Source organism: Hymenobacter nitidus, assembly GCF_020447315.1.
Taxonomy (GTDB): domain Bacteria; phylum Bacteroidota; class Bacteroidia; order Cytophagales; family Hymenobacteraceae; genus Hymenobacter; species Hymenobacter nitidus.
On record NZ_JAJADQ010000003.1, the window covers coordinates 56,156 to 113,826 of the forward strand.

Annotated in this window: 44 protein-coding genes (2 of these 44 running past the window's edge); 21 read left to right on the forward strand and 23 right to left on the reverse strand. The window is 62.8% G+C overall.

What is annotated here, in order from left to right:
* On the reverse strand, nucleotides 1-24 hold the 5' portion of the coding sequence (locus LGH70_RS06490; protein WP_226183840.1) for a hypothetical protein. The gene continues 600 nt to the left of window position 1, outside the view; the window shows 24 of its 624 coding nt (coding positions 1-24); it begins with the start codon at nucleotides 22-24; the stop codon falls past the left edge of the window.
* A 307-nt stretch (nucleotides 25-331) separates the two neighbouring features.
* Between LGH70_RS06490 and LGH70_RS06495 the strand changes: the two genes are divergently transcribed.
* The 6 genes from LGH70_RS06495 (at nucleotide 332) to LGH70_RS06520 (ending at nucleotide 9,800) form a co-directional block, all read left to right on the forward strand.
* Entirely contained in the window at nucleotides 332-1,747 is a 1,416-nt protein-coding gene (locus LGH70_RS06495) for a D-alanyl-D-alanine carboxypeptidase (RefSeq protein WP_226183842.1), read from the forward strand.
* Between the two features lie 286 nt (nucleotides 1,748-2,033).
* Nucleotides 2,034-2,792, forward strand: coding sequence for a sterol desaturase family protein (locus LGH70_RS06500; protein ID WP_226183844.1), 759 nt, complete (start codon nucleotides 2,034-2,036; stop codon nucleotides 2,790-2,792).
* Nucleotides 2,793-3,084: 292 nt separating this feature from the next.
* Complete coding sequence (locus tag LGH70_RS06505; protein ID WP_226183846.1) at nucleotides 3,085-5,928, forward strand: type I restriction endonuclease subunit R; 2,844 nt, start codon at nucleotides 3,085-3,087, stop codon at nucleotides 5,926-5,928.
* A gap of 17 nt (nucleotides 5,929-5,945) precedes the next feature.
* The gene (locus LGH70_RS06510; RefSeq protein WP_226183849.1) at nucleotides 5,946-7,508 is read left to right on the forward strand and encodes a restriction endonuclease subunit S; all 1,563 of its coding nucleotides are present in this window, start codon (nucleotides 5,946-5,948) and stop codon (nucleotides 7,506-7,508) included.
* A gap of 24 nt (nucleotides 7,509-7,532) precedes the next feature.
* The gene (locus LGH70_RS06515; protein ID WP_226183851.1) at nucleotides 7,533-8,069 is read left to right on the forward strand and encodes a hypothetical protein; all 537 of its coding nucleotides are present in this window, start codon (nucleotides 7,533-7,535) and stop codon (nucleotides 8,067-8,069) included.
* Between the two features lie 264 nt (nucleotides 8,070-8,333).
* Nucleotides 8,334-9,800 (forward strand): class I SAM-dependent DNA methyltransferase, encoded by a 1,467-nt coding sequence (locus LGH70_RS06520; protein ID WP_226183853.1) that lies wholly within the window; start codon nucleotides 8,334-8,336, stop codon nucleotides 9,798-9,800.
* A gap of 40 nt (nucleotides 9,801-9,840) precedes the next feature.
* On the opposite strand, the gene LGH70_RS06525 is transcribed toward LGH70_RS06520, so the two are convergent.
* Entirely contained in the window at nucleotides 9,841-10,032 is a 192-nt protein-coding gene (locus LGH70_RS06525; protein ID WP_226183854.1) for a hypothetical protein, read from the reverse strand.
* Between the two features lie 316 nt (nucleotides 10,033-10,348).
* Here LGH70_RS06525 and LGH70_RS06530 point away from each other — a divergent pair, with 316 nt between their 5' ends.
* Together LGH70_RS06530 and LGH70_RS06535 are read left to right on the forward strand one after the other, a co-directional pair.
* The gene (locus tag LGH70_RS06530; protein WP_226183856.1) at nucleotides 10,349-10,876 is read left to right on the forward strand and encodes a hypothetical protein; all 528 of its coding nucleotides are present in this window, start codon (nucleotides 10,349-10,351) and stop codon (nucleotides 10,874-10,876) included.
* A gap of 125 nt (nucleotides 10,877-11,001) precedes the next feature.
* Nucleotides 11,002-11,409: a hypothetical protein gene (locus tag LGH70_RS06535; RefSeq protein ID WP_226183858.1), complete on the forward strand. Its 408-nt coding sequence runs from the start codon at nucleotides 11,002-11,004 to the stop codon at nucleotides 11,407-11,409.
* Nucleotides 11,410-11,496: 87 nt separating this feature from the next.
* Here the strand turns inward: LGH70_RS06535 and LGH70_RS06540 are convergent, their stop codons facing one another.
* Nucleotides 11,497-12,291, reverse strand: a complete 795-nt coding sequence (locus LGH70_RS06540; protein WP_226183860.1) for a hypothetical protein — start codon at nucleotides 12,289-12,291, stop codon at nucleotides 11,497-11,499.
* A gap of 483 nt (nucleotides 12,292-12,774) precedes the next feature.
* Here LGH70_RS06540 and LGH70_RS06545 point away from each other — a divergent pair, with 483 nt between their 5' ends.
* Nucleotides 12,775-14,448 carry a T9SS type A sorting domain-containing protein gene (locus tag LGH70_RS06545; protein WP_226183862.1) on the forward strand — a complete coding sequence of 558 codons (1,674 nt, stop codon included), beginning with the start codon at nucleotides 12,775-12,777 and terminating at the stop codon, nucleotides 14,446-14,448.
* A 202-nt stretch (nucleotides 14,449-14,650) separates the two neighbouring features.
* Here LGH70_RS06545 and LGH70_RS06550 read toward each other — a convergent pair whose 3' ends face one another.
* A complete protein-coding gene (locus tag LGH70_RS06550) occupies nucleotides 14,651-15,121 on the reverse strand; it encodes an META domain-containing protein (RefSeq protein WP_226183864.1) in 471 nt (156 codons plus the stop codon).
* 231 nt (nucleotides 15,122-15,352) lie between these two features.
* Between LGH70_RS06550 and LGH70_RS06555 the strand changes: the two genes are divergently transcribed.
* The 3 genes from LGH70_RS06555 (at nucleotide 15,353) to LGH70_RS06565 (ending at nucleotide 20,755) form a co-directional block, all read left to right on the forward strand.
* Nucleotides 15,353-19,843, forward strand: a complete 4,491-nt coding sequence (locus LGH70_RS06555; protein WP_226183866.1) for a DUF4394 domain-containing protein — start codon at nucleotides 15,353-15,355, stop codon at nucleotides 19,841-19,843.
* A 125-nt stretch (nucleotides 19,844-19,968) separates the two neighbouring features.
* Nucleotides 19,969-20,139: a PID-CTERM protein-sorting domain-containing protein gene (locus LGH70_RS06560; protein WP_226183868.1), complete on the forward strand. Its 171-nt coding sequence runs from the start codon at nucleotides 19,969-19,971 to the stop codon at nucleotides 20,137-20,139.
* Nucleotides 20,140-20,332: 193 nt separating this feature from the next.
* Nucleotides 20,333-20,755: a pyridoxamine 5'-phosphate oxidase family protein gene (locus tag LGH70_RS06565; RefSeq protein WP_226183870.1), complete on the forward strand. Its 423-nt coding sequence runs from the start codon at nucleotides 20,333-20,335 to the stop codon at nucleotides 20,753-20,755.
* Nucleotides 20,756-20,856: 101 nt separating this feature from the next.
* Here LGH70_RS06565 and LGH70_RS06570 read toward each other — a convergent pair whose 3' ends face one another.
* From LGH70_RS06570 to LGH70_RS06580, 3 genes are all read right to left on the reverse strand, one after another.
* Nucleotides 20,857-21,384, reverse strand: a complete 528-nt coding sequence (locus LGH70_RS06570) for a GNAT family N-acetyltransferase (RefSeq protein ID WP_226183872.1) — start codon at nucleotides 21,382-21,384, stop codon at nucleotides 20,857-20,859.
* Between the two features lie 85 nt (nucleotides 21,385-21,469).
* Entirely contained in the window at nucleotides 21,470-22,135 is a 666-nt protein-coding gene (locus tag LGH70_RS06575; protein WP_226183874.1) for a DUF2461 domain-containing protein, read from the reverse strand.
* A gap of 113 nt (nucleotides 22,136-22,248) precedes the next feature.
* On the reverse strand, nucleotides 22,249-23,676 hold the full coding sequence (locus LGH70_RS06580; protein WP_284438443.1) for an RtcB family protein: 1,428 nt from the start codon (nucleotides 23,674-23,676) through the stop codon (nucleotides 22,249-22,251).
* A gap of 283 nt (nucleotides 23,677-23,959) precedes the next feature.
* Here LGH70_RS06580 and map point away from each other — a divergent pair, with 283 nt between their 5' ends.
* Nucleotides 23,960-24,724: a type I methionyl aminopeptidase gene (map, locus tag LGH70_RS06585; RefSeq protein ID WP_226183876.1), complete on the forward strand. Its 765-nt coding sequence runs from the start codon at nucleotides 23,960-23,962 to the stop codon at nucleotides 24,722-24,724.
* Between the two features lie 262 nt (nucleotides 24,725-24,986).
* Here map and LGH70_RS06590 read toward each other — a convergent pair whose 3' ends face one another.
* From LGH70_RS06590 to LGH70_RS06655, 14 genes are all read right to left on the reverse strand, one after another.
* Nucleotides 24,987-25,640 carry a zinc ribbon domain-containing protein gene (locus tag LGH70_RS06590; RefSeq protein WP_226183878.1) on the reverse strand — a complete coding sequence of 218 codons (654 nt, stop codon included), beginning with the start codon at nucleotides 25,638-25,640 and terminating at the stop codon, nucleotides 24,987-24,989.
* Nucleotides 25,641-25,862: 222 nt separating this feature from the next.
* Complete coding sequence (locus tag LGH70_RS06595) at nucleotides 25,863-27,383, reverse strand: glycoside hydrolase family 32 protein (RefSeq protein WP_226183880.1); 1,521 nt, start codon at nucleotides 27,381-27,383, stop codon at nucleotides 25,863-25,865.
* A gap of 124 nt (nucleotides 27,384-27,507) precedes the next feature.
* On the reverse strand, nucleotides 27,508-28,449 hold the full coding sequence (locus tag LGH70_RS06600) for a carbohydrate kinase family protein (protein WP_226183882.1): 942 nt from the start codon (nucleotides 28,447-28,449) through the stop codon (nucleotides 27,508-27,510).
* A gap of 177 nt (nucleotides 28,450-28,626) precedes the next feature.
* On the reverse strand, nucleotides 28,627-29,961 hold the full coding sequence (locus tag LGH70_RS06605; RefSeq protein WP_226183884.1) for a sugar porter family MFS transporter: 1,335 nt from the start codon (nucleotides 29,959-29,961) through the stop codon (nucleotides 28,627-28,629).
* A gap of 195 nt (nucleotides 29,962-30,156) precedes the next feature.
* Entirely contained in the window at nucleotides 30,157-31,872 is a 1,716-nt protein-coding gene (locus LGH70_RS06610; protein WP_226183885.1) for a RagB/SusD family nutrient uptake outer membrane protein, read from the reverse strand.
* Nucleotides 31,873-31,895: 23 nt separating this feature from the next.
* Nucleotides 31,896-35,057 carry a SusC/RagA family TonB-linked outer membrane protein gene (locus LGH70_RS06615; RefSeq protein ID WP_226183887.1) on the reverse strand — a complete coding sequence of 1,054 codons (3,162 nt, stop codon included), beginning with the start codon at nucleotides 35,055-35,057 and terminating at the stop codon, nucleotides 31,896-31,898.
* A gap of 392 nt (nucleotides 35,058-35,449) precedes the next feature.
* Nucleotides 35,450-38,257 (reverse strand): substrate-binding domain-containing protein, encoded by a 2,808-nt coding sequence (locus tag LGH70_RS06620; RefSeq protein WP_226183889.1) that lies wholly within the window; start codon nucleotides 38,255-38,257, stop codon nucleotides 35,450-35,452.
* 208 nt (nucleotides 38,258-38,465) lie between these two features.
* On the reverse strand, nucleotides 38,466-39,086 hold the full coding sequence (locus LGH70_RS06625) for a YdeI/OmpD-associated family protein (RefSeq protein WP_226183890.1): 621 nt from the start codon (nucleotides 39,084-39,086) through the stop codon (nucleotides 38,466-38,468).
* A 5-nt stretch (nucleotides 39,087-39,091) separates the two neighbouring features.
* Nucleotides 39,092-39,475 (reverse strand): DoxX family protein, encoded by a 384-nt coding sequence (locus LGH70_RS06630; protein ID WP_226183891.1) that lies wholly within the window; start codon nucleotides 39,473-39,475, stop codon nucleotides 39,092-39,094.
* 6 nt (nucleotides 39,476-39,481) lie between these two features.
* Nucleotides 39,482-39,949, reverse strand: coding sequence for an SRPBCC family protein (locus LGH70_RS06635; protein WP_226183892.1), 468 nt, complete (start codon nucleotides 39,947-39,949; stop codon nucleotides 39,482-39,484).
* Between the two features lie 2 nt (nucleotides 39,950-39,951).
* On the reverse strand, nucleotides 39,952-40,290 hold the full coding sequence (locus tag LGH70_RS06640; protein ID WP_226183893.1) for an ArsR/SmtB family transcription factor: 339 nt from the start codon (nucleotides 40,288-40,290) through the stop codon (nucleotides 39,952-39,954).
* A gap of 447 nt (nucleotides 40,291-40,737) precedes the next feature.
* Nucleotides 40,738-42,138, reverse strand: a complete 1,401-nt coding sequence (locus LGH70_RS06645) for an RtcB family protein (RefSeq protein ID WP_226183894.1) — start codon at nucleotides 42,136-42,138, stop codon at nucleotides 40,738-40,740.
* Between the two features lie 1,374 nt (nucleotides 42,139-43,512).
* A complete protein-coding gene (locus tag LGH70_RS06650; protein WP_226183895.1) occupies nucleotides 43,513-44,358 on the reverse strand; it encodes a TIGR02452 family protein in 846 nt (281 codons plus the stop codon).
* A 127-nt stretch (nucleotides 44,359-44,485) separates the two neighbouring features.
* The gene (locus tag LGH70_RS06655) at nucleotides 44,486-46,006 is read right to left on the reverse strand and encodes a TROVE domain-containing protein (RefSeq protein WP_226183897.1); all 1,521 of its coding nucleotides are present in this window, start codon (nucleotides 46,004-46,006) and stop codon (nucleotides 44,486-44,488) included.
* 929 nt (nucleotides 46,007-46,935) lie between these two features.
* Between LGH70_RS06655 and LGH70_RS06660 the strand changes: the two genes are divergently transcribed.
* On the forward strand, nucleotides 46,936-47,838 hold the full coding sequence (locus LGH70_RS06660) for a histone deacetylase family protein (RefSeq protein ID WP_226183899.1): 903 nt from the start codon (nucleotides 46,936-46,938) through the stop codon (nucleotides 47,836-47,838).
* Between the two features lie 117 nt (nucleotides 47,839-47,955).
* Nucleotides 47,956-48,951, forward strand: a complete 996-nt coding sequence (locus LGH70_RS06665; RefSeq protein WP_226183901.1) for a J domain-containing protein — start codon at nucleotides 47,956-47,958, stop codon at nucleotides 48,949-48,951.
* Nucleotides 48,952-49,072: 121 nt separating this feature from the next.
* On the opposite strand, the gene LGH70_RS06670 is transcribed toward LGH70_RS06665, so the two are convergent.
* Both LGH70_RS06670 and LGH70_RS06675 read right to left on the reverse strand, forming a co-directional pair.
* A complete protein-coding gene (locus tag LGH70_RS06670; RefSeq protein ID WP_226183903.1) occupies nucleotides 49,073-49,945 on the reverse strand; it encodes an alpha/beta hydrolase in 873 nt (290 codons plus the stop codon).
* 48 nt (nucleotides 49,946-49,993) lie between these two features.
* A complete protein-coding gene (locus LGH70_RS06675; RefSeq protein WP_226183905.1) occupies nucleotides 49,994-50,785 on the reverse strand; it encodes an XRE family transcriptional regulator in 792 nt (263 codons plus the stop codon).
* A gap of 190 nt (nucleotides 50,786-50,975) precedes the next feature.
* Here LGH70_RS06675 and LGH70_RS06680 point away from each other — a divergent pair, with 190 nt between their 5' ends.
* The 6 genes from LGH70_RS06680 to LGH70_RS06705 form a co-directional block, all read left to right on the forward strand.
* Nucleotides 50,976-51,392: a YbjN domain-containing protein gene (locus LGH70_RS06680; RefSeq protein ID WP_226183907.1), complete on the forward strand. Its 417-nt coding sequence runs from the start codon at nucleotides 50,976-50,978 to the stop codon at nucleotides 51,390-51,392.
* On the forward strand, nucleotides 51,389-52,105 hold the full coding sequence (locus tag LGH70_RS06685; RefSeq protein ID WP_226183909.1) for a PspA/IM30 family protein: 717 nt from the start codon (nucleotides 51,389-51,391) through the stop codon (nucleotides 52,103-52,105). The genes LGH70_RS06680 and LGH70_RS06685 overlap by 4 nt, the downstream gene beginning before the upstream one ends.
* A gap of 99 nt (nucleotides 52,106-52,204) precedes the next feature.
* Nucleotides 52,205-52,837, forward strand: a complete 633-nt coding sequence (locus LGH70_RS06690) for an OB-fold-containig protein (protein ID WP_226183911.1) — start codon at nucleotides 52,205-52,207, stop codon at nucleotides 52,835-52,837.
* Between the two features lie 120 nt (nucleotides 52,838-52,957).
* The gene (locus LGH70_RS06695) at nucleotides 52,958-55,126 is read left to right on the forward strand and encodes a flotillin family protein (RefSeq protein ID WP_226183913.1); all 2,169 of its coding nucleotides are present in this window, start codon (nucleotides 52,958-52,960) and stop codon (nucleotides 55,124-55,126) included.
* Between the two features lie 186 nt (nucleotides 55,127-55,312).
* A complete protein-coding gene (locus tag LGH70_RS06700) occupies nucleotides 55,313-55,687 on the forward strand; it encodes a DUF3592 domain-containing protein (protein ID WP_226183915.1) in 375 nt (124 codons plus the stop codon).
* A 44-nt stretch (nucleotides 55,688-55,731) separates the two neighbouring features.
* Nucleotides 55,732-57,671, forward strand: the start of a protein-coding gene (locus LGH70_RS06705; protein WP_226183917.1) for a DNA repair ATPase. The gene runs 2,968 nt beyond the window's last position; the window shows 1,940 of its 4,908 coding nt (coding positions 1-1,940); its start codon is at nucleotides 55,732-55,734; the stop codon falls past the right edge of the window.

Sequence of the window (57,671 nt, forward strand, 5' to 3'; positions counted from 1 at the left end):
GCCGTTGGTTCCGTAGATAATCATGACAGTGGTGACCGGTGAGGGAAAGCGCAGAAAATATTAACTCCTCCAAATATAGGCAGCCCCCGCGCATAGCTGACGCCGGTGGCCCCGGCTGTAGCCCGGCTGACAACGATATACTTCCCTGCCCAGCCGGAAAGCAGCACCATGCCGGCCTTTCCGCTGCGCGCCGCTTGTACATGACCGGTGGAGAAACCAGCTACGGGTTGCCCTAGCGGCCCGATTATAACTACCTTATTTTCCGGCCATCGGCGCCGCGCCGTCAAAGCACCTCTCCCATTAGCCAGCTTCCCTGCCTAACTTGCGGGCTGTGCTGCTACGTCCCATTTACTTCCTGCTGCTTTTCCTCTGGAGCTCGGCCCAACCCCTGGCCTGCGCCCATACTTCCAAGCCCGCCGCCCCGCCCGACAGCCTGCGGCCGGGGGCGGCCCCGCTGCCGTGGCTCGACTCGCTGCTGACCGCCGCCCCGGCCCTGCGGCAGCACCAGGTGGGGCTGAGCATCCGCGACGCGGCTACGGGCGAGGTGGTGTATGAGCTCAACGAGGCCCGCTACTTCACCCCGGCCAGCGTGATGAAGCTCTTTAGCTTCTATACCGGCCTGCGCCTGCTCGGCGACTCGCTGCCCAGCCTGCGTTACTTCAGCCGCCACGATACGCTGTTTTTTCAGGGTACCGGCGACCCGACCTTTCTGCACGGCGACGTGCCCTCGCGCCGGGCCTACGCCTTTTTGGCCCGCCGCCCCGAACGGCTGCTGGCCTACTGCAGCATTGCTACCCCGCCGCCCTATGGCCCCAGCTGGGCCTGGGACGACTTCAACTATTACTTCCAGCCCGAGCGCACGGCTTTTCCGCTCTACGGCAATACGGTGCGCTTCTATGCCAGTGCCCCGCTGCCGGCCCGCGGTAAGCTGCCGGCCAGCCCCCAGCGGGTGCGGGTGCTGCCCCGCCCCTTTGCCCCGCTCACCAGCCTGGCCACCGCCGACGACCTGCCGGGCCACAACCCCGACCAGCACGTAAGCCGGGCCCAGCTCGACAACCGCTTCACCTTCTTCCCCGCACCCAAGAAGTGGGTCGATGAGGTGCCTTACCGCACCAGCCGCACCCTGCTGCTGCGCCTGCTCGGCGACACGCTGCGCCGGGCCGTGGTGCATACCGCCTGGCGCCCCCGCCCCGGCCTCGATTCTATCCGGACCCTGCCGGGCCTGCCCGCCGACTCGCTCTACCGGCGCATGCTGCGGGTGAGCGACAATTTCCTGGCCGAGCAGCTCCTGCTCATGTGCGCCACCAAGCTGGGGCCGCCCCGCGACTCCCTCAGCGCCTGGCGCGTAATCCGTCACGCCCAGCGCCACCTGCTCCAGCCCCTGCCCGACAAGCTGCCCTGGGTGGATGGCTCGGGCCTCTCCCGGCTTAACCTCGTCACGCCCCGCTCCCTGAGTGCCCTGCTGGTGCTGCTGCACCAGGAAGTGCCCGAGCCCCGTCTGCTGAGTTTGCTGGCGGGCGGCGGCGGCCAGGGCACCCTGCGCCACCGCTACAAGGACGCCCAGGGCACCTGGTTCTGGGGCAAAACCGGCACGCTCACCCATACCTGCAACCTGGCCGGCTACGTGCGCACCCGCAGCGGCCGGCTGCTGGCCGTAAGCTTCCTCAACAACAGCATCCCCGGCGACGACCAGCCCGTGCGCAACGAGATGCAGCGGATTCTGGGCCAGGTGAGGCAGCGGCTGTAGCAGTACCGCCCCCGGTTGGTGCCGCACTGGCAGCCGTAGGCTACTGGTCCGATTGAGGGGCGGCTTACTCCTCCAGCCGGGCCACATCAAGGCACAACAAAGCGGCTACGACAACTCATAACGCAAGACTACAGGGCATCACCCCGGCCCGGGCCGCTGGCTTACCAGCCCCGCCTGTGCCTCAGGCCAGGCTGCCCCGAAGCAGACGGCTTGGCTTTGGGCAGCCGCGGCCCGGAAATCCGGTATCTTTCGCCGGCTCCCCCGCTTTCTTCCGGCTCTACTACTTATGGCCCTGCTTGATTCTCTGAAAACCCTCAGCTGGCAGGCGGCCCTGCCGCTTTTCCTGGCCGAGAACCTGCTGGTGCTGCTGCTGGCCGTGGGCTTTGGGTATGTGCTTCAGGCCGGGTTTGGCCGGGCCCGGGCCCTGGGGCCGTTGTACCAGCCGCCCGGCGCCCAGCAACTCCGGCTTGCCACCTACACCCTGCTGCTCAATACCGGCATTACCTTCCTGGGCTTCCTGCTCTGGCGGCACGGCTTTATCCGGATTCGGGAAGACGTTTCCTGGCGCGTGCTGCCCGATTTTCTGGTGCTTTTTCTGGGCATGGACCTGCTGATGTACGGGTTCCACTACGTCATTCACCACTCGGTGCTTTACCGCTGGGTGCACGGCCTGCACCACCACTACACCGCCCCCCAGCCCATCGATTTGTTTGTGCTGCACCCGCTCGAAACCCTGGGCTTCGGCGGCCTGTGGCTGCTGCTGATGGCCCTGTACCCGGCCAGCATGGTGGCCATTGTAGCCTACCTCACGGTGAACGTGCTGTTTGGGGCCCTGGGCCACTGCGGCGTCGAGCCGTTTCCGGCCGCCTGGGCCCACCACCCGCTGCTGAAGCACCTGGGCTCCTCGGGCTTCCACTTCCAGCACCACCAGCACGACACCCACAACTTCGGCTTCTATACGTCCTTGTGGGACCGGCTCTTTGGCACGTATGCGGCCGGGAGCCTCACCCCCGGCCCCTCTCCGAAAAAGGAGAGGGGAGCCTGACGACTTGGGGAATAGAGCAGCTTGCTTAGATTTTACCAGGGAATAAAAGACGGAGTAGGCTCGAACACATACGCTTGTCTTCTTCACCCAGTGTCTACCCCTTTACCTAACCTCTGGTGACTTACACCAAATTTGCAGCCCGTTGGTGGCTTCAAAATAGCAATGCACTTGCTGCGTCCCGGAAGGGCTATACCTACTTCAAAATGAAAGCAAATAGTCCGGTCGCAGTTCAGTAAGTTTGTTACCCTGCTCTCCGCAGTAGTTAGGTTTCTGCTATTTCTACTTCGCTTCTATGCTTACCCCCGAGCAACGCGCCCGCCAGATTATTGACGACCAACTGCTAGCCGCGGGCTGGCACATCTTCGACAGCGGTAAGCAGAACCTAAGCATGGGGCCCGGTGTGGCCGTTAGGGAGTTTCAGACCAGCACGGGCCCGGCCGACTATGCCCTGTTCGTGGACCGCAAGCTGGTCGGCATTATCGAGGCCAAGCCCGAAGGCACCTCCCTCACGGCCGTGGCCGAGCAGACGGTGCGCTACCTGACCAGCACCACTAAGTTTGTACAGCGGGCCGCCGACCAGCTCCCCTTCGGCTACGAGGCCAACGGCGACGAGGTGCGCTTCTGCGACTGGCGCGACCCTCAGCCCCGCTCTCGCAACGTATTCAGCTTCCACCGGCCCGAAACCCTGCGCGTCTGGCTCACCGACGGCGACAACACCCTGCGCCACCGCCTGCAAAGCCTGCCCGAGCTGGCCACCACCGGCCTGCGCGACTGCCAGGTAGAAGCCATCCGCAACCTGGAGGAGTCCTTTAAGCACGACCGGCCCCGGGCCCTGATTCAAATGGCCACCGGCTCGGGTAAGACCTTTACGGCGGTGTCGTTCATTTACCGCCTTATCAAGTTTGCCGGGGCCAAGCGCATTCTGTTTCTGGTGGACCGCGGCAACCTGGGCCGGCAGACGCTCACCGAGTTTCAGCAGTACGTGACGCCCGACGACGGCCGCAAGTTCACCGACCTCTACAACGTTCAGAACCTGACAAGTAACCGCCTCGACTCGGTCAGCAAGGTCACCATCACTACCATTCAGCGCCTGTACTCCATGCTGCGGGGTGAGGCCGAGTTTGAGGCCGGCAACGAGGAAGGCTCCGGCTTCGAGGCCGAAGCCGCGCTAGCCACGGTGCGGCCCAAGGAAGTGGCTTACAACTCCCTCATTCCGCCCGAGACCTACGACTTCGTGGTGATTGACGAGTGCCACCGCTCCATCTACAACGTGTGGCAGCAGGTGCTGGAGTACTTCGATGCCCACCTCATCGGCCTCACGGCCACGCCAGCCAAGCAGACCTTCGGCTTCTTCAACCGCAACCTGGTAATGGAGTACAGCCACGAGCGCGCCGTGGTGGATGGCGTCAACGTGGGCTCCGACATTTACCTGATCAGCACCGTGGTGTCGCAGCAGGGCTCCGTGGTGGAAAAGGGCCTGCCGGTGCAGCATGTGGAGCGCCTCACCCGCAAGAAGCGCTGGGAAGCCCTCGACGACGACCTGCCCTACGCCGCCACCCAGCTCGACCGCTCCGTCACGAACCCGAACCAGATCCGGGCCGTCATCCGGGAGTTTCGCGACGTGCTGTTTACCCGGCTGTTTCCCGGCCGCAGCATCGTGCCCAAAACCTTGATTTTCGCCAAGAGCGACGACCACGCCGACCGTATCGTGGACATCGTGCGCGAGGAATTCGGCAAGGGCAACGACTTCTGCAAGAAGATAACCTACGGCACCACCGGCGAGAAGGCCGACGACCTGATCAAGCGCTTCCGCAACTCCTTCGAGCCCCGCGTGGCCGTGACGGTCGACATGATTTCGACCGGCACCGACATCCGGCCCCTAGAGTGCCTGCTATTCCTGCGCGACGTGCGCAGCCGCGTCTACTTCGACCAGATGAAGGGCCGCGGCACCCGCATCATCAGTACCAGTGACCTACAAAACGTGACGGAGGATGCTACGGCCAAAACCCACTTCGTGCTGGTGGATGCCGTGGGCGTGACCCACTCCGAGAAAAAGGACGCCGCCACCACCGAGCGAATCAAGGGCCTCAGCTTTAAGGACCTGCTCAAGGCCGTATCCTACGGCAACACCGACCCCGAGCACCTCGGAAGCCTGGCCAAGCGCCTGGCCCGCCTGCACCAGCAGCTCCGGCCCGCCGAGCAGGCCCTGGTCAGCCAGCAGGCCAGCGGGGCTACCGTGCAGGAGCTGGCCAGCGGCCTCTACGACGCCGTGGACCCGGTGAAGGTGGAAGCCGTGGCCGCCCAGCTGGCCGCCGCGGCCGGGGAGCCGCTGTTTACCCTCGGCCCCGATGGCGAGGAAATGCCGGTGGAGCCCGCCCCGGAGTTTTTCCGCCAGGCCGAAGAACAGCTGACCACGGCCGCCGTAGCGCCCTTCGACAACCCCGAGCTGCGCAGCATCCTGGAAAAGCTCCACGCTCAGAAAGACCTGGTCATCGACCACCTCAGCCCCGACGAGGTGCTGGTGTCGGCGTTTGGGGAGCGGTTTTCGCCCGAGCAGGCCGCCGAGAAGCTGGCCCGGCAGAAGGTCGATAAGTTCCGCGCCTTTATCGAGGCGCACAACGCCGAAATCCTGGCCTTGCAGGTGCTGCACAACCAGCCCTGGCGCCGCCGCGAGCTGACCCACCGCCAGCTCCGGGACCTGGCCGAGGCCCTGAAGCTGGAAAGCCCCGACCTGACGCCCGCCCACCTCTGGGACGCCTACGAGCGCCTCGATAAGGCCCGGGTGCGCAGCAGCGCCAGCAGCACCGGCAGCAAAAACCTGCTCACCAACCTCATCAACCTGGTGCAGTTTGCCCTGGAGCACACCGACGTGCTGGAGCCCTTTGCCCTGACCGTGGAGCAGCGCTACCAGCAGTGGCTGCACCAGCAGCAGCTGGCAGGCCGTCTGTTCACGGAGCCCCAGCGCCAGTGGCTCGACATGATGAAGGACCACATTACCACCTCCCTCACCGTGGAAACCGAAGACTTCGGCTACGCCCCCTTCGAGGACCACGGCGGCTTCGGCCGCGCCCGTGCCCTGTTCGGCGACGAGCTGCTCCCGGTGGTGAAAGAATTAAACGAAGTACTCGCCGCTTAATCGGCTGAATCAATAGAATGCAGGAAAATCAGGAATTGCCGAAGGGTTGGGAAGTTGTATCCCTTGAATCCATTGCTCAAATCAACCCCAGAACAGCTCATCAACTTGAGGATACTGCATTAGTCAGCTTTATTCCAATGCAGTGCGTGGAAGAGGAATCAGGCAAAGTTGACACCTCGACTGAGCGTCCACTGCTAGAGGTTAAGAAAGGATATACTCAGTTTATCGACGGCGACATCATATTTGCCAAAATCACTCCCTGCATGGAGAATGGTAAGGTGGCCGTAGTTAATGACCTTACTAATGGTATCGGTTACGGCTCTACAGAGTTTCACGTAGTCCGCTTAGTAGAAGGTATTGAAGCCAAATACGTTTTCTACCGCTTGGTAAGCCAAGCGTTTCGCAACGAAGCTCAGCACAACATGACTGGCTCAGCCGGTCAGAAAAGGGTTCCAACCGACTTTCTTAAGCGGGCTAGTATTGCGCTACCGCCCCTCCCCGAGCAGCGCCGCATCGTGGTGAAGCTGGAGGAGCTGTTCAGCCGCCTGGATGCGGGCGTGGCTACCCTGCGCCAGACCCAGGCCCAGCTGAAGCGCTACCGCCAATCGGTGCTGCACGCGGCCGTGACCGGCGAGCTGACCCGCGCCTGGCGCGCCACCCACCCCGAGCCCGCCGAATCGGGCGCGGCCCTGTTGGAGCGCATCCGCGCGGAGCGCCGGGCCCAGTGGGAAGCCGCCCAGCTCTCCAAGCGCGGCGGTCAGCTCTCACTCGGCGACGCCTGGAAAAAGAAATACGAGGAGCCCGCCGCCCCTGATACCTCCGAGCTGCCGGAGTTGCCGCAGGGGTGGGTATGGGCATCTGTTGCTGAATTAGCGACAAACGTACAGTATGGCTCTTCAGCGAAAACCAATGAAGATGATACTGGCATTCCTGTGTATAGGATGGGAAACATTGTCGAGGGAAAGCTTAAGACCGATAATTTTAAATACTTACCTCAGCAACACTCAGAATTTCCTGAGCTACTTCTAGAATCAGGCGACTTGTTGTTCAACAGAACAAACAGCGCAGAGCTAGTTGGAAAAAGCGCGGTTTACAAGGGTATACCTGCAAAAGCCTCCTTCGCCTCTTATTTGATTCGGGTTCAGCTTAACAAATCCGCAAACTCAGATTTGCTTGCTTATACACTTAACTCACTGTATGGCAAGAGTTGGGTTAAATCTGTAGTAACCCAGCAAGTGGGACAGGCTAATGTTAACGGCACAAAACTTCAAGCATTTGCGGTGCCCCTTCCCCCTATCCCGGAGCAAGAGCAAATTGTCTCAGAAGTTGAACGGCTCTTCTCCGTCTTAGACTCCCTGGAACTCACTCTCGCCGCCGAGCTAATCCGCGCTGAGCGGCTGCGCCAGAGCATCCTGCACCGCGCCTTTACTGGCCGGCTCGTGCCCCAGGATGCCGCCGATGAGCCCGCCGCCGCGTTGCTGGCCCGCCTGCAAGATGCACCCGCCGCCCAGCCCGCCGCCAAAGCCAAGCGCGGGCGTAAAGCCAAGGCCGCCGACGAGCAGCTATCCATTGATCTATAACCTCCACTTATTCTTTGCTCAACGATGGCCACTACCACCAAAAACAAGAAGATCAACCGGACCAACTGGTTCGACCAGCTCGACGTCGTCAACTGCGGCGCTTTTCATTCCCAGCAGGAGGCTAATGCCGTGTATGCCTGCCCGGCCAAGGGTGGGGCCTATTCGCACAAGCGCAGCCAGTATCTGGGCATGTACTGGAACAAGTCGGTGCAGCGCGTGGCCCGCATTAAGGGCGTGGTCGATGTGAACCCGCTGGCCGAAGGCACCGAGGTGGTGCGCTGGAACAACGAGGACCCCGCCCACTACTCCAACCGCCAGCTGATTGCCGACGCCCGGCAGCGCCTGCACGCCTGCTTCCCCCCTACCAACGACAACCACCGCAAGCCCCACCGCGTGTTCGTGCTCGATGAGGTGACGCCCACCAGTTTCGAGAAGGACAGCCCCGGCGGCATGCTCAGCAGCAAGCGCTACTTCTGGGTCGGCGGCGACCAGGTGCGTGCGGCCAATGCCCCGGCCCTGGCCGAAAACCTGCGTCGCTTTAAGTGGTCGGACTGGAAATAGCCCAACTCCCCTGCCCCAAAACGGTCATGCTGAGCTTGCCGAAGCATCTCTACCGCTTCGTTGCAAACAAATAAGAACGTCATTCCGAGCCCGCGAGGAATCTCGCGTGCAATGGTAATCTGATTACTACTGCGGGAGAGATGCTTCGACAAGCTCAGCATGACAGTAGTTAGTAGTACAACGTCAGCACGCGAGATGCTTCGCGGGGCTCAGCATGACGTTCTTTTCCCCTTTCGACTTACCAGTACCAGTACCCCTCCCTTCATGAACATCCAGGCTTCTCAACTCGTCCAGCGCGTCTGGAACTACGCTACCGTGCTGCGCGACGACGGCGTGGGCTACGGCGACTACGTCGAGCAAATCACCTTCCTGCTCTTCCTTAAGATGGCCGACGAGCAGGCCGGCTCCCCCAACGCCCCCGCCGTGCCCGCCGGCCAGGACTGGGCCTCGTTGCGCCACCTCGAAGGCGACGCGCTGGAGGTGCAGTACCGCCACCTGCTCACCGACTTGGGCAAGCAACCCGGCATGCTGGGCGTCATCTTCAAGAAGGCCCAGAACAAGATTCAGAACCCGGCCCGCCTGCGCCACCTCATTGCCCTCATCGATAAGGAAAACTGGTCGGGCATGTCGTTCGACGTGAAGGGTGAGATTTACGAGGGCCTGCTCCAGAAAAACGCCGAGGACGTGAAGGGCGGCGCGGGACAGTACTTCACGCCCCGCCCCCTCATTCAGGCCATGGTGGATGTAGTAGCACCCCGCCCCGGCCAGACCATCTGCGACCCCGCCTGCGGCACGGCCGGCTTCCTGCTCGTGGCCCGCGACTACCTCGTGCACCATTACGAGGGCGAAATGGACCGGGACCAGAAGCGCGCCCTGCGCCACGAGACCTTCTACGGCTTCGACATCGTGGACTCCGTGGTGCGCCTGGCGGCCATGAACCTGTATCTGCACGGCGTGGGCGGCCTCGAAAGCCCCGTCCGCAATCAGGACTCCCTGGCCTCCGACTCCGGCGAGCGGTTCGACCTCATCCTGGCCAACCCGCCCTTCGGCAAGAAGAGCAGCATCACGGTGATGAGCGAGGAAGGCCAGACCTCCCGGGACGCCCTCAGCTACGAGCGCACCGACTTCGTGGCTACCACCAGCAACAAGCAGCTCAACTTCCTCCAGCACATCTACACCATCCTGAAGGTGAACGGCACCGGGGCCGTCGTGCTGCCCGATAACGTGCTGTTTGAGGGCGGGGCCGGCGAAACCATCCGCCGCAAGCTGCTCAAGGATTGCGACGTGCACACCCTGCTGCGCCTGCCCACCGGCATTTTTTACGCCCAGGGCGTGAAGGCCAACGTGCTCTTCTTTACCAAGAAAACCGGCGGCGAAACGGCCCGCACCAACCAGCTGTGGGTGTACGACCTGCGCACCAACCAGCACTTCACCCTCAAGACCAATCCCCTCAGCCGCCCCCACCTCGACGACTTCGTGCAGTGCTACGGAAAGCCCGGCGAAATCAGCAAGCGGGTAGAAACCGAGCGGTTCAAGTCCTTCACCTACGACGAGCTGCTAGCCCGCGACAAGGTGAACCTGGACATCTTCTGGCTCAAGGACGAAACGCTGGAAGACAGCGCCTCCCTCCCCGCCCCCGACATCCTGGCCCAGGAAATTCTGGAGAACCTGCAAGCCGCCCTGGCCCAGTTCAGCAGCATCGCCGAAGAACTGGAAACAGAAGAGGTATAGAATGAAAGAGGCCGATGCTACAGCATCGGCCTCTTTCATTCTATACCTCGGTCTCGACTAGCAGGGCATCAATATATCGGCCCCGTTTTGCTATAGCTTCCTCCAGTTCTTGCTCGGCCAGCGCGAGCAATTCTCGAAAGCCCTCAGGGTCGTTGGCAAATTCTTCGGCAATAAAATCCCGCCATGCTCCGGCGGCTTGTACTGCGGTTAATTCTGCTTGGGTGTTCTGCATGATAGTAATTATGTAGTAGGTAAAATCAGGCCGGTCTTTACCAGTCCCTCAACTATTATAGGGTCTTGAAAAAGCAAAGGGTTGAAATTGTTGCCGTTATTTTTTGAGGTTCGTTTGCACCGATGCCTTTCAAAGCTGGCTTAGTTCGCCCGCTTCACCCACTGGCCGCCGCTTACTCGGGCCTAAGCTTGCTCTACCAAGCACAGCACTTTGCTTCCGGATTTTAGTCTACTATGAAAACCGGAAGCAAAACGACTTTGCATTTGCTTCCGTTTATATAAGCATTCCAGAATCCGGAAGCAAATAGTTTATTTTTATGGCATCTCCTGTTGTTACCAGTGGCCTCTTACCCCGCCTGCGAGCTTGGTTCAACCTATCCCAGCCCATGCTCGGGCAATGCCTGGGCTTGAGCCGGGAAATGATTTCCCAGGTCGAGCGGGGCCTGCGGGGCCTGCCACTCTCCGCTACCCTACCCCAGGCTGCCCTCACGCTGGCTTACCAAACGACCACTGACAAAGAACCCACCGCCGAGCCCCTCGACGCGGCAGCTCTGCTCAAACAGCAGCGCGCCTGTGAGTACCGGGCCGTGCAGCTGGCCTTTGAGCTGAGCCGCCTGCCCGAGCGGGCGCTGTGGGCCCGGCGGCGGCTGGCGGCCCTGCCCACCCTGCGGGCCGTACTAGCGCCGGGCAACACGCCCGCGCCGACGTGGCTAGCCGATTTTGAGGCAGGCGCCCACACCGAGCTGGCCCGTAGCGGCAGCACGGCCCAGGCGTTGCTGCGGGCCCGGCTGGTAGCTCTGGAAGCCGAAGCCGCCGAGCTGGCCCGGCTCCTGGGAGCCGCGTAACCCGCTATTTACCATTGAAATATTTTCAACGTACTACCCATAAATATATAAATATCACTATCATTGAGATAGCGGCTTTGCGGAAGCAGGCGGCACATTAGTAACCTATTCTTTTATTACCTCTTATGGCGTTTTCCGTCAACCTTCTCACCACTCCGGCCCAGTGCGATGTGCTCCTGGCCACCAAGCAGCGCGAACGAACCGGACTGGTGAACCGGCTCAACAACCTCAACTACCAGCTCGACAACTGGGACGACGCCAGCAGCGCCGAAGCCGAGCTGGCTTCTACCCAGGCCCTGATTGCGGGCCTCACGCCGGTCGTGGCTGCCCTGGCCGACGGCGACGACAAGCGCCGCAACCAGAACATGCTCAACCGCTACGAGACGCGGGCCAACAACCTGACCGGCCGGGTAGAAAACTACGGCGTAACGGCGCTGCTCGAAAAAGAGCTGGACCGCGACGGTATCACCTCCGACATCGTGGTGCTGGATGGCTTTATTGCCGCCGTCACGGCCCGCAAAGCCCAGCTGTAGCCCACCCCATTCTAGCATTATAGCCTATTGTGACAAGCCTCTTCCCGAACAGGGAAGGGGCTTTATTTTTTAGCCGGGTCCCACCCCCTACAGCTGCTTCACGAACACCGTCCCGTTGAAGGCGTAGCGGATGCGCCGGTCCGTTACCTTGCCATCGGACCACACCACCGGAATGGCCAGCACCCGGGCCCGGGCTTCGTAGCTGATCAGGCGCACGGGCCGCTCGGGGCGGTCGACTACCGAGAAGAAGTCGAAGCTGAAGCCCAGCGTGTTGCGCAGCCCCGACTGGGTCCGGATGAGTTTCGCGTCGGCGTTCAGCTGCCCATTCTCGATGGTGAAGGCCCGCACCTGCTGGTAGCAGTCGTGGGTGGAGTAGATGGCCTGCCCGTAGGCCAGGTAGAAAGTCTGGGCACCGCGCTGCACCGTAAAGATGTCGAAGTAGGAATGCCCCGCGTCGGGGTTGGCACCGGGCAGCGGGGTCGTCAGGCGCCGGGCCCCCACCCGCGCCCCGGCCCGGAACTGCACCACGTTGTCGAAGTAGTGCATGGTGCCGCCCGTCTGGGTGTCCCAGGAATAGATGCGCAGGCGCCCGTCGGGGGCCGTCGTGATGGTCATGCCCTCCTGCTGCAGAACGGCGAAGGCGTAGCTCAGGGTGGCGGGCTCGGTGGTGGTATAATACAGCAGGTGGCGGCGCAGCCGCTCGTTGGCCCGGGTCAGGGAGTCCTCGGGGCTGAGGCGGGCGTCGGCCCCGTCGTAGTCGGCCCAGTAGCGCAGGCGCTTCACGTCCCGCACCAGCTCCTGCTCAATGGCCTTCGGCGTGGTCTTCCCATACAGCAGCGCGGGGGCCGCCAGCAGCAGCACGATACAAAGCAAACGTCTCATCAGGGCCGTAAAAAGGGTAAAGTCAGCCCGGGCCACCCCGGGAATCCGGCCCGAAAGTCGGCAATTAGCGCCTGGATGCAAGCCCGCGCGGCGGTGCGATGGTGAGTGGACGTTCCTGGGTTATATCTGGGTCATGTCTGGCGCGAGTTTAGGCGCAGCCGTAACTCGTGCCAATCATTCCTGGGAGGCTGTGCCCCCCCGCCAGAACGACAACGCCACCCGGATTTTCCCAGGTGGCGCGGTTCCGGTTTGCCGCGCTGCGGCAGTGGAGGTATAACCTCCACACTATGGCTGGTCACGAGGTAGGGCTGCGCCCAAACTCGCGCCAGTGGAATTTCACAACGCGGGCAGGCAAGGCGGAAACCGGCCCCGCGGGCAGGGGGGCCCGCCGCGAAAGTCGGCAGCCCGGGGCAGCCGGGCGGGGTCGGCGGCAGGGGGCCCGGCCTGGCTTGCGGGAGCAGCTTGCTTTCACAATCTTTGAGCATGCCTATATCTACTCCCGCTTTATTACTCCGCTCGGCGCTGGCCGTAGCGTGCGTTGTGGCCACCCTGCCCGCGGCCCGGGCCCAGCAGTACGCACCGCCGTTATGGCTTAATGCCTACACCCCGGGGTTTGCGCCCGTGGCTTCCAGCTCCCTGGCTTCCGATGCTCAGGGCAATACCTACGCGGCCTTTTCCTTTACCGGCAGCATCACCATCGGCGGCACCATGCTTACCAGCCAGGGGCTGAGCGACGGCTGCCTGGTAAAGTATACGCCCACGGGCACGGTGGCCTGGATTTTACCCTTTAGCACGGCCACTAACGAATCGGCCGCCGACGTAGCCCTGGATGCGGCCGGCAATGCCTACGTCACCGGCAGCTTCACCAGCCCCCTGCAGGTGGGCGGCGGCAACGGGGTGCAGCTCAGCAGCAGCAGCACCGCCGCCAAAGTCTTCGTGGTGCGCGTATCGCCCCAGGGCGTGCCCGAGTGGGCCCAGCAAAGCGCGCCCGGCGCCAGCACGAGCGCCAACGGCTACTCCGTGGACGTAGATGCCCAGGGCAATGTGTACGCCTGCGGCCTGTACAGCGGCTCCGTATTCTTCGGCCCCGCGGCCGTGGGCGCTACCAGCCGCACGGGCTTCGGCGTCTTCCTGCTGCGCCTGCGCGCCGCTACCGGCGAGGCCCAGGCCGCCGCCGCCGCCTTCGACTACCAGCCGGCCCCGCCCCCCGTTACCTACCAGCTGCCCCGGCTGGCGGTGGGGGCCGGTGGCAGCGTGTATATCGCCAACAGCTTCGCCGTTCCCCTCGAAGTGAGCGGCACCTCCTACACTACCCGCGGCAACAACGACCTGCTGGTGGTTAAATACTCGGCCCAGGGCATGGCCGAGTGGGTGCGCCAGGAAGGCGGCCCCGACGAGGACCGGGTCACGGATGCCGCGGTGGATGGCAACGACAACCTGTACCTGACCGGAACCTTTGACGGCGTCACTACCTTTGGCACCACGGCCCTGCCCTGGGCCGGCGGCCTGGATGGCTTTCTGGCTAAGTATTCGCCTCTGGGGGCGCTGCTGTGGGTGCAGGCGCACGGGGGCCCCGGCTCCGACGGCTGGGGCAGCGTCAGCCTCGACGCGGGCGGCGCCCCGCACGTAGCGGGTCACTTCAGCACCGGCGCCCGGCTGGGCTCCAGCACGCTGACCGCCGTGGGCAGCAACGACATCGTGGTGGCTTCTTACCGCCCCGAGGGCCAGCTCGGCTGGGTGCAGCAGGCCGGGGGCACCGGCTCCGACGTGGGCTTCCACATCGGGTTCAGGCAACCCTATCTCTACGTGTTTGGCACCTTTACAGGCTCCTGCTCCTTCGGGGGCCGGCCCGTCAGCAGCACCACGACCACGACGGCCAACTTCCTGGCCCGCCTGGGTGACCCAACCCTGGCGACCCAGGCGGCCCGTCCCCGCACCCTAGGCCTGTACCCCAACCCGGCTTTCGACCAGCTGCACCTGCCCACTCTGCCCGCTGGTACCCCGGTGCAGCTGCTCGATGCCCTGGGCCGCCTCGCCCGCGCCACCACGGTATCGGCTGCCGCCCAGGTGTCGGTGCGGGGCCTCACGCCCGGCCTCTACACCCTGCGCGCCACCACCCCCGCCGGCCCGTACCAAGCCCGCGTGGTGGTGAAGTAGCGAGGTGGTGAGATGGTGAGTTGACATTCCCCTGTCCTTGCGAGCAGCGCGAAGCCATCCGTCCGCTGCTCGTGACAAATGCCCTTTTACCAGAAAGCCCCTTGCTACCGCAGTAGTAAGGGGCTTTTCACATTAGTAGAAGGCTCGGCACATTTCAGCGGACAGATTGCTTCGTCCCTCGCAATGACACAAGAACCTCACTTCACTGCGCCACCGCTTGCAGGCGGGCCAGGGGAGTACCCAGGGTGTCGGCGGCGTAGAGGGTCAGGGTGTTGTTGCTGATGTGGTAGCGCTGGGCCTGGTTGAGGGCCTGCAAAAAGGCGCCCTCGGCGGCCAGGTCGGGGCAGGTGCTGCGCGTCGTGACCAGGGGGCCCAGGCGCAGGCGGCCCCGATCGGCCACGGTGTAGGGCCCCGAGAACTGGTTGCAGCTGGCCCGCCCCTCTACCCGGGGCCGGTTGTTGCGCAGCACCAGAAACGGCCGCCGCTCGGTGCGCGGGGCCGGCTGTCCGCCCAGCTCGCGCAGCTCCCAGCGCACGTCCTGCAGCGAGGCGGCGGTGGGCTCGTCGGTGGCCACGCCCCCGGCGTTGGGACGGTCGTTCAGATCGAAGCTGCAGGCCGGGGCCACGAGCAGCACCAGCGCGGCGGCCGGACGAAGAAAGGCGGAGTTCAGCATGGCAAAAAAGGCAACAAGAGAGCAACAGACTGGCCTGTGAGCAGATGTACGTAGCCGGCCCCGGTTAGGTGGTGCGGCCGGCGCGCGGCCAGCAGCGGCCGGTGGGTTGGTAGTCAGCAGATTAATCTTATTTTAATCCTTTTTCGGCAATCCAAACCCGACTGTACTTCCGTAGCTTCTCTGCCCCTGCGGGCCTGGTTCTTTCCTTCTTTCACCTCTACTTCTTCGCTGATGCCACTACCCTTACTCCCGCTTCCGGCGCGTACGCTCGGCCTGCGTCCCTGGATGCGCCACGCCGCGCTGGGTGCCGCCCTGCTGCTGGCCGGCAGCCCCGTCGCCACCGCCCAGACCGTGTTCGGCCTGTCGGGCGCCGAGCTGACGTCGATTGAAATTGCCAACCCCACCGTGCGCAGCCGCAAAACGATTACCGGCATCACGCCCGGGCAGGTGCTGGTGGGCATGGACTTCCGGCCCGCCACCGGGCAGCTGTTTGCGCTGGGCTACAACGCGGCCATTCAGCAGGTGCAGCTCTACACCCTCAACTTCGAAAGTCCGCTGGCCGTGAATGTGGCGCCGGCTACGCTAGTGGGCCCCGCCCAGACGCTGAACCTGGGCACGGCCACGGACCGCATCGGCTTCGACTTCAACCCCACCGTGGACCGCATCCGGGTGGTGAGCACCAACCGCACCAACTACCGCCTGAACCCCAACAACGGCGCGCTGGCCGCCACCGACGGGCAGTTAACTTTCGGCCCCACTGACACCAACCAGAACCAGACGCCCTTTATCGGCACGGCCGCCTACACCAACAGCTTTATCGGCAGCACCAGCACCACGCTCTACACCATCGACGAGCAACGCTCTTTGCTCACCATTCAGGATCCGCCCAACAACGGCACGCTGAACACGGTAACGCCGATTAACTCGCCGATTCCGCTGAATACGCCCGGCGTCAGCACCGACCTGGACATCTTTACCGACCCCGTGACGCGGGTGCAGAAAGCCTACCTGAGCGTGAACGGGCCCGACCCGGAGCCCACCCGCGCCGGCCAGTTTATTACGGCCGTGTATGCCCTGAACCTGAGCAACGGCAACGTGAGCCTGGAAGGCGGCGTGGGCGGCGGCAGCCCCTTCGACCCGGCCACCAACGCCAACCCCGCCCCCGGCATCACCGACATTGCCATCCGCATCAACCGCACGGCTCCCACGCCCAGCGGCGCGCTGCTCTACGCCACCACGCCCACCGGCAACCTGATTTCCTTTAACGCCGGCCGCCCCGACTTCCTGCTCTCGTCCACGGCCATTACCGGCATTGATGCCGGCCAGACGTTAGTCGGCACCGACTTCCGGCCCAACACGGGTGAGCTGTTCGGCCTGGGCTACAACCAGAACACCGGCGAGGCGCGCCTCTACATCATCGACCGGACTACGGCCGTGGCCACGCGCGTGGGGCCGGCCCCCGTTACCCTGGACCTGGGCAGCACGGCCGCCGCGCTCAACGCCGTGGGCTTCGACTTCAATCCCACCGTGGACCGCATCCGGGTGACGGGCCTGAACCGCACGAACTACCGCCTCAACCCCAACAACGGCGCCATTGCCGCCACCGACGGCAACCTGAACTTCGTGGGCGGGACCACCGGCACGCCCACCATCGGGGCCGTGGCCTACACCAACTCCTACGCGGGCAGCACCGGCACCACGCTCTACGACATCGACGACGTGCGCAACCAGCTCTTCATCCAGAGCAACCCCAACGCGGGCCAGCTAACGGCTTCGGGCACGGGCAACCTGCTGCCCGGCGCCAGTGCGGTGAATGACCTGGACTTCTACTTCGACCCCGCCACCCTGACCAACCAGGGCTATGTAGTGTCGAATGCCGACAGCGGCCCGGCCACGGCCACGTTCAGCACGCTCTACAGCCTGAATACCACCACCAGCTCGACTTCGGCCATCGGCGCTATCGGCCTGGGTATTCCCGTGCGCGACATCACCGCCTTTATTGCCCCGCTCACCCAGCCCACGCTGGCGGGCCGCCTGCTCTACGGCGTGGCCGGCGGCAACCTCGTGTCGTTCGACTCCAGCAACCCCGGCAACATTCGCTCGGCCGTGAACATCACCGGCCTGCCGATTGATGGCTCGCAGGTGCTGGTGGGCGTGGATTTCCGCCCCGCCAACGGCCTGCTCTACGCCCTGGGCTACAACACCCTGGCCCAGACCGGCCAGCTCTACACCCTCGACCTGAGCACCGGGGCCCTGAGCGCCGTGGGCAGCCTGCAGCCTATGCCCCTAGGCAGCACCGCCCAGCTGATCGGCTTCGACTTCAACCCCGCCGCCGACCGGATCCGCATCACCTCGGGCCAGAACCGCGTGAACCTGCGCATGGACCCCGCCACCGGCGCCTTCGTTACCGACGGCCCGCTGAGCAACCCCAGCGGCACGCCCACGATTTCGAGCGTGGCCTACACCAACAACGACACCAACCCCGCCACCGGCACCACGCTCTACGCCTACGACCAGGCCCGCAACGTGCTGCTGCGCTCCACCGATGCCAACGCCGGCACCTACGTGGACCAGGGCAGCGGCACGGGCCTCACGGCCAACCTGGCCACCGGCGTCGACTTCGACATCTTCGCCGACCTCACCACGCCCACCTCGCCCGTGAGTACGGCCTACCTGGTGGCCGCTCCCAGCACCTCCACCACCGACAACCTGTACACCGTGGACCTGACGGCCGGTACGGTTTCGGGCGGCACCCGCATCGGCAACGGCAGCAACCTGACCGGTCTGGCCGCCTTCCTGACGCCCACCGTGTCGGGCCTGACCTGGACCGGCGCCGTGGACACCAACTGGAGTACGGCCGGCAACTGGAGCCCCGCCCGGGTGCCCACGGCCGCCGACGACGTGACCATTCCGAACACGGCCAACGACCCGGTGCTCACGGGGGCGCAGTTTGCCAACAACGTCACGCTGGGCAGCGGCGCGCAGTTTACCATTGCCGCCAACAGCGTCCTGTCGTTGAACGGCAACTTCACCAACAACGGGGGCACTACGGCCGCCGGCGACCGGGGCGAAGTATTCCTGACCAGCTCCTCGGCCCAGCAGATCAACGGCACCACGTCGCTCTTCAACACCCTGACCGTGAATGCGGGCAGCCTGGTGCTGAACGCGCCGACGCAGATTCAGCGGGTGCTGGTGGTGAGCGGCGCGGTGGTAACCAATGGCAACCTGACCCTGCTGTCCAACGCGGGCGGCACGGCCAACATCCTGCTGGCCGGCAACGGCCCCGTACTGGGTACGGCCACCGTACAGCGCTACATCGATGGCTCGGCCAACAGCGGCGCGGGCTACCGCCACTACTCCTCGCCCGTAACGGGCAGCACCGTAAGTGACCTGGCCACGAGCGGCTTCTCGCCGGTCGTAAACCCGGACTACAACACGGCCGCCGACCCCACGCTGGTCACGCCCTTCCCCACCGTGTTCAGCTACGAGCAGAGCCGCGCCTCCTTCAGCGGCGACTACGTGAAAGACTTCGACAAGGGCTTCCAGTCGCCGGCCGCGCTGAGCGACGCGCTGGAGCCCGGCCGGGGCTATACCGTCAACATCCCGGCCTCGCAGACGGTGGACTTCGTGGGCACGCCCAATAGCGGCACCATCACCCGCGGCGGCCTCTCGCGCGGCACCGTGCCCGGCGGCACCCCGGCCGGCCAGGACCCCACCGGCTGGCAGCTGCTGGGCAACCCCTACCCGGCCCCTATCGACTGGGATTTGGTGAACCTCTCCAACGTGGACGGCGCCGTGTACGTGTACCGCTCGTCGGGGCAGTATGAGGGTACCTATTCGAGCTACGTGGCCGGCTCGGGCGGCGTGGGCACCAACGGCGGCACCGACGCCATTGCCCTGGGCCAGGGCTTCTTTGTGCGGGTGAGCACGCCCGGCACGTCCAACGGGCAGGTCAGCTTTACCAACGCGGCCCGCATCACCGACGGCCGCAGCCCCATCTTCCAGCGCGGCACCGCCGCCACCGACCCGACCGTGCGCCTGGAGCTGCGCGGCACCACCGGCCCCGCCGATGAAACGCTGCTCTACTTCAACGCCGCCGCCACCCCGGGTTTCGACTCGGCCCTGGATGCCTACAAGCTGACGGCCGGCACCGCGCCCACGCTGGCCACGGAAACCAGCAACGCCGTGCGCCTGTCCATCAACGCCCTGCCGGCCCTGACCACGGCCGACGTGACCATGCCGCTGCACCTGCAAGTGGCCCAGAGCGGCACCTACACGCTGCGGGCTGCGGCCCTGCTGAACCTGCCCACCGGTACCTTCGCCTACCTGCGCGACACCCAGACCGGCACCCTCGTGGACCTGGCCCAGCAGCCCAGCTACTCGTTTACGGCTACGGCCGGCCCCCAGGCCCCGCGCTTCGTGCTGGTGCTCACGCAGAGCAAAGTACTGTCCTCGGCGCCGTCGGCCCTGGCCCAGCTGGTGAGCATTTACCCCAACCCGGCCCAGCAGTCGGTGTTTCTGAGTCTGCCCGCCGCCCTGCGCACCCAGGCCGTAGAAGTAACGCTGGTGAACACGCTGGGGCAGACGGTACTGCGCCGGACGCTGGCTGCCGGCCGCACCACCGAGGAGCAGCTGACTCTGACCGGCGTCAGCAAAGGCGTGTACACCCTGCGCCTGACCACGGCCCAGGGCGTTGTGAACAAGCGCCTCGTGGTTGAATAACCCGAGGGTACTGAGAGCCCCCGGCCGCTGCCTGACTGGGGGCTACTTCCCTTTTTCTCTCATTTTGCCTTTGCCATCTTTCTATGCGCCCGATCCTGTTTACTCTTTGTTTTTCCCTCGTTGCCTTGCCACTCATTCTACTCGGCAGCCTTCAGCCCGCTCAGGCCCAGGGCCCGGGCACCGGCGGCCCCCGGCCGGGGGCTACCAACGCACCCATTGACGGGGGCGTTTCACTGCTGCTGGCCGCCGGTGCGGCTTACGGCCTCCAGCGCCTGCGCAAGGCCCGGCCGCACTAGCCTGCTATTTTTTCCGGCTTCACCGGGATACGCCAGGGGGCGCAACTGCTGAGTAGTTGCGCCCCCTTGTGCTTTATAAGGCGTTATCAAACTCCCGTTCGGCCGCTCTATATCAGCCGCTTTGGTTCGAAACAAGCTCAACTTGAAGGCCCGGGTTGCGTAGAGCCGCGTATTCCCTACCAGCTCCGAAATCATGGCCCACAAAACCCTGCACGACATTGCCGAGAAGATGAAGCGGCTCGATATTGCCATGCTCACCACCGAAACCAGCCGCGGGCAGTTTGCCAGCCGCCCCATGAGCAACAACGGCGACGTGACCTACGACGGCAACTCGTACTTCTTCACCTACGACGGCTCGCGCACGGTGCAGGATATTGAGAAGAATCCGCACGTCGGCCTCACGTTTGAAGGCCCTAAGCGGCTCTATATTTCCATCACGGGCCGGGCCACGCTCATCCGCCACAAGCCTACCATGCAACAGCACTGGGTGCCCGACGTGGAGCAGTGGTTCAAACAGGGCATCGATACGCCCGGCATTGTACTGATTCGGGTGGAAGCCAACCGCATTAAGTACTGGCAGGACGCCGACGAAGGCGAGTTGCACATTCCCGCTTAATCAAGTCGCGTTAGCGCATATAGTCGGCGCGGCGGCCCCTTACTTGGGGCTCGTCGCGCCGGGTTGCTTTGGAGTCTTAGCGGTTAGAATTGAGCCGCCAGCTAGGCGCCCGGCGGCACGGGCCATTCCTCTCTTAGCACCGACATGACCAGCTTATCATGGTAGGCATAGTGCCGGTAGCAGGCTTTGCGCAGACGACCTTCCACCTGAAAACCCGCCCGCAGATAGGCTTTTACCCCGCCTTCGTTGGGCTCCGAAACCGTGAGCATGATGCGGTTCAGCCCCAGGTCTTGGAAGCCGCGGCTAACGACCTGCTGCGTGACGACTGTACCAATGCCCTGGCCCCAGTAGCGCTTTTCGCCCAACAGAATGAAGTACTCGCCGGAGCGGTTGACCCGCGAAATGCCGCTGAGGCCCGCGTACCCGATCAGCTCGTTGGTGGCGTTAAGGTAGATACCCAGGTTGAGGCTTTTTTCATCCCGCAGCGTACTTTCCAGCCACTTCGCCACCTGCGCCAGGGTTGTCAGGCTCTGAAAAGCCGTCATCGAGTAGACGATGACTTCGGGGTCACTGATCCAGCGGTGAAAGGCGGGAGCTTGGTCGAGGTGCAGGGGCAGCAGCTGAATCATGGAGGACGGTACCAATTGCAAAGCCAGGCCCCGAAAAGCTCAGCGCCAAGGGAGTAGCCGGGCTTTTGCCGGGTTAGAGTCGTGCTTAGTCGAGGGCCTGATTCAGGAAGTACACCAAGGGCTGCAGGGCCTTAAAACCGGCGACAACCTGCTGGCTGGCTGCCGGCTGCTGCAACGCGGCATCGGGCAGCGGCCGGGAGGCGGTGAAGCTTTTGAGCTTGAGGTAGGCCAGGGCCGGATTGTCGGCGGCGTAGCCCTTGGGTGGGCGTTTCAGGCTGGGTTCCGGGCTGAGGCCGGCGAAGTGACGCTGGAACTCCGGAGCCGTAAGCAACGCGTCGAAAGCAGGCAGGTTGTAGTCGATTTCCTGGCGCAGCGTGGCCAGAACTTTGGCGTCGGGCATGTAGAGGCCACCCGCTACAAACGAGCCGCCCGGTTCCAGATTGAGATAGTAGCCCGCCGACGGCGCCCCTTTGCCGCCCGCGTTGAACCAGGCGCCAAAGTTGGTTTTGTAGGGCGTCTTGTCCGTGGAGAAGCGAATGTCACGGTTGAGGCGAAACACGCATTTCTTGGGCTGCAGCTGCGAATCGGCAATGGCCGGGTCGGCGGCTTCGAGCTGGGTCAGCACGTCGGTTACCAATACCAGAAAATCGGCTTTGGCGGCTTCATAGGCGGCGCGGTTGGCATCGAGCCAGGCTTTGTTATTGTTGGCGCGAAGACCGGCGAGGAAGGCGAAGGTGGCAGCGTGCAGCATACGGGGCGCGAAGTGAAAACGGGCGACGCCGGCCCAGGCCGGCGCTACGGGCGCCCAATATGGGCAAATACCCGCAACTGCCCGCCTTCCTCCTTGCCGCGGCGTCAGCAAATTCACTCCCCGCCCTTGCCGCCTTTGCCGCCTGCATCCATACGCACGATTTTGGGCGTGAAGGAGCCCAGCACGTCCACCAGGTCGCGCTGGTGGGCCATTACCTGATGAATATCCTTGTAGGCCATGGGCGCTTCATCCAGGCCGCCGCCCATCAGCTCGATGCCGTGGTCTTTCAGCTCGCGGCGCACGTCGCCTTCCTTCAGGGTTTTCATGGCCTGCCCCCGCGACATGCGCCGACCAGCCCCGTGCGAGGCCGACTGCAGCGAGTCCCGCTCGCCGCGGCCGCGCACGATAAAGCCGGGGGCCGTCATCGAGCCAGGAATGACGCCCAGCACACCCTTGCCGGCCGGCGTGGCGCCCTTGCGGTGCACAATGGCCTCGCGCCCATCGGAAAGGGTTTCGCGCCAGGCGAAGTTGTGGTGGTTTTCGACCTTGGCCATCGGCTTCTCGCCCAGGGCCCGGCTGATGCGGCGGTGAATCTGGTCGTGGCAGGCCGAGGCGTAGTCGCCAGCCAGATTCATGGCCGCCCAGTACTCCTGCCCGGCCTGGGAGTCGAGGCTGAGCCAGGCCAGGTGGCGCGCCTCGGGCGGCAAGGGGCAGGCATTCATGGCCAGCTTGGTGTAGTGCTGGGCCACGGCCGCGCCCAGACCGCGGGAGCCGGAGTGCGTGAGCAGGCCCAGGTATTTGCCCGGGGGCACGTCCAGCTCGTTGTCGGGGTCGGTAATGTCGACCACGCCGAATTCCACGAAGTGGTTGCCCGAGCCCGAGGTACCAATCTGGTCGACGGCGGTTTGGCGCTTGCCCCGTAGCACGGCAATTTCCTTGAACTCGGGCCGCTCGAAAATGGCATCGTCCAGCTTCTTATCAAAGGCGCTGAACTTGCTGCCGAAGCGGGTGTTGGCCAGGATAATGTTGCGCAGCTCTTTGGCCCGCTGGTAGAGCTCGTGCTCGGGCAGCGGGAACACCGACAAGGCCATGCGGCAGCCGATATCCATGCCCACACCGTAGGGAATCACGGCGTTATCCACGGCCAGCACCCCCCCGATGGGCAGGCCGTAGCCCTGGTGGGCGTCGGGCATCAGAGCCCCGTCGATGGTGACGGGCAGCTGCATGGCGGTATCCATCTGCTTGCGGGCCCCGTCCTCAATAAACTCCTCACCGTAGCGCCGGTAGTCCTTGATTTCGGGGTTGAGGCCCACGCTTTTATCATGCTGGGGCACGAGCTCCTTGGCCACGTCGCGCCAGGTTTCGTCGCGCAGGAATTTGAATGGGTCGTCTTTTATCTGCTGGAGCAGGGCCAGGGCGCTGCCTTTGTCGAGTTTCTTGAACTGGCGGCCTTCGAGCACGTCGAGGGCGCGGCCAATGGCGGGGCCTTCGGGGAAACCAATCTTGCGCAGGTCGTTGCCGCGCACTGTTTGCTTGGACATAGCCGGGAGAAGTGGGTGGAGCTAGGTTGTAGCGCGGATTCGGGCCGTGGGGTTATAGCTGAGCTTGGCGGGGAAGCGGTGAGAGGATGAGTTGGTGTTCTATCGGCGCAGCTTAACGCGGCCGGCACGAGAAACTCACTATCACACCATCTTACAATAAGTGCGGCATGTGGCCTCCGAAATGGGGGCACGTGGCCTTAAGAACTTTTCGACCCGTATTTTTGCTGTACAATTCGTTCCGCGTCCCATTTGAGGGAACTGCACTACTATTAACCCGTCGACTATGTCCATCACTTCCCAAGCTGATCTGACCGGCCTGCAGCAGATCAGCGCTGCCGTGGCCACCACCCTGCAGCAGATGCGCGACTATGCCCAGCCCGGCATGAGCACCAAGGAGCTGGACGAATACGGCGGCCGCCTGCTGACCGCGCTGGGCGCCCGCTCGGCCCCGCGCCTCACCTACGGCTTTCCGGGCTGGACCTGCATCAGCGTCAATCAAGAAGTGGCCCACGGCATCCCGGCGGCGCACAAAGTGCTGCGGGAAGGCGACCTGATCAACATCGACGTGTCGGCGGAAATGGGGGGCTACTGGGCCGATAACGGCGGCTCGTTTGTGCTCGGCGCCGACGTGCACCAGCACCAGCCCCTGGTCGATGCTTCCCGCCAGATTCTGCGCACGGCCATCAGCCGCATCCGGGGCGGGGTGCGCATCGCCGACATCGGCGGGTTGATCGAAGACGAAGCCCGCAAAGCCGGCTTCCGCGTTATCAAGAACCTGGTCGGCCACGGCATCGGCCGCAGCCTGCACGAAGAGCCCAAGGAAATTCCCAACTACTACGACCGCCATAACCTGAAGCGCTTCAAAACCAACTCGGTGGTGGCCGTGGAAACGTTCATCTCTACCCGCGCCAACTTTGCCCACCAGCTCGGCGACGGCTGGACGCTGGCCACCAAGGACGGCAGCTTCGTGGCCCAGCACGAGCACACGCTGGTCGTCACCGACGGCCAGCCCCTGATCCTGACCGCCGCCAACGGTATCTGGGACTAAGGGCAGCGGTTGGAGCAAGAGCCCATGCGGAGTGCCTTGCGAGGAAAGATGCCCGGCCGGTGAATCAGGCGCAACCTGAAATTTCAAAATCCGCTCCACGTAACAAGCCCTTTCCCACGCAAGTAGGAAAGGGCTTTCTGGTAAAAGAGTAAGTCGTACTAGGCAGCGGACGGATTAGCTACGCTGTCCTGTGGGTGCCCCGGCTGCGCCTGGCAAGGACACCAGAACGCCAACTCACTACCTCACAATCTCACCACCTCACTTACCCCTGAGGCTTGCCGCACTCGGCGCAGAAGCGTTGGCCAGGCTTGACGCTGGCCCCGCAGTCGGCGCAGAATTTCTCCTTGGTCTGGGCCGCCACATTGGGTGTGCCGCACTCGGGGCAGAACTTCTTGTTGGCGTCGAGGGTGGCCTGGCAGCTGTTGCACTGCACTACGGTCCCGGTATTCAGGAAGTCTAGGCTGCCGGTGTAGTTCTGCTCCCGAGTTTTGGTGTAGATCTGTTCTTTGGCAGCCTGGCGCTGCTGGGAGGCCAGTTCCTCGTGCTCGTCGGGGGCGCAGTCTTCGCAGAGGCCAGCCTTGTGATTCCAGCACACGTCGGGGCACACCCAGTGGCCGCAGCGGGTGCACTGCTTGAAGTACTGCTTGCCTTCCTGCACTGCTTTTTCCAGTGCCTCGTCGTGGGCCTTGCCCCCGATGGCACGCTGCACGTGGTAGGCCGCGTTGCCGGCGTCGTGGAAGTGGCCGCCAAAGAGGCTGCCGGCGGCCCGCATCAGCTCCCCGGCAATACCGATGCTGTTGGGGTGAAAGCGCGACATATGGCCGTTGCGGCATTTGTCGCAGTGAAATTTGAATTGAAAGCCTTTGTCGGTCGACAGGTCGTCGTGGTTGGCGACAAACTGAATCAGGTTGCTCATAGCTGCGGATGGTAGGATGGTTTGCGCCTTAAAAATAGCGGATATATCGGTACCAATATATGAGTTGTATCTGGCCCGTTATAAAAGCAAAAGCTGCTCCGGCGCCAGGCCAGAGCAGCTTTTACAGCAGTTGCGCCACCCACTCCCGGGCCGGGCTCCGGCTCAGGGCCCTTAGCCGGGGCAGAGGCCCCGGGAGCCGCTGCGGGGTTGGGCAAAGCCGGGTTATTTCACGCCGGTGGCTAGCCGGGCGTAGCTCAGCTCACTGATGGTCAGGCCAGTGGCCGATTTTACCGTCAGGGTCTTAAACGCTTCGGAAGGAAAATATAGCTCGGTCAGGGCCGTCAGGCCGTTGTCGGCAAACACTTCCACTGAGCTGGCATCAAAGAGCAGCGTGAGGTCGGCGGCGGCAGCGGTAGCCCGGCGCGGCCCGGCGTGGCGACCGGCAAACTTGTCACTGAAGGCCACCAGGCCCGACTTGCTGCGGTCGACGTAGTATTCGTTGGCCTTTTTATCGTAGCCGATAACCAGCTCCTCGCCGCGGCTGTTGGCCAGTATCAGGGAGAAATCGGTCAGCTGCCGGGTGCTCATTTTCAGCTGAAACTTGTCGCCGAGGCCAGGCAGCTTGCTCGTCAGGTCCAGTTGGGGCTGCACCTTCAGGTTTTGCAGCTGCACGCGGCCGGCCTGCATAGCCAGCCCGATTTCCTTGACCGGCTGGGAGGTCAGAAACACGTCCGGGCCGACTTTGCGCAGGGCCAGCTCCCGGGGCGCGGTCATGGCGTTGCGCCAGGGCGAGGTGGGCACCTGGTTGGCATATTCCCAGTTGCTCATCCAGCCCTGAAAAATGCGGCGCGCCCCGGTGCCGGCGTAGGTCACGCCGGCGTAGTTGTCTTTGCCGTAGTCGACCCACCTAGTAGCGGTGCTGGCGGGCGTGAACTTCTTGCCGTCGAACTGCCCGATGAAGTACTGCGTGGCCGAGCCGCCATTGGGTCCGCCGGGGTTGATGCTGACCAGCAGCACCCACTGCTGCTTGCCGTCCAGGGTAAGCGGAAACAGGTCGGGGCACTCCCACACGCCGCCGTGGGCCCCGAGCTGCTCGCCAAACTCACTTTCCTTGGTCCAGGCTTTCAGGTCGGGCGAGGAGTAAAAGGTGATGCGGTCCTTGGTGGCCAGGGTCATAATCCACTTGCCGGCCACGGTGTTCCAGCTCACTTTCGGGTCGCGGAAGTCCGGAATGCCGGGGTTGGGCAGCACGGGGTTGCCCGCGTACTTGGTCCAGGTCTGGCCCTGGTCGAGGCTGTAGGCCAGGCTCTGGTACTGGTGCTTGTTGGTTTGCTTCTTTTCCTCGGGGTCGTTGTGGTGGGTGAAGATGGCCACCATGGCATTCTTGCCGAAACCCGCCGTATTGTTTTCGTCGATGACGGCGCTACCCGAGAAAATCCAGCCCAGCTTATCCGGAAACAAGGCAATGGGCTGCTCCTGCCAGTGCACCAGGTCGGAGCTGGTGGCGTGGCCCCAGTGCATCGGGCCCCACACCATAGCGTCGGGGTAGTGCTGGAAAAACAGGTGGTACACGCCCTTCGAGTACACCATGCCGTTGGGGTCGTTCATCCACATTTTAGCCGGCGAGAAGTGGTAGGCCGGGCGGTATTGGGGCGTGGCCGGCGGCACGGGGGCGGCCGTCTGGGCTTGGCTAAATTGGGCCAGAGACGCCAACGACAAGGCTAGTAGGAAGGATTTTTTCATGGGGTGGAGACCTCACCCCCGGCCCCTCTCCTCAAGAGAGGGGAGCCACGGTGGCGCAGGTTTTTTGGGTTGGATGAGAAAACAGGAAAAGCAGGGCTTTTAAGTGGAGCAATACTTGAATTGCCTATACCGATGCGGCCGGTTGGGCACTTGCGTCAGGCTCCCCTCTCTTGAGGAGAGGGGCCGGAGATAAGGTCAGCTCGCGCACGTCGGCCTCGGTGAAGGCAGGCGTGGCCCCCAGGTGGGTGGCCACCAGCGCACCGGTAGCGCAGGCAAAGCGCAGGCACTCCCCCGGCTCCTGCCCCTGCAGCCAGCCCTTGAGCAGAGCGGCCAGAAACGAGTCGCCGCTGCCGATGGTGTCCTTGACCTCGACCCGCACGCCGGGGGCCCGGTACAGCTGGTTGCCGGTCCAGAGCAGGGCGCCGTCGGCCCCGCAGGTAACGCACACGGCCTGCAGCTGAAACCGCTCGGCCAGCCACTGCATGGCGGCGCCCGGGTCGGTTTCGGCCCCAAACCAGCCCATGATTTCCCCGAGCTCGTGGTGGTTCATCTTCACCAGGTCGGCTTTACCGAGCAGGTACTTCACCACCTCTTTGGTGTAGTGCGGGGGGCGCATGTTCACGTCGAACACCCGGAAGCGGGCGTGGGGCAGCAGGCGGTACAGGGTTTCGCGGGTGGTGGGGCTGCGGGCGGCCAGGCTGCCAAACACGAACATGTCGGCCTGCTCCACCAGCGCGTCGAGGCGGGTTTCGTGCTGCACGTAGTCCCAGGCCACGGGGTGCACAATCTTGTAGGTCACTTCGTTGGCATCGTCCACGTTGGCTTTCACCACGCCGGTAAGATGGGTTTTGCCCTCCTGCACGTAGTCGGTGCCCAGGCCCTTGCTGGTGATGAAGTCGAGCAGTTCGGTGCCCAGCTCGTCGTCGCCGACGCGGCTGATAAGCGCGGCCGGCACGCCTAGCTGGTGCAGGTGCACGGCCACGTTGAAGGGCGCCCCGCCGGGCTGCTTGCCGGTGGGCAGCACGTCCCACAGAATTTCGCCGAAGCAGACAATGTTGTTAGACATGAGAACTTGGAGCTTAGAATAGACCGTCGTGTCGACCAGCGGGAGACATCTCGCGGGCTAAGGTTGCCAGAGTAATCTGGTTACCATGGCCCGCGAGATGTCTCGCTGTCTGCTTGAAGCGCAGAGGGCTCGGAATGACGGTCTGTTGGTGAGGACGAAGAAGGACGTTTTATTCGCTTAATGGATGACCAGCGTTTTTTCGAGCTGCTCCAGGCTGGTGCCCTTGGTTTCGGGCATGAAGCGCCACACGAAGATGAGCTGCAAGACCATCATCGAGCAGAAGAACAGGAAGGTGTGGCCCCCGCCCAGCTTCTCGGCGAAATACGGGAAGGCAAAGGCAATGATGGCGGCCAGTACCCAGTGGGTGCTGGAGCCCAGGGCCTGCCCTTTGGCCCGCACCGTGTTGGGGAAGATTTCGGAGATGAACACCCAGATAACGGCTCCCTGCGAGAAGGCGAAAAAGGCAATGTAGACGAAGAGCAGCACCGGCACCAGCATGCCGTTCAGCTCGCTGAAATCCTGGCTGTAGAAGGAGCGGGCCACCAGGCCCAGCGTGGCAATCAGGCCGAAGGAGCCGATGAGCATGAGCTTGCGGCGGCCAAACCGGTCGATGAAATTCATGGCCAGCAGCGTGAAGAGGAAGTTAACCAGCCCGATGCCGGCCGACGAGAGCAGGGCCGAGCCCTTGCCCAGGCCCGTCATTTCGAAGATGCGCGGGGCGTAGTAGATAATAGCGTTGATGCCCGAGACCTGGTTGAAGACGGCGAAAAACACGGCCAGCAGCACCGGCCCGCGGTATTGGCGGGCAAAGAGCGACTCGCCGCCGGCCGCTTCGTCGGCGGCGTTGGTAGTCAGGATGGTGGTGACTTCCGCGTCGGCCGTGGCGGGGCTGATGCGGTGCATGATGGCGCGGCCCTCCTCTACCCGGCCCTGGCCCAGCAGCCAGCGGGGGCTTTCGGGTACCCGGAACAAGAGCAGGAAAAAGGCCAGCGCGGGAAAGGCTTGCACGCCCAGCATCCAGCGCCAGTCGTTTTCGCCCACGCCGGTCAGCAGATAGTTCGAGAGGTAGGCCATCAGAATGCCGAACACGATATTGAACTGGAACATGGCCACCATGCGGCCCCGCTTGGCCGCCGGCGACACTTCCGAAATGTAGAGCGGGGCCGTTACGGAAGAAGCGCCCACGCCCAGCCCGCCCAGAAAGCGGAACACCATGAACAACACCCAGTTGGCCGTCACGGCCGCCCCCACCGCCGACACCAGGTAGAGCACCGCAATGCCAATCAGGGTTTGGCGGCGGCCCAGCTTATCGGACGGGATGCCGCCGAAAATGGCCCCGAACACGGTGCCGATGAGGGCCACGGCAATGGTGAAGCCGTGCTCCACGGCGCTCAGGTTCCAGAGCTGCTGAATGGCCTTCTCGGCCCCGGAAATAACGGCCGTATCGAAGCCGAAGAGGAAGCCTCCCAGCGCGACGACCAGGGACCAGAAAAAGACGTTGCTGTTTTTCATTGGGAATGCAATTCGTTGCCGGGCGCCTCACCCCTAACCCCTCTCCAAAAAAGGAGAGGGGAACCAGCTTCTGTTTTTAGAGCTAGCCCGGTAGGTTCGGCAATGAAAAAGGATAAGACTAAAACGCTAGGCTAGCTCCCCCTCCTTTTCGGAGACTCTGCGCTTCAGGCAGATGCGGCCAGGGGGTGAGGTTCGCTACCAGCCGCTGTTCTGCTTGTAGAAGCCTTTGCTGAAGTTGATCTGGTTGAGCGGGATGGGCAGGTACTCGTCGCGGCCCTTGGTGAAGCGGGCATCTTTCAGGTACTGGCGCTTGGGTTTTTCCTGGGTGAAGTAGCTGGTCAGGTAGTCGCCGGCTATGCCCCAGCGCACCAGGTCGAAGAAGCGCTGGCCTTCCAGGGCAAACTCCAGGCGCCGCTCGTAGCGCAGGGCCTGGCGGGCGTAGTCTTGGCTCCAGCCGGCCGCCGGATACTGCCCGATGCGGTAGTTGGAAGTGGGCCCGCCGGCGGCGTTTTTCAGGCGGGTGGTGCTGGCCGCGGCCCGCTCCCGAATACGGTTGATGAGGGGCAGCGCCTCGCCCTGCCGGCCCAGCTCAATCAGGGCCTCGGCTTTCCAGAGCAGCACGTCGGCGAAGCGGATGATGGCCCAGTTCTTCGAGGAGCTCATAAACGGCGGCGTTTTCTGGAAGCTGGGGTCCGAGGGCAGCACGCTTTCCTTCATCGACATATACACGCCGTACGTGTTCTGGTCGCGCAGCCAGGAGTTCTCAAACACGAAGGTGGGCGCGTACTTGTAGGGGTGCGACGGCACGGCCACGGTGTGGTCGAGGCGCGGGTCCACGGAGTTGGTCTGGAAGTCGGCGGGCGTGCTCAGGTCCGAGTTGTTGAAGCTGGAAAACAGTGGCAGGCCGTTGGCGTCGGTTTTGTAGGCATTCACCAGGTTCTGGCTGGGCTGGTGAAAGCCGCAGCAGCCGTAGTCCGGGTTCATGGGGTAGTTGAGCTGGTTGCCCCGGCCGGTGCGGCCCTTGGGCGTGCCGTCGTTGCGCGAAAACTGGATGGCAAATACTGATTCCACCCCGTTGTCGCCGCTGGTCAGGAAGTTGCTGGCGTAGTCGGGGTGCAGGGAGTAGCGCTTGCTGACTTCGTCGGCCAGCGTCACCACTTCCTGCAGCTTGGCCGCGTCGATGCTGGTCACGGCGTGGTTGTCGTTCTGCACGTAGGCCTGAAACAGCAGGGTTTTGGCCAGGTAAGCCTGGGCCGCCGACTTAGTGGCCCGCCCGATTTCGGACTGGTTGTCGGGCAGGTTGGCAACGGCAAAGCGGAAGTCGGCGGCAATTTTACCCCACAGCTGGTCGTCGGTCAGGGCCACGTTCGACACGGTGGCGTACTGGTCGGTCGGCACCGATTCATCCAGGTAGGGCACGCGCTTAAAGAGCTCCTTGAGCAGGAAGTAGAAGTGCCCACGCAGAAAGCGCACCTCACCCTGGCGCACGGCCTTGGTGGGCATGGCCGTGGCGTCGATGGCGTTGAGGCGGCGCAGCGCGTCGTTGCAGCGCGACACGCCCACGTAGAGCAGAAACCACAGCTCGTCGGTGTTGCCCACGTCGACGCGGTTGAAGGTGAAGGTTTCGTAGAAGTGAAACGCGTCCACGTCGGCCGTGCCGTTGCCGCCCTTGTAGGCGTCGCCGGCGCGCACGTTGCCGTAGGGCCACATGCTGGTGTAGGGGGCGCGGTATACGTCGTTGCCGAGCTGGGAGTAGGCCGCAATAACCTGCTTGTCGATGTTGGCGGGCGTATTCAGCTGCTCGTCGCTCAGGGCCCCGATGGGCTCCACGTCGAGAAAATCCTTATCGGAGCAGCTCACCGAAAGCCCGAGCAGGGACAGCGCCAGAAGGCTGGTTTGGAAGAGTTTCATGGGAATTGAGGTCTAGCGCGGGGTTAGAAAGAAACGTTCAGGCCGGTGGTGAAAATGCGGGGAATCGGGTACTGGTAGTTGGTCACTTCGGGGTCGGCCCCGGTGTACTCCTTGCTCTTGATAGTGAAGAAGTTCTGACCCTGCACATACACCCGCACGCCCTGCAGCCTGATTTTGCCGACCACCGCCGTAGGCAGCGTATAGCCCAGCTGCACGTTGCGCAGCTTCAGGTAAGAGGCGTTTTCGATGAAGTAGGTCGACGAGCGGCCTTCGTTGTTGGTATTCAGCAGCGTGGCCGCCGGAATCGTGGAGCCAGCGTTGGCGGGCGTCCAGGCGTCGAGCAGGCGGGTGCCCCAGTTCTCGTTGGAAGCCAGGGAGGCAAAGTCGGTGCGGAATTTGGCGGCGTTGTAGGCCTCTATCCCCTGCACGCCCTGCAGGAAAATCTGCAGATCGAAGCCCTTGAAACCCGCGCCCAGGTTGAGGCCGTAGCTGAAGTCGGGCACGCCCTCGGTAATCCAGGTCTGGTCGAAGTTGTCGATTTTGCCGTCGCTGTTCAGGTCCTTATAGCGGATGCGGCCGGGCGCGGCCCCCACCTGCGTGGGGCCGCCGCTCACCTCGCCGCTGTTCTGGTAGAGCCCATCGGCCACGTAGCCGTACACGGCGTTGATGGAGTGACCCAGGCGGGTGACGTCCTGGCCGTTGCCGCCGTAGGCATTCACCACTTCGGCCGGCAGCGAGGTCAGCTCGTTGCGGTAGGTCGAGAGGTTGGCGCTGATGCTGTAGCTCACGCCCACGGGCAGCTCGTTCTGGTAGTTGAGCAGAAACTCCCAGCCCCGGTTCCGGATGGACGCGCCGTTCACGAACTGGTCGCCGCCCTCGCCTACCACGGCCAGATACGGCAGGTTCACTAGAATATCCTTGCTGTCTTTAACGAAGTAGTCGACCGAGCCCGAGAGCTTATTTTCCAGCAGGCCGAAGTCGAGGCCGAGGTTGGTTTGGGTGGTCGTTTCCCACTTCAGGCCGGGGTTGGGGCGCTGAAAGCGGCGGTAGCCCGAGGGCAGGTTGGTGTCGTTGCCGTAGATGTCGTAGGCCGTGCCCCGGTCGTACTCAAAGTTGGGGTCGATGGAGCCCAGCAGTGACTGGTACAGGCCGCGGGAGGCGAAGTTGGCAATGTCCTGGTTGCCGGTCTGCCCCCAGCCGGCGCGCAGCTTCAGGTCGGATAAATACGGGGCCTTGTCGCGCACGAAGCTTTCCTCGCTCAGGCGCCAGCCCGCCGACACGGCCGGAAACACGCCGAAGCGGTTGTCCTGCCCGAAGCGCGACGACCCGTCGCGGCGCAGCGTGGCCGACAGCAGGTACCGGTCGGCAAAGGAGTAGTTGACCTTGGCGAAGGTGGACGCCAGGCGGTAGGCCGTGGCCCCGCCGCCGTTGTCCTTGTTGGCGGCACCCGCGTCGAGGTAGGCGTAGTCGGGGTCTTCGCTGGCGAAGTTGGTGCGCGAGGCGTAGCTGCTCTCGTCGTAGGCGCTGATGCGCTCGGCCCCAGCCAGCAGGTCGAGCTGGTGCTTGTCGGCCAGCAGCACGCTGTAGTTCAGCGTATTCTGCCACACCCAGTTACCCCAGAACCGCTCGTTGTTGGTCACGCGGTTGTTTTGCTCCGACAGGTAGCCGGCCTTGTAGGTTTTGTAGATCTGGCGGAAGCGGTAGATGCTGTAGTCGATGCCGAAGCTGGAGCGCAGGTGCAGGCCCTTGAGGATTTCGGCGTCGGCAAACACGTTGCCGAAAGCCCGGCCCGTATTCGAGCGGTTTTGCTGGTTGTCGGTCAGCAGGCGCACGGGGTTGTCCCGGTCGCTCATGCCGGCTACGGGTCCGCCCCAGCCTACCCCATCCACGGTGTGTACCGGCACGATGGACGGCAACTGCGTGGTCCGGTCGCGCACCAGGTTCAGGTCAAACTCGGCCCGCTCGGACTTCACGATGGTCAGGTTTTCCCCGATTTTCAGCTTGCCTTCCAGGAAGTTGTAGTCCGAGTTCAGACGGGCCGTGAAGCGGTCCAGGCCGCTGTACTTCAGCGTGCCGTTGTTGTTGTAGTAGTTCACCGAAAACAACGCCCCACCCCGCTCCCCGCCGCTGCTCACGTCCAGGTTATAGCTCTGAATCAGGGCGTTCTGCTGGGTTTCCTTAAACCAGTCGGTATCAGCGGCCCGCATGGTTTTGTCGGCGTCGATAAACTCGGTGGTGCCCACGCCATCTAGCACGGGCTGGCCGTTGGGGCCCTGGCGGGTCTGGAAAATGTAGTAGGGCAGACTGGGCGTGCCGCCGTCGTTGGTTTTGGCCTGCCAGTACACCCGGCCGTAGTCCAGGGTGTTGAGCAGCTTGATGTTGGGCCCGGGCGTCTGGACGGTGAAGAAGGTCGAGAAGTTAACCCGGGTGGCACCCTTCTTGGCCTTTTTGGTCGTGATAATGATAACGCCGTTGCCGGCCCGGGAGCCGTAGATGCTGGCCGCCGACGCGTCCTTGAGCACCTGAATGCTCTCGATGTCGTTCTGGTTGATCTGGTTGATGCCTTCCTTGGTCGGGATGCCATCGATGACGTAGAGTGGGTCGTTGTTGCCCAGCGTGCCGATGCCGCGGATGCGCACGGTGGCCGTGCTGCCCGGCGCCCCGTCGGTCGTGATTTGCACGCCCGGCACACGGCCCTGCAGGTTGCGGGTCACGTCGTTGGAAGCCATGTCCTTGATGTCGGCGGTCTTGATGACGGCTACGGCCCCGGTCAGGTCGGCCTTGCGCTGCACCTGATAGCCGGTCACGACCACTTCGTCGAGGGCCTTGGTGTCGGGGGCCAGCCGGATGCTCAGGTCGGTACTGGTGCCCACGGCTACTTCCTGGGTCAGGAATCCCACCGAGGACACGACCAGCGTGGCATTGTCGGGCACGGTGAGGGTGAAGCGGCCGTCGGGGTCGGTGGAGACGCCGTTGGTAGTGCCCTTCACCACGACCGTCACGCCGGGCATTCCCTCGCCTTTATCGTCGGTGACGCGGCCACTGATTTTGGTATCGGCGGGCTGGGCGGCACGGGGTGCGGCGCCGGGCTCGGCGGCGTAGGCGGGCACCGCGGCAGCCAGCGGCAGGGCCGTGAGCAGCGTCGCGGCCACGGCCCGGCGCAGGGTGAATAGTCGTTGTGTCATGGGAATTGAGGATGAGGAAGAGGCAGGTAAAAACGCGGAGCCGGTCCGGGTTCCGGGGCCCGCCGCAAACGTTTGCCGGGAGCAGACCACCACCGGCTTGGCCACCGGGCTTCGACCCAAAGGTGGGGTGCAAACGGTTGCGGGAGCTTCCTCTATTCGTTCAAAGAATTGCAGAATTGATTCATTTCCGCAAAATCACACAAACACCTTATAACCAATAAATTAATGATCAATACCAAGCCTTGTCAAACGCCCGACTTTCAGAATTGATACCTGTTTTCAAGAATTGATACATGCCTGAAATGCCCGTCTGGACGAAAAACTAAAAAGCTAGTGCCCCTCCTCAGATGAGGAGGGGCACTAGCTTTTAATCTTGTAGAGTAGCCTCTCTCCTACCCGGCCGTGGTGTGCAGGGCCCGGAACTCGGAGGGCGACACCTGGTAGCGGGCCTTGAAGCTGGTGGAGAAATACGAGGGCGAGGAGAAGCCCAGCTGATAGGCCACTTCGGCAATGGTCAGGTCGTCGGTGAGCAGCAGCTGCCGGGCCTTGGTCAGGCGCACGCCCTGGATGAAGTCGGTGACGCCGGTGCCGAGCACGGCCTTGACTTTGCGGTAGAGCTGCACCCGCGAGATGCCCAGACTGCGGGCCACGTCTTCCACCGAAAGGTCGGAGCGCGACACGTTGGCTTCGACAATAGCGGTGAGGTCGGCCAGGAACTTCTGGTCGACGCGCTGGGGGGCTACCGTAACGGTATCGGTGCTCAGCTCGCGGCGGAAATGCTCGCGCTGCCGGTCGCGGTTGGCCAGCAGGGTACGCAGGCTTTCGAGCAGAAACGTGGGATTAAAGGGCTTGGTCAGGTAGAGGTCGGCGCCGGCCTGCACGCCTTCCACCTGCTGCTCGGGGGCATTGCGGGCCGTGAGCAGCACGATGGGAATGTGGCTGGTGCGCCAGTCGCCCTTGAGCTGGGCCACCACTTCCAGGCCGCTGATTTCGGGCAGCATCACGTCGCACACAATCAGGTCGGGAATGGTTTCGGCGGCCAGGCGCAGGCCGGTGGCGCCGTCCAGCGCCGTGTCGACCTGGAAGTGGGGCTGCAGCTTCTGGGTCAGGAAGGCATTGACGTCGGGGTTGTCCTCGATGACGAGCACCAGCGCTTCGCGGGTGGCGCCGGTAGGCAGCGGGGCGTCCTCGGGGCGGCGGGGCAGCCCTTCGTCGATGGCCAGGGCCGGCACGGGCAACGGCACGGCTTCGTTCGACCGCAGCTCCTGGGGTAGCTCCAGCGGCAGCGTCACGACAAAGGTGCTGCCCTGCCCGGGCTGACTGGTGAAGGTGAGCTGGCCCAGGTGCAGGCGCGTAAGGCCCAGGGCCAAAGCCAGGCCCATACCCGAGCCCTTGGCCGTGGACTGGTTGCCCTGGTAAAACCACTCGAAGATGTGGGCCCGGTCCTGCTCACTGATGCCCCGGCCCGAGTCTTCCACACTGATGCGCACTACGTTGTCGACGGGCACGGCCTGGATGCTGACGCTGATCTGGCCCCGCTCGGGGGTGAACTTGAGGGCGTTGGAAAGCAGGTTGAAAAAGACTTTGTCCAGAATATTGCCGTCGAACCAGAGGCGGATGACGGGCTCGGCGGGCAGGAAGCGTAGACTGATGCCGCGCTGCCGGGCGGGCTTTTCGAACACGTCCATGATTTCGCGCACAAACGAAACCAAGTTGCCCTCGGTGGCCCGCACCGGCATCTTGCCCACGTCGATTTTGCGGAAGTCCATGAGCTGGTTGACGAGCTGCAAGAGGCGCTGGGCGTTGCGGCGCACCAGGCTCAGGTCGTGGCGGTGGGCGGCGGGCAGGTCGGGGGCACCGGTCAGCATTTCCTCCACCGGGCCCAGAATCAGCGTGAGCGGAGTGCGCAACTCGTGCGAGAAGTTGGTAAAGAAGCGCAGCTTGGCCTCCGTTTCGACCCGGGCCCGCTCGGCGAAGTCCTGAATCTGGTTGCGCTGCTGGCGGATTTCCTCGTTCTGGCCTTCGAGCTGCTGATTGATGCGCCGGTTGACGCGGAAGGCCCGAAACGCCACCGCCCCCAGCACGGCCGCCCCAAGCAGGGCGGCGGCCAGCACGTAGAGCACCGTTTGCTGGCTGGCGTAGGTGTCGCGCTGCTGCTGCAAAAGCTGCTGCTGGCGCTGAATATCCTGCTGCTGGCTGCCCAGCTTCTCGGTTTGCAGCTTCATGGTCAGCGCGTTGGTCGAGTCGATGACCATCGTACCGAGGATGTTTTCCTTGTCGTAGGGCTGGCGGCGCAGGATTTTCAGGGCCGTGCGAATGGCTTCCTCGCCCCCGGGTGAGTAGAGCAGCGTGGCCGTGATGATGCCGTCCTGCACCAGCTGAATCCCGCCGCGCATACCGGGCAGGCCATCCACCCCCACGATTTTTACCTGATTCTGGCGGCCCAGCTGCTTACAAACCTGGTAAGCGCCCAGGGCCACCCGGTCGTTGTGAGCAAAAATCAGGTCGACTTCGGGGTGGGCTTGCAGCACGGCGGGCAGGCGCTCCAGCACCGAGGGCCGCTCCCAGTTGCTGTTCACCTGGGCCACGAGCTGCACGCCGGGGTAAGCCTTTAGGGCCTGCACGAAGCCCCGGTGCCGGTCGAGGGCCGGCGATGAGCCGGGCGCGCCCAGCACTTCCAGCACCTGTCCGCGCTGCTTGAGCAGGGAGGCGGCGTAGTGGCCAGCGGTTTGGCCCACTTCCACGTTGTTGCCGCCCACGTAGGCCGTGTAGAGCCGGGAAGTGGTGCGGCGGTCCAGAATCACGACCGGAATGCCGCGGTTGTAGACTTCCTCCACGATGGGCGTGACGGGCTCGGCCTCGTTGGCCGACACAATCAGCAGGTCGATGCCCTGGCGGAGCAGCTCCTTGATCTGCTGTTCCTGCAGGGCACTGTTGTACTTGGCGTCCTTGATGGTAAAGCTAACCTCGGGGTAAAAGCTCAGCTCCTTTTTCATACCCGCCAGCATAGCCTGCCGCCAGGCGTCGCCGTTGGTGCACTGCGAGAAGCCGATGCGGTACTTGGGCGGCGGGGCCGAGTGGGTGCAGCCCGTGAGCAGCGCCAGCACCAGTACTACCAGGCCCACTAATTCCTGCCCGTGCCGCGCCAGCACGGAGCGGCCGGCTTGGGTAGAGTGGCCGGAGAAGGTAAAGTTGGGCATGGAGCAGAACTGAGCAGGCAAAGCTAAAAAGCCCGACAAGCTTTCGGCTCATCAGGCTTGCGGAAGCAGCACTAAGGTACGCAGTTCCGCTGAGCGGGTGTTTGGAAAGGCTAGCGGGGTGACGCGGGGGAGCATCCGGGGAATCAGAAGTCTTAAAATCCCGGTCGTACTACTGGGTGGAGTATTTCCCCGTCGTGCGCCCGGGGAACTAGTCATGCAGGCCCTTGCCCTTCAGGATGTGCGGGGTGTGTTTGGCAACCCTCGCGGCGCGGGTTTTGGCTTGCTTGGGCGCGGCAAAGTAGAGCAGGTAGCCGCGCTGCCGGCCGGGGCTTAGGGTGTGGAAAGCGGCTTTCAGTGAAGCATTCGTATCCAGGGCAGCTTGCAGCTCCTCGGGCACGGGGAACTCCGAGGTGGGTTTGCGCGTGACTTTGCGGCCCGCCTTTTCCACCTCTACAGCCTCCCGGATATAGGCTTGCAGCACGGCTTGCCGCTGCTGAATCTGCCGGCCGTCGGTGAAGCGGATCTGGCGGGCGGCCTGCACGTTCTGGGTTTGCTGCACCAGCAGGCCGCTGGGGTCGCTCAGCAAAGCGCCGTTGAAGAAGTTGAGGGCGCAGTAGTCCTTGAAGGCGTGAATCAGCACCACGTTCTTGCGTTGGAAGGTGTAGCAGGGCACGCCCCATTTCACTTCCTCCGTGAGGCCGCAGCTGAGCACCAGGGCCCGTAACTCGCGCAGCTCGTGCTGCCAGGTAACAACGCTGCACGCCGGGGTGCCGACCAGGGCGCACCGCCCGCAGCCATCCGTGAAATAAAAGTCAACCGTCGGAGCCATGGGGGTTACTGGTTAAGGGTCGGAATTCTGCTGTCGGCGGGGCGGGAATACCACGACACGACCGTCAGGGCCAGGAGCAGCAGCGACGGAAATAGCGTACTAGCGGGTTTGTGGGCGGCCAGGTGGGAAACGATGGCGCCCGTCATGGAGAAGAAAAAGCCGGCGTAGGCCCACTCTTTCAGCAAGGGAAACCGGGGTGCCAGCAGGGCCACCACGCCCAGAACCTTCCAGATCCCCAGCAGCGGGGGCAGGTAGAACGGGTAGCCCAGGTTAGCCATAAAGTCCGTTTCCGCCGGGTTGTTGGCGACCTGCGCCAGCCCCGCAGACAGCATGCCCAGGGCCAGCCAGCCGGTCGCAACCCAATAGATACGCTTGGCTTGCTTGGTCATGGCGCGTTATTTTAAAGGGCGTACTACGTCTTCCAGGCGGTTGTGAGCCATGTTCAGGCCCTTGGCAAAGGGCAGTTGTAGTTGCTGATTTCGTTGCGCCACCGACCGGTAGACGATATGCATGCGGAGCCGGCTCGTGTCGTTGGGCAGGGCCTCAAACTCCAGGAATTCCAGCTGGGGACCAAACGGGGTGTTTTCCATTTCAAAGGTGCGGGTGATTTTCTGGTCGGGGATGAACTCGTGGATAACGCCCCCGGCCCGAAATACCACGTTGCCCTGCGCATCGGTGGTTTCGAACTGCCAGCTGCCGTGCCGTTTGCTTTCGAGCTTCAGCACTCGGGTCCCCATCCACTGCGCAATGATTTCGGGGTCGGTGTAGGCCGTAAACAGCAAGGCCCGCGGCACGTCGAAGTCTCTGGTGATGACGAGGTCCTGTTGGCCGTCTTCCGCGTGGATTTTCGTTTTCAACTCCATAATTACCGGGGGTCTTTTGGCGGGTTGGCCTGGCGCTCTTTCAGAATAGTTTCCAGCTTGTTGAACCGGTCGTCCCACATCTGGCGGAAGGGCTCGATGAAGTCGGCTATTTCTTTCATCCGACTCGGGTTCAGGTGGTAGTAGATTTCCCGGCCGGTTTGCTCCTGCTTCAGCAGCTCGCACTCGGTCAGGATTTGCAGGTGCTTCGAGACGGTGGGCCGGGCCGTGTCGAAGCTGGCGGCAATGGCCCCAGCCGAGAGAGATTGGGAGGCCAGCAGCAGCAGAATAGCCCGGCGGGTGGGGTCGGCTATGGCCTGGAAAGCGTCTCGTCGTAGATTCATCGTGTAGCTATACAAGTATACACGTAGCCATTTGACTACGCAAATCTTTGGCAGCTTTTTTAGCTGCCCGCCCCGGCAGCTGGCACAAGGAGTTACAGACTTGCCCTAGGCTATTGCCCTTACACTCGGCCGCGGCATAGCTGAAACATAGCTTTACGTGGTTAAAGCGAAGTCTTGGAAGACCGAGGCGAAGCCTTAAAAAAGCAGAACACCGTCTTGACGACTCGCGGCGAAGCCTTAGCTGACTGGAGCTTAAGCTTCGGTGACTGCGGCATAGGCTTGGACGATTGAGGCCAAGGCTTGAAGCATCGAGGCATAGCCTTGGAGCATTCGGGGTATAGGCTTTGACGATTGGGGCGAAGTCTTAGCGCATAGGGGCGTAGGCTTGGCATTTGAAGCAAAAAAAGAGGCCCCGGATGGGGCCTCTTTTTTTGCTTAGCAATCGGCTTATGCACCGTCCATGCGCACGATTTTGGGCGTGAAGGAGCCCAGCACGTCCACCAGCTCCTGCTGGCTGTGCATCACGGCATGGATGTCCTTGTAGGCCATGGGCGCCTCATCGACGCCTCCGCCCTGCAATACCACGTCGTGCGCGGCCAGGTACTGGCGCACCTGCGACTCGCTCAGTTCCTGCTTGGCGCGGGTGCGCGACATCAGCCGCCCCGCCCCGTGCGAGGCCGAGCCCAGGGACTCGGCCACGCCCCGGCCGCGCACGATAAAGCCGGGGGCCGTCATCGAGCCGGGAATAATGCCCAGCACGCCCTTGCCGGCCGGCGTGGCGCCCTTGCGGTGCACGATTACCTCGCGCCCATCAGCCATTCGCTCTTTCCAGGCGAAGTTGTGGTGGTTTTCCACTTTGGCCAGGGGCCGCTCGCCCAGGGCTTTGCTGAGGCGCTGGTGAATGTGGTGGTGACAGGCCGAAGCGTAGTCACCGGCCAGGTTCATGGCCGCCCAGTACTCCTGGCCCAGCTCACCGTCGAGGCCCAGCCAGGCCAGGTGCTTGGCTTCGGAGGGCAGCTGGCAGTTTTCCATGGCCAGCTTGGTGTAGTGGTTGGCCACGCTGGCGCCCAGGCCGCGGGAGCCGGAGTGCGAGAGCAAGCCCACGTACTGGCCCAGCGGCAAGCCCAGGTCATTGGTCGGGTCGGTGATGTCGACAATGCCGAACTCGACGAAGTGGTTGCCGGAACCCGAGGTGCCGATTTGCTCGGCGGCCGTGGCCTGCTTGTTACGCAGGAAAGGCACGGCGCGGAACTCGTCGCGCTCCAATACCTCGTGGCCCAGCTTCTTGCCCCGGTCGAAGCCGGTGCGGTTGCCGAAGCGGGTGTTGTCGAGCAGGAGCTTCTGCACTTCCTGCACCCGCTGGGCCAGAAACTTGGGCGGCAGGGCAAACACCGACAGCGCCATGCGGCACCCGATGTCGACGCCCACGGCGTAGGGAATCACCGCGTTGTCGGTAGCCAATACGCCGCCAATGGGCAGGCCGTAGCCGTGGTGGGCATCAGGCATGAGGGCTCCGGCGACGGTCACGGGCAGTTTCATAGCCGTATCCATCTGGTGCAGGGCCCCGGGCTCGATGTGCTCGGCCCCGTAGAGAGCGTAGGGCTTGCGGGCCACCAACTCGATGTGGCGCGACGGGGGCGGCAACAAAGCAGCGGCCACGTGGCTCCAGTCGAGGTGGGTGGAAAAGTCGTGGGGCGCGGCCAGAATGTGCTGGAGCAGGGCCAGCTGGTCGGTGAGGGAAATTTTTTTGAGGTGCTTGCGCTGCAATTGGGCAAGAGCAAGCCCGATGGCGCGACCTTCGGGGAAGCCAAGCTGCCGAAGGTCGTTGCCGCGTAGTTGTTGGGCCATAAAAAGGAGGTCCGAAGACGTGAAGTTGATTGAAGAACGGCCGTTTGCGAGGCGGCGGCACCCACATTTCGGTACCGCCGCCGGCCGCGTTTAGTGACTGAAAAAAAATTGCTTAGCCGAGCCGGAGCAACAGACCACCCGCGCTTGGGGTACTCGCGTAACACCCGCTGAATTGGTCGATGGAACGCGGACGTACGGCATCCGGCCCGGCTAAACAGAAGCCCAACCCGGGCCAGGGAACTAAGCGGCCAGCCTGCTATTGATGCCCGGGCACGGCGGCCCGCTACACCCCGAAGTATGGCTGGCCTACGCCACTTTCCCGGCTGGACTTCCCTCGAAGTGGGCAACAGGACGGGCGGCCCCTAAAAACTGTGCTCTACCCCTGAGCTACTGCCTTGCGGCAGGAAGGATTCGAACCTCCGACCCCAGCGCCCCTAGCGAAGTAAGGCTGCCCTACGGCACCACGTGAAGGAAAAACAAACTGCTGACTCTGGGCTACAAGCGGTAGGCGTTGCTGCCGCGCTGTTGCCAGCGCAGCACCCGCCGCCGAAGCCGCGGGGTGCGGGAGTTGAACCCGTATTCCAAAGAATTACCGAAGTAGCGCCCACCTACGGCACCTGTGGCAGCAGTAAGAAAAACTCGTTGGGGCAACTAAGCGCCCAGCCCATTATCCTGCTCTAACCAGCTGAGATACCGCTATTCCGGAGAACAGCGAGAGGGATTCGAACCCCCGACCCGGGCATTAACAGTGCGAAGTAAGGCTGAGCTACGGCACCCAACGAGGTACGATTCCGGTCTTGTTCGGGGCAACAAACGAAGCGCCCAAACAACTGGCGCGTCTACTTTTCGCCACTCGCGGCCCGGGGGCTACGAGGCGGGGCTCGAACCCGCACGCCTTGCGGCACCAGCTCCGAACGAAGGATTGCGCTCCTACGGCACCCGAAAAAGACCAGAAAACTATATCCGCCGGGGTAATAAGTGGGAAACGTGGCCGAAGCCATTCTGCTCTACCAAGCTGAGCTATTCCGGCCAGCCGCAGCGGCCGACCAAAAGCGGGACTCGAACCCGCGACACGAAGGAACGCTTCCCGACGACACCCGGCGGGCTATTTTAGGCATTAAAGTCAACCAAAGTCCAGGGCAACGGGCGGCGGGCGAGTGTTTTCCTGAGGCTGCCGAAGCAGCGCCAGCGGGATTCGAACCCGTAACCGCGCGTTGCCGAACGGCCTGAAAACGAACCACGAAGTAACGCCCGGCTACGGCACCTGGCCAGTGGCGGTAGCTACCAAGTTGCCGGCGGCAGGCGCGGCCCGTTTGGCCGAGCATTTAGGCCCCCGACAAGGTTGGTATTAGATGGTGAAGGAAGTCATGACAATCAGACGGTTGTAAGGGTGAGAACCGCCAGCTCGACTTCAAATGCCCGGAGCACCGCTTGCGGGGGCTTGGGGTCGAAAATGGCGAAGTCGAGGCGCTGGAAGGAGGTGCGCCAGCCGGGTTCGGCCAGGGCTTCGGCAAAGAGCCGGGCTATCTGGGCCGGGTCGTTGCCGAACACCCCGCAGCCCCAGGCCCCGAGCACCAAGGCTTGGCAGCCGTGGCGGGCGGCCATGCCCAGCACCTGCCGGATGCGCCGCTGCATGGTGGGCTCCAATTCCGGCAACAGCCCCGGGGAGTTACGGCGCAGCGCCCCGGCATTCACGGCCGGCGAGGTGATGATGTCGACGCGGTAGGGCTCGGGAAGCCAGTCGCCGGCGTCGTTGCGCAGCACCGGCACGCCCGGCGAGTAGATGGCGTAGTCGCTGTAGAGGCCGTTGAGGTGGGCGTTGTGCTGGTACATTTCGGGGAACAGCAGCTGGCACGGATACAGTCCCGTGGAGCGGGCCAGGCTTTCTTCCTGGGCCTGACTGCCGCCCAGAAAGCCCCCACCGGGGTTGCGGGCCGAGGCGAAGTTGAGCACCCCGATGCGGGCAAATTCCCGGCTCAGGGCCGCGGCGGCTTCGAGCGTGGTGGCGTGGTACACGCGCACTGCGGCCGGAGCATTGCCAGAGGGTCCGGGTTCCTGCCCCACCGCTACGGCGTCCGCCGGCCGGTAGAGCAAGCTGCCTTGCGCGGCAGCGTGTTGCCAGGCCCCGATGCTGACTTCGGTGCCATTCGCGGAATAGCGGCCGGTTTCGAGGGCATCGAGGGTGAGGCGGGCCAGTTGTTGACGATGTTCGCGGTTCATAAAAGGGGCAGGAATATTTCGGACTTCCGGGAGGCGGGAGCAGCGGCCGGATTGCCGCCGCTCCGTACCGCTTTAGGGTCGCAGAGTTGGGTTGTGAAGCAGAAGAGCCGGCCGTATAGCCTCCCTCCTACAGGTCTATTTTTTCAATTTCGGTCAGGGCCGAGCCGCCGTTTTCCAGGGCTTCCAGCACGTCGAACACTTTATCCGACCAGCCGGCAATAAGCGCCACGCCGTGGCCTTCGCGCACTTCGACCGGGGCCGAGCCGTGGCCGGCCAGGTCGAAGAGGTAGAGCCGGGCCTGGGGCGCCACCGTGCGGCGGTAGTCGAGCCAGGCCTGGGCCAGGGTGCCGCCGTCGCCGGTGCTGTTCCAGAGCTGGCAGTCGGTGAACAGCATTACCTTATCGACCACCTCGCGCCGCTGCAACAGGTCCTGGACGACCAGGTAGCCGTTGGTGCTGTAGCCTACCTCGCCTTCGCGGCGGTAGAACTCCTGCACGTTTTGCAGCACCCGGCCCTGGGGCAAGCTGATGCGCTTCCACGAGTCGCCGAACATGCCGGTAACCACGTGGCCGCAACGGCTTTGCAGCAGCATACCCAGCACCAGGCCCACGTCGTAGAGCAGCACCTTGCTGCGCTGCGACACCGGCTGCTGCATCGAGCCCGACACGTCGCAGGCCACGACCACGCGGGTGTCGGCCGCAAAACCGCGCAGGTTAGCCGCGCTGTGCCCAATGGCCGTTTCCAGCGCCTCCAGCACCCGGGCTACGTAGCCCGACTGCACCAGCAGTACCTCGCGGTAGGCCGCCAGAAAGCGGAAGGGCAGCTGTTTGGCGCGGGCCGCCGCAAACCGGTCACTGAGCGTGGCGCACACCTGCTCTATTGCCCCCGCCGACACGTCGGCTTCGAGGATGTTGCGCAGGTTGCGCAGCAAGGCCATGTAGCCCAGCTTGCCGCTGCCAATCAGGGTTTCCCAGGCCCTGCGGAAAGCCGTGGTGCGCTCCTCGGCCGAAACAAAGGCTTGCTGGCCCAGGGCCGACAGCTCGGTTTCCCAGGTGTAGGGCGTGGGCAGAGTGCCCTGCACCAGCTGGTCGAACAGGACCTGCTGCTCGGGCGTGCGGGCCGTGGGGTGCACCAGAAACAGGGCATCCCGCAGGCGCACCTGCCCGGCCCGGTCGTACTTGGCCAGCTGGTAGCCGTCAAACCGGTTGAAGGACAAGGCCAGGCCTTTCTGCACCTGCTTGGACAAGCGGTTGAGGGTTTTCACCCCGGCCCGCTCGTTGGCCAGCGCGTAGTAAGCCAGCAGCTCGGTGATTTCGTCGGCGCGCTGCACCACCCGGGCCACCAGGCGGCTCACCAGACTGTCGCCGCGGTGCAGGCGGGCCAGCTCCACGGTGAGTACCAGCGGCACGGTGCGCAGGTAGAGCTGCTCACGGGCATACACCGCCAGGCGGGCCACAAACGCGGGGTCGTTGCGGGCTACCAGCTCACGCAGGCGCGACAAACGCGTGTCGGCTTTTTCGTAGAACTGGTCGCTGAGGGCGGCCGTGGCTACGGCGGCGTACAGCTCCAACTGGGGCGTAAGCAAGTAAGCGGCAGCTCCCGCGTGGTTAGTGGTTTTGGGTTTACGAAAGGTAAAGTTGAAGCGCATGGCGGTGGGAAGGTAGAGCGTGAAGGAAAGCGTATAGGAGTGCGGTTTGTATTTAGTGCCAGACGATGATTCAGATGATTTCTTAATTAATTTTTACTTGAAACAGGTAGTGCATTTTAAATTAGACGCACTTCGTCCAGGCCGGAAAATCACATGAATTTTTCCAGATAAATAGACATGAAAAAAGCCCGGCTTTTCGGGGCCGGGCTTTTTTCATGGATACGTCACGTAGGATTCAGCTACGTAAATTGTCCAACGAAAAATCCCGGTCACACCAGTCCCGCTCACGGCTTTGCTGCCGTTTATTCGGGACCTGGGGCATAAATAGTGCGGATGAGAGGCGCATGACCAATGGGGTGTAAAACAAACAACCCGAACTGGTTAGGTTCGGGTTGCGGAAGTTTTCAGGGAAGAACTCTGAACTACTCAGCTAGACCGAACCGACTATGTGCCTCTGGGCGCATATCGACTTGTTTGAAGGAATTGTGGTAGCTGCGTAGCATGGCTTGTTGATTTTGATGTGACAAAGGTGAAGGATGTTTTTTAAATACGCAACACTTGGTTCAATTATTTTGGTAAATATTTTTCAAATAAGTTACAAAACTATTGACAAAGCATTTAAATAGCGTTTTTCGCCTATAATTTAAGCTCGCACGAATTTAACAGCTAACGTAATTAAGCTATAGCCATCTGTCATCCTGAGCTTGCGAAGGACCTTATGGGATATATACAACTAGCGCAACAACGATTCATGCTAGCGTGATAAGGTCCTTCGAGAAGCTCAGGACAACAGACGAAAAAGGAGGAAAGAATAAAATAACGTCCGCACGCAATTGCGTGTAGTCGACTTCACTAAGCTACCTTTCACCGGGTAGCCCGCCAACTATGCGCCTCTTTACGTACTACTGGCTGCACCACTTTGCTTCTGCATGCCCTGCCTTGCCACTTCCGAGCGCTACACGCTCGAGCTGCCCGCCGGCCACCGCTTCCCTATTGCCAAGTACGAGCTGATCCGGGGGCAGCTGCTCTGGCAGGGCATTGCCCCACTCCCCGACTTCTACGACCCGGGCCTGTGCGCCGAGGAAGACGTGCTACGGGTGCATACGGGCGAGTACTGGCGCAAAGTGCGCGACCAGCAGCTCTCGGCCGCCGAGGTGCGCCGCCTGGGTTTGCCCCAGAGCGAGCGGCTGGTGCTTCGCTCCCTGAGCAGCTCGGCCGGCACGGTGCAGTCGGCGCGAAGGGCCCTGCACGATGGCGTGGCTCTGAACCTGGCTGGCGGCACCCACCATGCCTTTGCCGACCGGGGCGAGGGTTTCTGCGTGCTCAACGACATTGCCATTGCCGCTGCCCACCTGCTGCACCACGGCCTGGCCCGGCAGGTGCTCGTGGTAGACTTGGACGTACACCAGGGCGACGGTACGGCCAGCATTTTCCGGCACGAGCCCCGCGTATTCACCTTCAGCATGCACGCCGGGGCCAATTACCCGCTGCGCAAGGAGCAGTCGGACCTGGATGTGGCCCTGCCCCTGGGCCTCGACGACGCGGCGTACCTGCAACAACTCACGGAAGTGCTACCCGGCCTGATAGAGCGGGTGCGGCCCGACTTCGTATTTTTTCAGGCCGGCGTGGACGTACTGGCCACCGATAAGCTCGGCAAGCTAGCCCTGACCCAGGCCGGCTGTCGGCGGCGCGACGAGCTGGTGCTGGGCCTATGCCGACAACATGGCCTGCCGGTAGCCGTGAGCATGGGCGGCGGCTACTCCGAGCGGATCAGTGACATCGTGGATGCCCACTGCAACACGTTTCGGGTAGCTTACGAGCTGTTTGGGTGAGGAAAATGTTGAGTTAGTGAGTTAGTGACTTAGCGAGTTGATGATCTAATTCGTCTGTCATCCTGAGCAAATGACAACCCGTGCCCGGCCAACCGCGCGCTGCCTTACCTTTGTCCCATGAATCTGCACAACCCCGCTACCGACCTGCCCGCTGCCAACTCCCTGCCCGTCCGGGCCCCGGAGCCGGCCCCTGGCACGCCGGCCCAGCAGGCGTTTCGCCAGGCTATTCAGGACGTGGAAAACCTGCGCGAGCGGCTGCGGGAGCTGGAAACCGGCCAGGCCGAGGCGCGCCGCCGCTACTGGCAGCAGGTGGGGCCCATTGCCCAAACGGTGGTAACGGCCCGCCGGGGCCTGTTTGAGCCCCTGGAAGAAGCCTTGCTCCTGCCCTACTTCAACCGCGCCGAACAGCGGCACCTGGAAGAGCTGCTGCTGAACAACGCTAAATCGTTGCGCGACCGGTTCGGCGAAGACGTCAGCGACATTCTGCAGCGCCACGCCCCGCACGCGGGGAGCAAAGAGTCAGCAGAGACGCCCCGCCAGCAGCCTGCCGCTGACTTAGATGCCGAGCCACAGCAGCCACAGCGGCGCCAGCCGAAAGGCAAGGGGCACAAAGCCCGGGAAGCCGCCGAAAAAGCCGCCCGCGAGGAACAGCAGAAGCTGCTGGGCAACACCAAAAATCTGTACCGGCAGCTGGCCCGCGCCAACCACCCCGACCTGGAGCGCGACCCGGCCCTGGCTCAGGAAAAAACGGCGCGCATGCAGAAAATCACCGAAGCCTACGAGGCCAACGACCTCTACACCCTGCTCCAGCTGCTGTCGGAGCACGCGCCGGGCAGCACCGACACTGAGTCGGAAGACCTGCTGGCGCGCTACACTCAGGCTTTGCGCAAGCAGCAGGACGAGCTGAAGCAGCGCATGAATGAGCTGAAGTACGGCACCACCAGCGCCTTTGCCGCCACCGGCAAAAAGCAGGAAGCCGAGCTGCGCCAGGTGAAGCGCCACCTGCGCGCCGAGGCCGAGTACCTGCAGCGCATATTGCCCCTGCTCCAGGAGCCCGAAGACCTGCGCGACCTGCTCCGCCAGCTCTCTGCCGAAGGCCACGACTCTATTTAATGTGAGAAATATGGGGGAATGTGCGGATGTGGGGACTGTGAGCAGTGTGTCCTTGCAAGGAAACGAACTCTGCCTTAGCACATCCGCACATCCCCCCATTTCTCACATTAAACCACATTCTTCACATTAAAAACCCGATTATCTGCTGCAGTACGGCTGGGTCGCGCATGATGCGGTTGTGGCCCAGACCGGCGGTGGGGCGAAAGTCGAGGCCGGGCCAGCTGCGGGCTATATCTTCGGCCTCGTGGAAGGGAATGGTTTCGTCGGCGCGGTCGTGGAGCAGCAGGGCGCGGGCGGCGGGCACCTGGTGGCCCACGGCGGTCAGGCTAAAGCTTTCGGCGCGGCGCCCGTGGCGGGCTTCGGCGTAGCGCGTCATGCGGGCCGCCACCTTCGTGGGCAGGCGCACCAGTTCGGCAAAGCGTTGGAATACGGCCGGCGTGCTGCCCGGCACGCTCAGCAGTACCAGGCGCGGCAGCAGCTGGCCCTGGTTGAAATGCACTGGCAGGCCCGCCGTGGCCGCCGCCCCAAACGAGTGCGCCACCACACCCCAGACAGGCCCGGCCTGGTCGGCCACCAACTGAATAGCCTCCCCAAACATGGGCAGCGTGGTGCGCCGCCCCGACGAAGCACCGTGGGCGGGTCCATCAAACGCCACCACTCGGTAGCCAGCCTCCACCAGAACCTGGGCCAGCGCGCCCCAAAAGCTGGCCCGGTGCTCCCAGCCGTGCACCAGCAGCACCGTGCGCCTCCCGGCAGGGTTCCACTCGTAGGCAGTTAGGTGGCCTTTGCCAAACGGCACGGTAAAGCGGCGCGCGTCGGCTAGGGCTGCCGCCTCCCAGGGCTTGACGGGCAGGCGGCGCGGCGTAGTGAAGAGCCGCCAGGCCGACTGAAAGGCCAGTGTGGTAGATACGGCCGCCAGCAGCCGAAACTTCAGGCGCAGCAGCTTCAGCACGGGCGGCGCGGGGGGTGGCGGGGGCGCGGTAGCAGTAGTCATGGTCCGCAAATATCCGCACTATCCCCGACTCCGGCCCGCGGCCCGAGGTTAGTCGTCTTGCTCCTGCAGGCGGGCCAGCAGCTCTTCCACCTGCCGCTCCAGGCGGCCTACCCGGTCTTCCATCGTAGACGGGGGCCGCAAGTGAGTGGTAAACACGGCTTTTACTTCCCATATTTCCAGGGCCTGATCCAGGGAAAATTCTTCGGAGCCGTAGTCGGGGTTGTCGGCGCGCAGCTTCAGGCGGGAGTCCGAAATCCGCTCGGCCAGGCGGCGCACCAGCAGGCGGCTCTGGGTGACGAAGGCGTAGATGCGCTGCACGCGCAGGTTGGGCGCGGCCAGGTCGAGGCGGCGGCACAGCACCACATCCTGGTGGCGCAGGCCCTGCTGCTGGTGCTGCATTTCGGCCCCTACGATTTCAAAGGCCCGGGTGGCGGGCCCCAGGCTGTGCGGAAACGTGAGGGGCGGCAGGGCATCCAGAAAGGCGGAGTCGTGGTGCTGCACGATGTATTCGAGCAGGCGGGCCGCGGGCACAAAAGGCGTGACGCCGGGTTGCTGATCGGCTTGCGCAGCTGGCTTGGCCGCGGGTGCCGGAGCCGCATCCTTCTGAAAAATATCGAAATGATAGAGCTCATTTACCGTCAGCTCTTTCGTAAGTAGCAAGTCTACCGACAAGCCAAAATGATGAGCAATCTGAATCAGCGTCTCCATCTTAGGTTCCGAGCGCCCTTCCTCGTAGGCGCCCACGCTCGGCCGGGCCAAGCCAAACAATTCGGCAAAAGCCGCCTGACTCAGCTTTTTAACCGTCCTAATCTTGCGAATGTTCTTCCCAACGTACGACATAGCAGTCAAAAAATATTTCGCTCAAAACTTGAGCACGTCTCAAACTTTGAGTAGACTTGCACCGTAAAGCTACCATATTCAATGTAACCCCTCTACAATACAGCTATTTTTTTGAGCACCTGGCACCTTCTGCTTGCCTCCCTCCTGCTCCGCTTTTATTACCTTCTGGTTTTCCCGCTTATTACTTTCCATGGCCGAGAGCTACTTCATCAAAATCCAACGCTACCTGCTGGAGCTGGACTTCGACATTCAGCACCAGGATGCCGCCTCCAACATCTTTGTGGTGAGCAAGCCCGACTTGGGCATCGAACACTTAGTGCTGGGCTGCGGTGAGCCCCTGCTGATACTGGAGCAGCACCTGCTGGATTTGCCCGGCTCCAGCGTCACGGTGTACCAGCGGCTGCTGCAGAAAAACCGCGACATCATCCACGGCGCCTTCGTGCTCGACGACTCGGGCCGCAAGGTCATCTTCCGCGACACGCTCCAGCTCGAGCAGCTCGACCGCCCCGAGCTGGAAGCCGTGTTCAACTCCCTGGCGTTGCTGCTCAGCGAATTCAGCGACGAACTGATTGCCTTCTCTAAGACTCCTAGCCCCCAACAGCCATGAACATTTTCAGCCGCCTCTTCAAAATTGGTCAGTCCGAAGCCCACTCTGCTGTGAATCAGCTTGAAGACCCGATCAAAATGACCGAGCAGGGCCTGCGCGACCTGCGCCAGGACCTGGACAAAAGTCTGCACGCCCTGGCTGAGGTGAAAGCCATGGTGATTCGGGCCCGCAACGAGGGGGAAGCCTTCCGCGCCAAAGCCCTGGACTACGAGAACAAGGCCGTGCTGCTGCTGCAGCGCGCCCACAAGGGCGACTTACCGGCCGCCGAGGCCGACCGCCTGGCCAGTGAGGCCCTGCTGAAAAAAGCCGAAAACGAAACCCAGGCCGGCCGCGCCGCCGCCGACCAGGAAAAGTTTGCCGCCTCCGCCACCCAGCTCGACCAGAACGTGCAGCAGCTCAAACAAACCATGAGCCAGTGGGAAAACGAGCTAAAAACCCTCAAGGCCCGCGTGACGGTAAGCACCGCCACCAAAACCATCAACCAGCAGCTGGCCCAGATTGACTCTTCCGGCACGGTAGCCCTGCTGGAACGCATGAAGGAAAAAGTGGCCGCCGAGGAAGCCCTGGCGGAATCCTACGGCCAGATTGCCCAGGAAAGCCGCTCTATCGACCAGGAAATCGACCAGGCCCTGCAGCACAGCGGCGCGGGCAAAGCCGCCGCCGACTTGCAGGCGCTGAAGGAAAAACTGGGGCTGGACGCCGCCACGCAGTAAGCCGGGCTTCGCTGCCGAAACAAAAATGGGTGGGATACGCCGGGGCCGGGTTGGCCCGCGCACCAATTTCCCTACCTTTAACCTGCCCATTGTATGCCTATGACCGAACTTCTACAAGCGGCGGTTTCCCCGCCTAATCTGCTGGCCACGGGCATCCTTATTTTCGTGCTGCTCTACTGGCTCACGGTCATCATCGGGCTGCTCGATTTCAAGACGCTGGATCTGCACCTGCACGACGCCCACGATGTGCCCCACGACGCCGACTTTAGCGTCAGCTGGCTCAACAACGCCCTGGCCTTTTTCAACCTGGGCCGGGTGCCGCTGATGGTGTTTCTGAGCTTCGTGGCCCTGCCGCTGTGGGTAGGCAGCATTCTGGTTAACTACTACACGCACAACACGTCCTGGCTGCTGGGCGTCGGGTTTTGCCTGCCGCTGTTTATTGGCAGCCTGTTGGTGGCCAAAGTGCTGACCACGCCCTTCGTGCACCTGTTTGCCACTTTCGAAAAAGATCAGGCCGGCAGCAGCAACCCCATCGGCAAAGTGTGCACGGTGCTGCTGCCCGCCTCCCAAAGCCACCTCGGCCAGGCCATGGTGCGCACCAACGGCGACACGCTGATGCTCAACGTGAAGGCCGCCTCCGCTACCGAGCTGCGCAAGGGCGACACGGCCCTGGTCATCGACTACCACGCCCCGAGCCGCTGCTACCTCATCGAGCCCTACGATGCGCGTTAAGCCTGCGCGGCGATTCCCTCGTGGAATAGCTGTACTCTTTGCTCATTGACTTTTCGAATACTTCCTAATAGAACACCTCTTTTTGCCTCTCCTACTGATTTTACTTCTACCCTGCTTTTTATGATTGGTCAACTCTCATTCGCCGTGCTGATCACGCTCGGCCTGTTCCTGCTCGGCATCATCGCCATTGTGGTGCGCATGTACCAGAAAGCCGTGCAGGGCGAAGCCATGGTGCGCACCGGCCTGGGCGACACCAAAGTATCGTTCAGCGGCATTTTCGTGATTCCGGTGCTCCACAAGCTGGAGGTGATGGATATTACCCTTAAGAACATGGTCATTGCCCGGGCCGGCTCGGAAGGCCTGGTCTGCAAAGACAACCTGCGGGCCGATGTGAAGGTGAACTTCTTCGTGCGCGTCAACAAAACCCACGACGACGTGGTGCAGGTGGCCCAGAGCATCGGTTGCCGCCGCGCCTCCGACCCCACGGCCCTGGAAAACCTGTTCGACGCCAAATTCTCGGAAGCCCTGAAAACCGTGGGCAAGCAGTTTGACTTTATTGAGCTGTATAACTCCCGGGAGCAGTTCAAGCAGGAAATTCTGCGCATCATCGGCACCGACCTTAATGGCTACGTCCTCGACGACTGCGCCATCGACTACCTCGAGCAAACCCCGCTCAATGCCCTGAACCAGGACAATATTCTGGACGCCGAGGGTATCAAGAAGATTGTGGCCCTGACCTCGGAGCAGAAGATCCAGGCCAACTCCATTGCCCGCGAGATGCAGAAAACCATCAAGAAGCAGGACGTGGAAGCCCAGGAAACCATCTTGCAGCTCGATAAGCAGCTTATCGAAAATCAGGAAAAGCAGAAGCGCGAAATTGCCAACATCAAGGCCCGCGAGCAGGCCGAAACCGAGAAGGTGCTGCAGGAAGAGAAGCTGAAAGGCGAGAAGGCCCGCATCACCACCGAAGAGGAAGTGGGCATTGCCGAGCAGAACCGCGACCGGCAAGTACTGGTGGCCGAGCGCAACAAGCAGCGCACCGACGCGGTGGAAACCGAGCGGGTAGCCCAGGCCAAGGCCCTGGAAGCCAACGAGCGGGAGCGGATTGTGGCCCTGGCCCAGATTGAAAAGGAAAAGGCCCTGGAAGAAGAGAAAAAGAACATTCAGACTATCATCCGGGAGCGAATCGTGGTGGAAAAAGCCACGGTGCAGGAGGAAGAGAAAATCAAGGATACTCGCGCCCAGGCCCAGGCCGACCGCGAAAAGCTGGTGGCCATTACGGCCGCCAAGCAGCAGGCCGAAGCCGCCACGGTAGCCTTGGTGGGCAACGCCGACATGGAGCGCCAGGCCGCCGAGTTCCGCGCCAAGCAGGCGCTTATTGATGCCGAAGCCGAAAAAGCCTCGGCTGAATTCCGGGGCCAGGCCATCCGCACCCTGGCCGAAGCCGAAGCCAGCAAAGCTACGGCCGTGGGCTTGGCCGAAGCGCAGGTGATGCAGGCCAAAGCCACCGCCCGCCAGAAAGAAGGCGAAACCCAGGCCACCGTGCTCCAGCTCACCGCCGCCGCCGAAGCCCAGGCCATTCAGGCCAAAGCCGGCGCTCAGGCCGAAGCCGACGAGAAGCTGGGCTTGGTAGCCGCCAAGGTAAACCGCGAAAAAGGCCTGGCCGACGCCTCCATCATTGAGGCCCGCGCCGACGCCGACCAGAAGAAAGGCTTGGCCGAAGCGGCCGTGTCGGAGCAGAAGTTTGCGGTGGAAGCCAAGGGCATCGAAGCCAAGGCCGACGCCATGAAAAAGCTCGACGGCGTGGGCAAAGACCACGAGGAGTTCAAGCTGCGCCTCGACAAGGACAAGTCGGTGGAGCTGGCTCAGATCAACATCCAGAAGGATATTGCCGCCTCCCAGGCCGAGGTGATTGGCGAGGCTTTGAAAGCTGCTAAAATCGACATCGTGGGCGGCGAAACGATGTTCTTCGACCAGATTATTGGCTCGATTACCAAGGGCAAGATGGTGGACCGCACCGTGCACAACAGCGAGGTGCTGGGCACCGTGAAAGACGCCTTCTTCTCGCTCGACGGCGGGGGCGACTTCAAAACCAACCTGCGCCGCTTCGTGGATCAGTTCGGGCTGAGCTCGGAGGAAATCAAGAACCTGAGCGTATCGGCCCTGCTGCTGAAGATGATGAACAAAGCCGGCGACGAGGCGACGCGCAACACCATCACGGAGCTGGCCAGCACGGCTACGGCCCTGGGCATTGGCGACAAGCCGGCCAAGATGCTGGAGCTGAAGTAGAGGCGCCTCACCCCCTAGCCCCCTCTCCGAAAAGGAGAGGGGGAACTAGCTTTAATTGTTGAGGCTAAGGCTAGTACTATTTCCTATTTACTTCTAAAACTTAAAGCTAGAGCCCCTCTCCTTTTTCGGAGAGGGGTTGGGGTGAGGCGGCTAAAAGCTAGCCCCGGAACTCTAGCCATCTACTTTATGCAAGCACCCGATTCTAACACCTCCCCAACTACAACCCGGCAAATAATAAGCCTCGTCCTTGGGCTGGCTGTCGGTATTGCCTTCTTCGCGGGCGTCGTCTACTTCGTTAAAGCGGATAGGGCCGAGAAGCGGGCGTTGATTCTGAAGAATCCGGGATATGCCACGGGCATCATTACCCGGATAAGAACCCACAAGGCGAAGCGGGTATCCGTGCAGTACACGGTTGGCGGAGTGAAATATTCCCTTAAAACCAGGGTACCCAGAGCCTTTTTACGCACTCACGAAAAAGGCGATACTACCGCTGTCATCTATGCTACAACAGATCCAGCCAGGGCTATTCTGAAGGCCACGTTGCGGCCTTCAACAAAATAACTAGCCGTTTTTTCTCCTGGCAAGGGTTCGTGCCTTGCCCGCCTATGGAAGCTCAAGCCCCCACCCAACTCGAAACCGGCACCTACGAAATCCTGCGCAACCGCCTGCAGAAAAGCAGCACCGACCTGCGCCAGCGCCTGGATACGCTGAACGCGGAGCGTAAGCAGGTGTTTGGGGCCGTGGATACCCGCCTGCTAGGCACCGGCCGCATTACCACCGAAAACAACTGCGTGCCCTGGGACATGGTGCCGGTGGGACAGCGGTTCATCTTCGGCTACAACGTGGTGCTAGGGCTGAAAGCCGAGCCGGATCTGGCCGACGTGTTTGGGGTGTACGAGTACGCCGAGCACGACTTCCGGCCCCTGGGCCTGGAGCTGCTGCAGAATCCGCAATTTCTGGAGGAGTTCCGCAACCTGTACCGCTACTACAAGAACACCCAGTTCGTGAAGTTCGCCGTCATTGGCGTGCACCTGTTCATGGTGTTTCGGGTGGGCAAGAGTGCCTCGGATGTGAAGACGTTTAAGTGGCTGATCCAGGGCGACACGCTCACGTACGTCGACAACCGCTCCGACCACGAGTACACCTTTCCGCCCCAGCACGAGTTCCAGTGGAAGCGTGCCACCCGCGACATGCAGCGCGGCGGCAAGCACCCCCACATCAGCATCGAGGACAAGGTGTTTGTGGAAACCATCAGCGGCGACCTGACCATCAAAGTTGAGGACAACACCAGCACCGGCCACGGCATTTTGAGCGAGCCAGTCGATAACAAAGACCAAACGCTGGACGACTCGGAAATCTACTTTGCCGCCATTGGCAACCTGATTCTGCTCAAGATCCGGCCCTACCAGGAGCAGACCTATCGTTACTTCATCTTCAACCACAAGCTTAAAACCGCTCAGCGCCTCGATGCCCTGGCCGATGCCTGCGTGCTGCTGCCCGACGGGCAGGGCCTGATTTTCCCGCACGGCTTCTACCTGCAAACCGGCGACAATAAGTTGTTCGACAACGGGCTGCGGGAGATGCTGTTTGAGAAGCGGGTGGTGTCGCCGAACGGGGAGGATTTCCTGTACGTGTTCTTCAACAAGGACCACGGCACCTACCTGCTGCTGAGCTACAACCGCATTGCCCAGCGCGTCGATAACCCCATCGTGTGCCACGGCTACGCCCTGTTTACCAACGGGGAGCTGTGCTACTTCCGGGCCGACGACGAGCCCAAGAAGCACCACGCCGTGCAGATCTGGCAGACGCCCTACACGGCCCCCGATTTCCAGCTGCCCGTCACCTCCGATTCCTACCTCTACAAGCTGGGCAACAAGGAAATCGTGCGGGCCATGAGCGAGGTGCAGGAAGTGTTGACGCTGACCAGCAAGGACGACTCCTACGCCGGCCTCTACCTCGACCTGATTCGCCAGACCACTGCCCTCACCGACGCTTACCATTGGCTGCGCGAACCCGCCGCCCAGGCCCTGGCCGAGCCCCTGGGCGAAATCCGGCAGACGGCCACAGCGGCCGTGGAGGAGTTTGAAAAGGTGCAAAGCATCCGCAAGAACACCGCCCAGCAAACGGCCACCGTGTTTCAGAAAGCCGACGAGCTGACCGGCCGCATCCGCCGCTCGGCCCCCGATACCGTCACGGAGTTCGTGCAAATGTTGGGTGAGTTGCGCGGGGTGCGGGGCGAGGTAATTTCCCTCAAGGAGCTGCGCTACGTGGAGCTGCCCGCCGTGGAAAAGCACGCCGCTGACCTGGAGGCCCTGAGCAAGGAAGTGGCCTTGCAAACCGTGGACTTTCTGCTGAAGCCCAATGCCCTGGCGCCCTACTCCCAGCGCGTGCAGGCCATTGCCGACGGCGTAGAGCAGGTGCAGAAAACCATCGAAGCCGACCAGCGCGAGCAGGAAACCGCCGCTGTGGCCCAGGAGCTGGAGCTGCTGATTGAGGTGGTGAGCAACCTGCCCATCCCCGACCCGACCCAGACCACGGCCATCAT

Coding starts and splice junctions, on each gene's coding strand:
- LGH70_RS06500 (WP_226183844.1), top strand. CDS start 2,034: ATGGCCCTGCTTGATTCTCTGAAAACCCTCAGCTGGCAGGCGGCCCTG.
- LGH70_RS06505 (WP_226183846.1), top strand. CDS start 3,085: ATGCTTACCCCCGAGCAACGCGCCCGCCAGATTATTGACGACCAACTG.
- LGH70_RS06510 (WP_226183849.1), top strand. CDS start 5,946: ATGCAGGAAAATCAGGAATTGCCGAAGGGTTGGGAAGTTGTATCCCTT.
- LGH70_RS06515 (WP_226183851.1), top strand. CDS start 7,533: ATGGCCACTACCACCAAAAACAAGAAGATCAACCGGACCAACTGGTTC.
- LGH70_RS06520 (WP_226183853.1), top strand. CDS start 8,334: ATGAACATCCAGGCTTCTCAACTCGTCCAGCGCGTCTGGAACTACGCT.
- LGH70_RS06525 (WP_226183854.1), bottom strand. CDS start 10,032: ATGCAGAACACCCAAGCAGAATTAACCGCAGTACAAGCCGCCGGAGCA.
- LGH70_RS06530 (WP_226183856.1), top strand. CDS start 10,349: ATGGCATCTCCTGTTGTTACCAGTGGCCTCTTACCCCGCCTGCGAGCT.
- LGH70_RS06535 (WP_226183858.1), top strand. CDS start 11,002: ATGGCGTTTTCCGTCAACCTTCTCACCACTCCGGCCCAGTGCGATGTG.
- LGH70_RS06540 (WP_226183860.1), bottom strand. CDS start 12,291: ATGAGACGTTTGCTTTGTATCGTGCTGCTGCTGGCGGCCCCCGCGCTG.
- LGH70_RS06545 (WP_226183862.1), top strand. CDS start 12,775: ATGCCTATATCTACTCCCGCTTTATTACTCCGCTCGGCGCTGGCCGTA.
- LGH70_RS06550 (WP_226183864.1), bottom strand. CDS start 15,121: ATGCTGAACTCCGCCTTTCTTCGTCCGGCCGCCGCGCTGGTGCTGCTC.
- LGH70_RS06555 (WP_226183866.1), top strand. CDS start 15,353: ATGCCACTACCCTTACTCCCGCTTCCGGCGCGTACGCTCGGCCTGCGT.
- LGH70_RS06565 (WP_226183870.1), top strand. CDS start 20,333: ATGGCCCACAAAACCCTGCACGACATTGCCGAGAAGATGAAGCGGCTC.
- LGH70_RS06570 (WP_226183872.1), bottom strand. CDS start 21,384: ATGATTCAGCTGCTGCCCCTGCACCTCGACCAAGCTCCCGCCTTTCAC.
- LGH70_RS06575 (WP_226183874.1), bottom strand. CDS start 22,135: ATGCTGCACGCTGCCACCTTCGCCTTCCTCGCCGGTCTTCGCGCCAAC.
- LGH70_RS06580 (WP_284438443.1), bottom strand. CDS start 23,676: ATGTCCAAGCAAACAGTGCGCGGCAACGACCTGCGCAAGATTGGTTTC.
- map (WP_226183876.1), top strand. CDS start 23,960: ATGTCCATCACTTCCCAAGCTGATCTGACCGGCCTGCAGCAGATCAGC.
- LGH70_RS06590 (WP_226183878.1), bottom strand. CDS start 25,640: ATGAGCAACCTGATTCAGTTTGTCGCCAACCACGACGACCTGTCGACC.
- LGH70_RS06595 (WP_226183880.1), bottom strand. CDS start 27,383: ATGAAAAAATCCTTCCTACTAGCCTTGTCGTTGGCGTCTCTGGCCCAA.
- LGH70_RS06600 (WP_226183882.1), bottom strand. CDS start 28,449: ATGTCTAACAACATTGTCTGCTTCGGCGAAATTCTGTGGGACGTGCTG.
- LGH70_RS06605 (WP_226183884.1), bottom strand. CDS start 29,961: ATGAAAAACAGCAACGTCTTTTTCTGGTCCCTGGTCGTCGCGCTGGGA.
- LGH70_RS06610 (WP_226183885.1), bottom strand. CDS start 31,872: ATGAAACTCTTCCAAACCAGCCTTCTGGCGCTGTCCCTGCTCGGGCTT.
- LGH70_RS06615 (WP_226183887.1), bottom strand. CDS start 35,057: ATGACACAACGACTATTCACCCTGCGCCGGGCCGTGGCCGCGACGCTG.
- LGH70_RS06620 (WP_226183889.1), bottom strand. CDS start 38,257: ATGCCCAACTTTACCTTCTCCGGCCACTCTACCCAAGCCGGCCGCTCC.
- LGH70_RS06625 (WP_226183890.1), bottom strand. CDS start 39,086: ATGGCTCCGACGGTTGACTTTTATTTCACGGATGGCTGCGGGCGGTGC.
- LGH70_RS06630 (WP_226183891.1), bottom strand. CDS start 39,475: ATGACCAAGCAAGCCAAGCGTATCTATTGGGTTGCGACCGGCTGGCTG.
- LGH70_RS06635 (WP_226183892.1), bottom strand. CDS start 39,949: ATGGAGTTGAAAACGAAAATCCACGCGGAAGACGGCCAACAGGACCTC.
- LGH70_RS06640 (WP_226183893.1), bottom strand. CDS start 40,290: ATGAATCTACGACGAGACGCTTTCCAGGCCATAGCCGACCCCACCCGC.
- LGH70_RS06645 (WP_226183894.1), bottom strand. CDS start 42,138: ATGGCCCAACAACTACGCGGCAACGACCTTCGGCAGCTTGGCTTCCCC.
- LGH70_RS06650 (WP_226183895.1), bottom strand. CDS start 44,358: ATGAACCGCGAACATCGTCAACAACTGGCCCGCCTCACCCTCGATGCC.
- LGH70_RS06655 (WP_226183897.1), bottom strand. CDS start 46,006: ATGCGCTTCAACTTTACCTTTCGTAAACCCAAAACCACTAACCACGCG.
- LGH70_RS06660 (WP_226183899.1), top strand. CDS start 46,936: ATGCCCTGCCTTGCCACTTCCGAGCGCTACACGCTCGAGCTGCCCGCC.
- LGH70_RS06665 (WP_226183901.1), top strand. CDS start 47,956: ATGAATCTGCACAACCCCGCTACCGACCTGCCCGCTGCCAACTCCCTG.
- LGH70_RS06670 (WP_226183903.1), bottom strand. CDS start 49,945: ATGACTACTGCTACCGCGCCCCCGCCACCCCCCGCGCCGCCCGTGCTG.
- LGH70_RS06675 (WP_226183905.1), bottom strand. CDS start 50,785: ATGTCGTACGTTGGGAAGAACATTCGCAAGATTAGGACGGTTAAAAAG.
- LGH70_RS06680 (WP_226183907.1), top strand. CDS start 50,976: ATGGCCGAGAGCTACTTCATCAAAATCCAACGCTACCTGCTGGAGCTG.
- LGH70_RS06685 (WP_226183909.1), top strand. CDS start 51,389: ATGAACATTTTCAGCCGCCTCTTCAAAATTGGTCAGTCCGAAGCCCAC.
- LGH70_RS06690 (WP_226183911.1), top strand. CDS start 52,205: ATGACCGAACTTCTACAAGCGGCGGTTTCCCCGCCTAATCTGCTGGCC.
- LGH70_RS06695 (WP_226183913.1), top strand. CDS start 52,958: ATGATTGGTCAACTCTCATTCGCCGTGCTGATCACGCTCGGCCTGTTC.
- LGH70_RS06700 (WP_226183915.1), top strand. CDS start 55,313: ATGCAAGCACCCGATTCTAACACCTCCCCAACTACAACCCGGCAAATA.